Genomic DNA, 55551 nt, shown 5'->3' with positions numbered 1-55551 from the left:
TGGTTTCTAGTCAATTCCATTATACCAAACGGAACAGGTTTATGCCTTTTTTATTGGCTGAAATATTGAATTTTCAAGGTTCAACACACCGTATTGGTGTGGGAAGTTTTAGTTAATTATAATACCTGGTTTGATATTGGAACACCAAAGGAGATGATTGGTAATGAAATCTTATAGAGCTTTAAAATGGATACAGGGTATATTCATCGTATTCTTTTTTATGGCGTTTTGTATTCTGCTCCGTGCAGAACACTTTTTATCCACGGAATATTCCATCTTTCTCTTTTCCGGGCTTTTCGGATGCCTTGCGTTTCTGGCTTTCGATCTGATTTCCTGGAACCGTCAGAAAAAGAAAGAACAGCGGCTGTTCCAGCTGGCCCAGACAGATGCTCTGACCCGGCTTCCGAATACCTCCGCACTTAAAAACGAACTCGTAAAGCTTTCTGAAACAGTACTGGAAGATGACATTTCCTGCGCGGTGATTTCTTTTGACAATATCCACCGTCTGAACCGTACTTACGGGCACGAGGCGGGAGATGCTGTATTCCGGGAATTTGCGGATATTCTCCGGGTTTCTGCGGAAGATCTGTGTTTTATCGGCAGAAAAAGCGGCCGTACTTTCCTCGCCATCTTCCGGGAAAACTCCCACGAAAAGACAGAACTGTTTCTGGAAAGGCTGAAACGCGGCGTGGAGATTCACAATGAGACAAACGGACTGCTGCCGATCACCTACCATGCGGAAGCAGCTTACAATGATGAACTTCATTATGTATCTATTTACGATCTGATCAAAATCCGGTCCGGGAAACGACGCCAGCAGGCATAAACAACAGGAAAAATGCAAAAATATACCCCGGTCATCCGGTACACACGTGCCGGACGGCCGGGGTTTTTGTAAGCCTTTTTATGATTCCCCGTTTTCGTCTTCTATTTCTTTGACGGCATCCTGAAATTCGTCTCTTTCCCGCAAAAATGCGGTATCTTCATCTTCCTTGATCATTTTTAACAACATCTGCTTCATCCTGGATTTGTCCTCAGTCTCCACTTTTTTTGTCTGGATATGCTGGTAAAGCGGGGACTTCTTAAGATCCCACCGCTTTGTTACTGACTTCAGCATCGGCACCAGAACTTTCAGCGTATTCACCCAGTCTTTTTGCGCTGAGTATAACTGAAAATGTGCTACATATGAAGTGTACTCCCACTGGTCGAAAAGCTTCGAGGCATCTCTGGATACATCTGCAATGTACTCCGCGTCTTCAAACCGCTCTTCTTTGATGGCAATTTCCATCAATGTCATGAGTACCGAATGAATCTCCGTCATGGCCATGAGCAGCTTTTCTTCCTCCAGCTTCGCAGCCTCCTGCAGTTTTCCACAATCAATCATCAGATTTGCCTGTACCTGCTTTTTATCCACCGGGCTTTCATCCGGCAGAGCTTCCAGCAGTTCCCATGCCTTATCATACTCTTTCCGTCCCCGGTACCTGGATATCAGCATGGACCGCACCTGATTCTGTATCCGGGCATCCGTACTCTCGAGTGCTCTCCTGTACAGTGCTTCACACTCCTCCCGGTATTGTTCCGCTTCCTTTACCTTGACATCCATCAATACCGCCCCGTCCAGAAACAGCGCGATATTCAGAATCAGCGGATAGCAGGATGGATATTCCCTTACCTTTTCCATCGCCTCTTCATAGGCCTTTTCTACTCCATCCGCATCGCTCACTTCACTTAAATGATTCAAAAACATGGCAATCTCCTGATCCGAGAGTTCCTCTTTAAAAGAAAGCAGCGTATTTAAATCCGTGTCCAGAAGCCTTGCAAGCGCAGGGAGCAGGGTAATGTCCGGGTAGGAAGTTCCTTTCTCCCACTTGTGGACCGCCGGGGCCGTCACTCCAAGATATCCTGCCATCTGCTCCTGCGTCATATGCTTCTCCATTCGTCTTGTTCTTATGATTTCATTGATTTTCATTTTTCTTTTCCCCTTATACGCGCTAACTGTTGTCCGGTTCTGCTTTGATTATATCAATCTGCCGCTGCATAAAGCAATAAACTGCTTTTTAAACTTTTGGTTAAAAAAGAAACCATTGGTTTTCTTCTGAAAAACAGAACACGATTCTCTTTTCTGGAAGTTTCTTCATCTTGACATTCTCTGTTTTTCTATAGTATGATGAACTCAGAAGAATTCGAACATATGTTTGTTTTGTTTGATCACTATTTTCAGGAAAGGAGACGCTTTGTATGAATCAGACCCTGCACAGTCCAGCTCCCGGTCCACATACCACAGAGCGCATTTATGTCAGTGTTTCTTCCGTTTTTGATGCCACCGGCTATATGCAGCCGACAGCCATCACCTGGGCGGACGGCCGTACCTTTCCCATCGAAAGTGTCCGGGACTGCCGGCCTGCATCCGCTTTATCCCGGGGCGACTGTTATACCGTAGTCATTCACGGTCAGGAAAAGCATCTGTTTTTTGAACGTACGGATCCTCTATTTCCAAGCCGTGTCGGAAGATGGTTTGTAGAAAGAAGTGCTTCTGTATAATCTGTTACTCTGAAAGGAAAGAAGGCGACGCAAGATGAAAACCTATCTCGCAATTGATCTGAAATCCTACTATGCATCTGCCGAGTGCGCAGCACGTCATCTCGACCCTCTGACCACCAATCTGGTAGTGGCGGATGAATCCCGCACTGAAAAGACGATCTGCCTTGCCGTCTCCCCTTCTCTGAAGGCATATGGGATTCCCGGCAGGGCACGGCTCTTTGAAGTCATTCAGAAGGTCAAGGAAGTCAATACGCGCCGGCTTCAGGCCGCCATCCAGAGTCATACTGCACTGAATCAAAACGGACGACCGTCTCTTGGAGAGCCTTCCTTTGACGCAAATGCCTTGAAACAGGACCCGACGCTTACGGTTTCCTATCTGGTTGCCCCTCCCCGTATGGCCTACTATATGGAACTTTCCGCAAAGATTTATTCCATCTATCTGAAATACATTGCCCCGGAGGACATTCATGTCTATTCCATCGATGAAGTCTTTATGGATGTGACCTCCTATCTGGAGCATTATCAGATGTCCGCCCATGACCTTGCCAAAGCAATGATCCGCGAAGTCCTTTATGCCACCGGCATCACCGCCACCGCGGGACTCGGGACTAATCTGTACCTTTGCAAACTTGCCATGGACATCGTTGCCAAACGCACGCCTCCGGACCCGGACGGCGTCCGGATTGCCGAGCTTGATGAGGCATCTTTCCGGTATCTTCTCTGGGATCATCAGCCGCTTACCGATTTCTGGCAGACAGGTGCCGGTACCGTCAGACGTCTGGAAAAGCACGGGATTCATACGATGGGCGAGCTGGCACGGGCCAGCCTCACAGAAGAAGATATGCTTTACAAGGAATTTGGTATTGATGCGGAAATCCTCATCGATCATGCCTGGGGGATCGAGCCGTGCACCATGCAGGATATTAAATCATACCGCCCTTCGGACAACAGCACCAGTGAGGGCCAGGTGCTCTCCTGCCCTTATGACCATCAGAAAGCCCGGATCGTCGTCCAGGAGATGACAGAAAGTCTCTCCTACCGTCTTCTGGAACAGAATCTGACGACGGATTCTCTGACTCTGGGAATCGGCTATGACCGTGAAAACTGCGACAGCGGCTCATATCACGGAGAAGTTCACATCGATCACTACGGCCGGAAAGTTCCGAAAGGCGCACACGGTACGATCCGTCTGGATCCTCCGTCCAATCTGGCAGGCAGCCTGATCCAGGCAGCTTCAGAGCTGTTTGAGCAGATCACAGATCCCCGTCTTCTGGTACGCCGTATTACAATCACTGCAAACCGGGTGGTAAAAGATGATGGCATATATCAGCTCAATCTGTTTACCGACACAAAGAAGCTGGAAAAAGAAAAGAAGCTTCAGGAATCCATGCTGGATATCCGGAAGCGCTTTGGAAAAAATGCGGTACTGAAAGGTACCAGCTTTTTAGACGGCGCTACCATGCGGGAGCGCAACGGGCAGATCGGCGGCCACAAGGCCTGATCTGTTTCCGCCATATAAAAAGGAGAAATGTTGCCATGACAGACTATAAAAATTCAGCAGAAGGACGCATCGTCACTGCAAAATATCAGGATATTCTGCATCTTTCCCGTCCGGAACCATCCTACCGGCATCCCCGTATGCCCGTTGCCGGCCGCGCAAAGATCTTCTCACCTTTCGCCGCTCTGCGCGGATACGAAGAGGAAATCGCCGAGGAAGAGTGGAAAAAGAAACGAGTACCGAAAAAACTTCTGTCAGAAGAGAAGTCCCTGCAGATTTCCGTGCTCCTTTCTCGGGTAGAAAAGGGAAGTTCTCTCTCTGTTCGTTTTTTTCAGGAGGACATGCACCATTCTGACACGCCACCTCTTGGAATCTATAAAGAGGTTTCAGGAATTGTAACCGGAATTGATTCTGTCTTTCAGAAACTTGTCATCTCTGACGGAGAAACTGAAACAGTGATTTCTTTTGAATCTCTGGCGGAAATAAAGCTTCCGGAATGAGCTGATTTTTTTACTCACCCCGGAAGCTTTCTGCTATTTTAACAAAGCATTACATAAAATGTCTCTTTTTCATGATGAAGCCGCTGATGATTCCTCCAAGAGAAATTACGGCTGCTCCGGCCCAGAGAAGTATATTGCTGCTGTCTCCGGTTTTTGGTGCCTTTGTTCCTGAATCACTTTCAGAACCGGCAGTCTTATTTTGATCCGCAAAGTTTTGATTCTGAGCATCCATTCCTCCGGCATTCTTGTCTCCGCTGTTCTGGTTTCCACCAGTCTGCTGGTTATCCCCGGTCTGCTGATTTCCTCCAGTCTGCTGTCCATCATCTCCTGATGTCTCACTGTAGTCACAATTCAACGAACCAACTGTCAGTGCACCGGATGTAACTCCATCCCGGAACCGGTATACCGGCCTTTGTCCGTTTACAGTATAAGAAGCATCCGCAATGGCAAAGCCTTCATTATTTGCGGAGGTATCCACACCTGACGGCGGAAGTACATGGACAATTTCCGGTGTCTCCGTTCCATTCAGAGTGATTTTTGCTCCTCTATTACCGTAACCGTCATCCGTCATCACCCAAAGAACATTTTCGTAAGTATCATAGTCCAGTGACATGGCACCGCCAAGTTTGGAATCAATATCTGCAATCTGTACAGATGTACCATCTTCATTCAATACATAGGCGTAAATATGTCCGTTATCTTCCAAAGCTACGAAAAATACACCATCAGCGACCGCATCCGGATAGTCTGCCGGGTCAAATGCATCCCCTGTATTCTGGTCAAACAGTTTTCCTGTTACAGCCGTATCAGAAACCCATTCGACTGCTTCAATTCCCATATTTGCAGATACCTGCGGCAGAGAAGACGTCAAATCCCACTCATTGACTGCTGTCAGGTCTGATCCTTCTGTGTCCGGATCTACCACCAGAATAGAATTATAATTGATTCCCTTCTGACTATTATCACGCTCCGATGCAATATAAACAAGTCCGGCTCCATCTACTGTAATTCCTTCCGCATCCGGTCCGGCAGCAGACGGATCAGATGCATCCTTCTGAAAACGAATCCTCTTTCCTTCTTCAAATCCATTCGCAAAGCTTAATGTGCCGTCTTTTACAACATCCAGAATCCAGAATTTTCCGGTTCCGTTATCTACCGCATACAACTGTCCTCCAAAAAAGTCAAGTCCTGAAGAATCTTCCAGAAATGTAGATTCTGTATCAAATACGGTAACCTCTTCTGCTCCCGGCCATGCGATTACTTCCGGAATATCCGCAAACTTATTCGCTGCTCCCGGAGTTGCCTCCTGCGTATTCCTGTACTCCTGTCCGTTTACATCCGGATAAAGTCCCCAGGTCGGACTTGTATGCCCGGTCCATGTAGTGTTCGCAATCAGATTTCCATCTTCGTACAGACGGACAGAATCATCGCTTCCCAGTCCGAAATTCAGGTCATCAATCACCAGATACCCATTCGCCGGAATGGTCGTCCCTTCCGGTATTACATACTCATGCGAATCATCATTGTCTCTGATGATGATTCCGGAAACATCCAGCGCTTCCTGTGTCGGGTTTGCCAGTTCCACCCAGTCCGCTCCTCCATCCGGATCATTGGACTGCACTTCGTTAAGCACCACGGGATTCACGATCAGGTTCGCCTCTCCTTTAGTGGAAGTCTGGAAATCCGTCAGTTCTCCTGTCCCGTCCGGAATTCTTGCATATACTCCCGCTGCATGAGTCGTCCAGCTGTATTCAGCAACAGCCGCGCCTTCGCTGTTATAAATGGATACCTTATCCTCATTCCCCAAACCGAATAAAAAGTCACGGTTTCCTTCAAAAACATAGTATTCTCCCGGATTTAAGATCGTTCCTTCCGCTACAGGAGTAATATCGGACGCATGTCCTACCGGATCATTATCATACAGGTACCATCCTGAAATATCTACCGCAGTATCTCCTGTATTTTTGATTTCTACCCAGTCTGTGCTGTCACCATTCGATTCTACTTCGTTGATTACAACAGATGGAGCATACCATTCATTCGCCTGTCCTTTTGTCTCTTTTGTGAGTGCAAATGCTCCTGTTCCATCCGGATATCTTCCATAAGAAGCCTGAGCCGCATCTCCTTCATATGAAGCATGTTCAGTCCAGGAGTATTCATCTAGAAGAGTCCCTTGTGAATCATAAAGTCGGATAGAATCCGCAGACCCGATTCCGATTGCTGCCTCAAACGTATTTTCTTCAAACGTGTCTGTCTGGTCATTATAAATTCTTCCCATTGTTTTAGCATCAACCACCAGCAGCGCTCCCGGTTCTATCGTGGAACCTTCCGAAAATCTCCACCGATGGTCATCGGAATTATCACGAATTTCACACCCTGACAGATCAATGGTTTCATTTCCTGTATTCATCAGTTCTACCCAGTCATCCGGAGAGGAATTGATTTCATTTATCACAAGCGCCGTCATATTCTGTCCGGATTCGCCGTTTTCCCCTTCTCCTGGTTCCTGTGCGGTAACATTTACCGCTCCCTTTGTAGAACTCTGATCAACAAACTCTCCTGTCCCATCTGGTACTCTGGAATAAGTTCCCAAAGCATGTCCGTCATAGCTGTAGGTATCCTTCAGACTGCTGTTTGCGTTGTACAAGGAAACAGTATCGCTTTTCCCAAGCCCAAAACTAAAATCAATACTGTCCTCCAATACCATTACCGCTCCTGCTTCCAGCACTGTTCCATCTGGAAATTGCTTTGTCTCATTGCTCGTAAGCCGTTCCAGACCCTTGTCGTCTGTGACAAACCAGCCACTGATATCCACGGCCTGATCTCCTGTATTTACTATCTCAATCCAGTCATTCCCTCCATTCGGATCATCAGACTCGACTTCATTGATAAAAACCGTATTTCCGGAAGATGCAGCAGACACAGGCATGCCTGCTGCCGGGGCAACTGCGGATGCGGTTAAAAATGCTGCAAGTGCTATACTGAGCTGTCGTTTCTTCATATTTAGACGTTCTCCCTTCTCAAATTATGATTTTTTTAAGTTTAACAGGAGAATGTCAAATCTGAAGTTGCAACACGTAAAATCATCGTAAAAAGAAAGCAGAGCAATCTTACGCTCTGCCTTTTTCCCTTCCTAAAATACCGTTATCAGTTCAGCCCCTTCCAGATCCGTTTCCTGCATCTCTACTTTCCGGATCCGGCTGTCATCGTATGTTTTGTAATAATATGCACCTGTCCGTGTATTAATACAGCAGGAATAAGTGGTGATATCATATGTTCCGGCCTCTGTAATCACAGACCCGCGCACCATCGATACCCCGTCCAGAATATGAAAGAACTGGGAAACATTCGATTTCTCGTCCTGCGGCGATACAGAATTCCATTTCAGGAAAGCAGCCCTTACAAACCGTGACGCGGAAGAAGCATCTCCTGGCAGTCCTGCCGCTCCCATTCCCTGTGCATAAGGCTTTAAGCTCAGCTTGTCACAAAAGCGGTTCTCCGGGCTTTTTGCGCTGAGATTCATATAATTGTTCATATTCAGCCTGTGATATTCAAACGGCGGATTATTCGTCAGCACACCAAATGGATTTTCGTAAATTTTCAGTCCTTCCTGAACAGCCTCCAGAACAAGACACTGTTCCCGGTCCGCCAGCATCCAGTGAAGCGGCGCCGGAGGCATCTTCTCAGAAAACGCAAGGTCCACAATTTTCATTTTCTCAAGATCATTTTTCACTTCCGCCACCGTGGAATAGTTTCCCAAAATCCAGGCAATGATCTCAAAAGAGGCAAGTTCCATTCCCCGACCTTCCGGTTTCTGATAGTATGCGTTTCCCGGGAAATTCAGCCCTGCCATACACAGCCCCTTTTCATTTACCGCTTCCGCATATAAAGGGAACCGGCTGACAGCTGATGCCATACCGATCATGGCATAATGCTGTTCCTTACGCCCTGCCAGACGAAAATCCAGAGGGAAATTCCTCGGTGTGATCACAACCTTCTCCCCGAAAGAGCAGTCCAGATCCAGATTCCTTCCAAAGTAAAAATCTCCATTGTCATACGTAATACAGGTACACATATCATTCTTTCCTTTCCGCTATCGCACGTTTTGATTCTATTATTCACTTTCCTCCATCCGGACATTCATTCCCTCTATGTAATTTTCTTCCCGATCGTTGTCTGCCTCATAATCAGGACACACACAAAGGACACTGCCGCAATCACAAAAGTCAGCCCCGGTATTGCAATCCATGCCGTAAAATCAGTTGGTTCCATATATTTTTTGTAATTATCCAGAAATAAAATATGGATCAGATATATGCCAAACGAACAGTTGCAAAAAAGGTCTATTATACGCTTTCTGCGGTCTGAAGGCTGAAAATTTCCATCATTCACCCTTATCATAATAATAAAAAACATAACGGATGCCAAAATCACAAACGGTGAACCATAAGTCAGTTCTTTTTCATAATGATACCCTTTTGCAAATGTTGCCCCCATGGTTGCTCCAAAAGATACCGCCATACTGAATATACAAATCAGCACTGCTGTTTTCTGGCGAATCGGGATTTTTTTCCTGTACTTGCTAATATAGTAACCGAAAAACAAGTAGTATGTATAGACTTTATCTCCAATCAACGGCAGATCATAATACAGTTCCTCACCTGTAAAAGTAGTACGAAAATTCAGAAGCACTGCTCCTGTCGAAATAATCAGGAGTGCAGTTTCAAGATTCTTCGACAGGTTTCTGCACATAACCTGCAGAAACGGAAGCACAAGATAAATCGGTATCATAGCATACAGGTACCAAAGATGGGCTTCCGCAGGAACAAAAATAATTTCCTGCAGTTTTACTTCTGTTTTCATATAACAGGTATTCCACAGATAATAAACCACGCTCCATACAGCCAATACCGACAAAAAGCGTAAGATCCTTCTGCAGTGCTTTTTCAGTGTCTCCTCTCTTCCCAGCAGCAACGCCCCGGAAATCATAAAAAAGGAAGGTACACTTACCCTCGCTGCCGTATCGACCACCAAAGAAAATGCATACTCGCTGTTCGGAATTTCTCCATAAGCTCTGCAGAAATAATTACTTACGTGAATCGCAATGACCAGAACAAAAGAAATCATCCTGATCAGTTCAAGATTATAATTCTTTTCTTTCATCTCATTTGTTCTCCCCCGACTTCAGGAATCGCCGGATTCCATATCATCCCTTTTCTCCTTTTTACATTTTAAAAATTACAATCCGTTCACGGCTGTCTTTTCCATCATATAAATCTCCACAGTCAATCTCATCATAAAATGTCAGTTCATTCACCGTCATCAGAAAAGAAATATATTCATCTGACGGGTAATAGAAAAACAGTAAAATTTCTCTTGGCGCCTCGTAATACGAATCCCGAATCCTGCTGATCACTTTTTGCAGGATTTCCAGAGAAAACGGGTTGAAAAAATAGATCCGGTCCACACTTTCCGGTACCGGAAATTCTCCCGCATCGACAGCCTGAAACGTTACCCTTCCCGAAGCTGATGACATGTTCTGATTTTCCACTGCTTTTTCATAAATCCGCTCATCATACTCGATTCCAATGGACCTGCACCTGGTCTGCCACGACAAAAAGAAATCAACACGGCCTTTGCCGCATCCATAGTCCAAAAGCGTATTTCCTTTCCGGATATATCCGCTGTTTGCCAGACGCTCCAGAACCGGATACGGCGTCGGCTCATATGGATACCGGTACTGGTCTGCATGAGAATCATCTCGCCCGGTTGTGCGGATCTGCAGCAGCTTGTCCCATTTTTCCTCTTTCATATCAGATCAGAATTCCTTCCAGATGATCGAGTTCATGCTGGCAGATCTGAGCCTGCCAGCCGCTCAGCTTCTGCCGCTGCTTTGTCCAGTTCATATCATAATATTCCACCTCAATGTTCTGATAACGGGTGGTTTTCCGGACACCGGGAAGGGAAAGACATCCCTCTTCTGTCTCGTACGGCGTGTCCTTTCTGACCATGACCGGGTTAAACATGACAACGTCAAACATCCCCATATTCACAATAATCACCCGTTTTCTGACTCCGATCATATTGGCCGCCATGCCGACACACGCCTCCCGGTTAGCCGCCAATGTATCCTGCAGGTCTCTCCCAACCTGCAAATCTTCCCTTGAAGCAGGCTCAGACTTCTGCCCAAGGAAGAAAATATCTTTCATAATTGTTTTTACCATTTGTATCCATCCTGTCTATGCACTAATTTTCAGCTGAATCTATGATATCATAAATTTCTTTCAAATACATGAAAGAAGCTGAAACTCCTTATTGTTTAATGTTTTTTTATATTTCTAAACGCTTCAAGAATCAGAACGGAGCTTATCACGTGTTCAAAGAAATCAATAAATTCCTCAGAAGTAACATATAGTAACCTGTCAGTTCGAAATTCTCCCAAATGTATCCGCCCGTTCTTTTCGTCCACTAACGAAGGCATTTTCTTTCTTACATACTCAAGCACTTCCTGCACTTTTGCCCTGCCTTTGCGGCCGACATTAATTTTCCCGCTGTGGTTTATAAGGCAGCGCACTCCTTCTTTGGTATGGCATAGTTCCATATTTGTATCTAATATTAATTGCAGCGCATGATGGCATCTGTTCCCATCGTCTACTGCTGCGGCCAGTATCGTTTTTTCTTCAGATGCTCCCTGGTCTGTCTTCCTATATAGCTGTCATAATGTCTGCGTACATATGTGATATTCTCAAGCGTCTTTAAATCCGGACGTGAAGAAAGTGTCATTGCCTGTGGTGTTTCATTACAGTTAGATCTGCACATCCGCTTGTATGAGGCAGGACATTCTGTCTCTTTATATCCGGATCTCTGATCAAACCGAAATACTCTCAGATCACTTCCATTCGTTGCGAAAGCAAATTCTGAATTTAAAGCTTCGGCATAGCGCAACAGCTGAGCAATTACCTTCTCATCGATCGGAATATACGCTGCCTTGCACTCCACTACAGCCAGAATTGTATTTCCATCGGGCCGTAAAATCAGTATATCTGCCCGGTCTCTTCGTTCCGGATATCCGTACCGCTTCATGGAAACTTCAGTCTGTATGTTTCTTAAAGGGGTATGCAGTTTCCATCTGAAAAATTTGACCGTTGTCTGCCGTATGATTTCTTCCGGTGTTTTTAAGATGTACTTTTTCCGGCATTTATCATAAAAATACTTCTTCCCGTCAAATGTATATTCTCTGTGAAATGAGAGAAGTTTTTGCATAAAAATTCCCCTTTCAAAAAATAAAAAGCAGGAACTGTTTCGCATTTTCAGCTAATAATTCCTGCTTTTGAAACTCATTCCTCCGTTTCCAGTTCTAACCTCTGCAATATATCCCTGATGATCCCTGCATCTTGAATAAGGTTAATCCCAAAACACTTTTTTCCTGCATCCTTTAATGATGCTCCCACATGATAAGCTGTACCTCTATCAAGAATTAAAAAGCGATCATGGAACACCTTTGTGTATTTCACTTCCAGAGTTGGATACTGTGCATTGAAATTCTCCACATCTGTTTTGGTAAGTTTTGTCCGTTTTTGAGTGTAGATTGTAACAGACACGTTTTCATTTTTTTTGGAGAGTAAATTTAATGTTCCCACATCCACATATCCATCTATCAGTGTAATTTCTTTTTCTGCCTTTTGTATCAGACTGACAATCAAACTGAATGCATCATAAATCTGACCATCAAAAAACACTTTCTGGCCAGCTTCCTCATGCCCGGATATGTACTCAAATATCTGCTCTAATTTCTCATCAGTCTGTTTCTGGTATTCCAGCTGTTTTAGTTCTATGTTGCTGATACGTTCAAAAAGCAAAGCGTTATTGGCTATAAAACGCCTCATCTCTACAAATGCATTCATAATATTGATACTAACTTGAATAGCAACATCGCTTCTTAAAACAGCCGATAACATTGCGATTCCCTGTTCAGTAAAAACATAAGGTAAATATCTTCTGCCACCTTTTTTGTTACCATTAGCATCCTCCTCTTTTGAGGTCACAATTTGTGATCTCAAAGCCTCATACTCGTCTTTACTAATTTGAAACCTAAAACTATCCGGAAAGCGTGCTATATTTCTTTTTACAGCCTGATTAAAAACTCTTGTTTCCACCTGATACAACATGGCTAAATCGCTATCCAGCATAACCTGCTGGTTGCGTATAACATAAATCATGCTCTTAATATCATAGTGTGCCACTTCACTGTTTGGTGCCTGGGCTTTTTCATCAATAACTACCAATTCTTTTTCTGTTTCGCTCATAGCTATACCTGCCTCTCGAATTTCAACGAATCAATTCAGCACACCAACTATCTCTTTCCCTATAAAGCAATTATACCATGTTGCAGGCTTTTTGCCTAAATCTATAAAGGACAAAATAAAAAGCAGGAGATTATTTCGCCTTTTCGGCTGATAATTCCTGCTTTTAAAACCCGTTCCCGAGGTGATTCGAACACCCGACCTACCGCTTAGGAGGCGGTCGCTCTATCCTGCTGAGCTACGGAAACATAATTGTCACAACACCCCTGATTATACCATATCCCGGGGGTGTTGTGAAGCTTTTATGAAAAATTAATTTTACCCTGGAGCCAGATATTCGTGCGGAACCTTCTTCCCACTGCCGGTTCTCCCAGTATATTGGCTTTCGGAATGCAGACATCAAAAATCATTTCATTGACATCCAGTGTGAGAATCATGATTTTTTCCCTTGTCACCTCATTGATAACCAGATCCATATCCAGGATTTCACCCATGATTGAATACAGGTCACATTCTACGCCGTACGGCATAAAATACGTGTCTATAATACTGAAAATATCCTCTGTAACCACTCTTTTGGACACTTTCTGGTACGTATCCATATCTTTGAGTGTCAGTGTCTCTATTGCCTCGGAATCGCCTTTTCTGGCGGCGCTTACAAGCATCATCCGGTCCCGGAACTGTTCTCTTTGTTCCTTTTTGTCCTTTTCATTTTTTGTGACAGGGAACAGAACAGTACCATCATATGCAAGTCCCGCGAGCGTCACGGATGTTTTCTTTTTGCTGAGATTTCCAGACTGAAGTTCTCTTACATACTCCATCGGATTCTGAAGATAAAACATCAGGGAAATGTCCACTCTGGCATCCTCGCAGATGCCTATATAAGCCTCTTTGTCAATCTTTTTCTCTACAATAACATCCGCGTATGTGGTGATTCCTTTTCCTTGAAATACAGGCACGCTGTATTCTTTTTCAAAGTTTTCGTCCAGATCCATTACACCGTACATGGCCAGTTCCAGACGCTCTCCAAGAATCTTTCGGAATTCACAGTAATCGGTATCTTCATCCAGTATCATTCTTTCATGGGAGGTGAATTCTCTGCGGACTTCCTCTTCCACTTTTCTCATCATGGATCCGGAGATATCACCTCCGAACCCGATTGCTTTTGAATATTTATGCATTATCTGATTTCCTTCATTCCACCCATGTAAGGCTGAAGCGCTTCCGGAATCTTCACAGAGCCATCTGCCTGAAGATTGTTTTCCAGAAATGCGATCAGCATTCTTGGCGGCGCTACTACTGTGTTATTGAGTGTATGTGCAAAATATTTCTTTCCGTCCTGTCCTTTTACACGGATTCCAAGACGTCTTGCCTGAGCGTCTCCAAGGTTGGAGCAGCTTCCTACTTCAAAATATTTTTTCTGTCTTGGAGACCATGCTTCCACATCGCAGGACTTCACTTTCAGATCCGCAAGATCTCCGGAGCAGCATTCCAGTGTACGTACCGGGATATCCAGAGTGCGGAAGAAATCTACTGTGTTTTTCCACATTTTTTCATACCATTCCATACTGTCTTCCGGTTTACATACAACAATCATTTCCTGCTTTTCAAACTGATGTATTCTGTATACACCACGCTCTTCAATTCCGTGTGCCCCTTTTTCTTTTCTGAAGCATGGAGAATAACTGGTCAGTGTTCTCGGAAGTGTCTCCTCCGGAAGCATGGAATCAATGAATTTTCCAATCATGGAGTGTTCACTTGTTCCGATCAGGTACAGATCTTCTCCTTCAATCTTATACATCATTGCATCCATTTCTGCGAAGCTCATTACTCCGGTCACGACATTGCTGCGTATCATAAACGGCGGTACACAGTAAGTAAATCCGCGGTTAATCATAAAATCTCTTGCATAAGAGATTACCGCTGAGTGAAGCCTTGCAATGTCCCCCATCAGGTAATAGAAACCGTTTCCTGCCACTTTTCCGGCGCTTTCCAGATCGATTCCATTGAATTTTTCCATGATTTCTGTATGATATGGGATCTCATAGTCCGGAACAACCGGCTCTCCGAAGCGTTCCAGCTCTACATTTTCGCTGTCATCTTTCCCGATTGGTACAGACGGATCAATGATATTCGGAATCACCATCATGATCTTTTTGATTTTCTCTTCTACTTCCTTTTCTTCTGCAGAAAGTTCAGCTGTTCTTCCGGCATTTGCCTCCACCTGTTTTTTCAGTTCTTCCGCTTCTTCTTTCTTTCCCTGAGCCATGCAGGCACCGATTTGTTTTGAAATTTTGTTCTTATCTGCTCGCAGCGCTTCTACTTCCTGTTTGATTTCACGGTTTCTCTTGTCAAGTTCCAGCACTTCATCTACCAGCGGCAGTTTCTCATCCTGAAATTTCTTTTTGATATTTTCTTTTACTACATCCGGGTTACTTCTGACAAACTTAATATCTAACATTTTAAACTCTTCCTTCCTTATTCTATTCCTGCCAGTTCCTCTGAATCACCATACATAGCCTGTTCCAGTGATTCCGCCTCTTCCTCGGCAAGTTCTGTGTGACATTCTCCGTTCACAATTTCTTTTATATAAATGTAACATCCTTCTCTGCTGTGCATGGCATTTAAGATCCAGCCATTGTCTTCTCCATCCAGTATCGTAAACGCAAAGCTCAATTTCCCGCCCATTTCATTAAAAGCATCGTACTGCACCAGTCCCGTTTTCTGAATACTTCCACTGATTTTTTCTTTTAATGACCGCAGTTCCATCTGATTCTGTCCGGAAAGTTCTTCAATCCTCTCCATTTCTTCCAGGTGACGCCGGATATTATCTTCCAGCGTCTTCCCGTCGCTTCCTCGCATAAACCGGGAATAGCTTCTTTTCAGTCGATTATACTTCATGTTGAGACTCACAAGAAAAGCTCCCAGTATAATCAGAATCAGAAACATGACAATCAGAATATATGCCGGATCAATACCTATCGATTCCAGAATTTTACTCTGCATCTTATCTGACTTCCTCTCTAATACTCATGATCATCTCAAACAGTCTTTCCAGTTCTTCGTCAGAATAATACTCTATTTCTATTTTTCCTTTGCCATTTGCCTTTCTGTTGACGCTGACTTTCGTTCCCATGATTCCTTTCATTTTTTCCTCCAGATCATGGTAAATAAAATCATTTTCCTTTTTTACTTTCTTTTTCTCCGGTTTTGGTTTATTCCATTCACGGATCAGCTTTTCTGTCTCTCTTACACTCAGTTTTTCATCAAAAACCTGAGTTGCAGCCGCATACTGTTCTTCCTTATCTTCCAAAGCAAGAAGTGCCCTTGCATGTCCACTTGAAATCATATCGTCAATCAGCATCTGCTGTACTCTTTCATCCAGCTTCAGGAGACGGATCGAATTCGTTACTGCTGTTCTGCTCTTTCCAACACGCTCCGCGATTTCATCCTGCTTCATGGAAAACTCTTCCATCAGTCTTTTATATGCCTGTGCTTCTTCTACTGGATTCAGGTTTTCTCTCTGAATGTTTTCGATCAGAGCAATCTCAACGACTTCCTGTTTTGAATATTCTCTTATAATCACTGGCACTTCCTTGACTCCGGCCAGCTTAGCTGCCCTCCATCTCCGTTCTCCGGCGATAATTTCATAATATCCGTCCTTTTTCTGTACAAGAAGCGGCTGCAGCACTCCAAACTGCTTGATCGACTCTGCAAGTTCCAGAAGGGAATCTTCCTCAAAATTTCTTCTCGGCTGTTCTCTGTTTGGTTCAATCATATTGATTTTCACCAGTTTCTCTCCAGTTGATACCACTTCTTCTGTTTTTTCCTTTGCAGGCGTACTCTTTTTGGCCGAACGGTTATCCGGGATCAGACTGTCCAGTCCCTTTCCAAGGCCTTTTCCTAATCCACTTCTTTTCGCTGTCATTCTTCTTCTCCTTTATGAATCACTTCATCTGCCAATAGCATATAACTCTCTGCTCCGGTTGACTTTGGATCATACAGATTAATCGGCATACCATAGCTTGGCGCCTCAGCAAGTCTGATATTTCTCGGAATGATGGTCTTGTAGATCGTCTGTTCCAGGTTATCTTTTACATTTTCCACTACCTGAAGTGAAAGATTTGTTCTCGCATCATACATTGTGAACACGACGCCTTCCATCTTCAGATTTTCATTCAATCTTTCCTGCACAAGTTCAATTGTGTGGATGAGCTGGCTTAACCCCTCCAGAGCATAGTATTCACACTGAATCGGAACCAGTACACTGTCAGCTGTCGTCATCGCATTGATTGTCAACATATTCAAAGACGGAGGGCAGTCGATAATCACATAATCATAATTTTCTCTTATCTTTGCCACCTCATCTCTGAGGATATATTCTTTGTTTTCTACTCCAATCATTTCGATTTCGGCGGCCGACAAATCAATATTTGTAGGAAGCACGTCCAGATTTTCAATCACTTCTTTGCACAGAACCTCTTCAATTCCTGCTTTTCCAATGATCAGATCATAGACTGTATTTTCCACCTGATCTTTCTCTACCCCCAGCCCGCTGGTCATATTTCCCTGCGGGTCCATGTCAATCGCCAATACTTTCTGTCCTTTTGCCGCCAGACACGAGGATAAATTAATAGCTGTTGTCGTCTTGCCGACGCCGCCTTTCTGATTGGCAACCGCAATTATTCTACCCATTTATACTTCACCTTTCTTTCATAAGCCTTATTATAACATTTTTTATTTCTATAATCTATATAATGTTTCATGTGAAACATGAAAAATTCGTAACGATTCGGCTATGTGGTTCAGATTTCGGTGAAATGTTTCACGTGAAACAAAAAAATTTCGTGACCATTCAGCTCTATAACTCAACTTTCAGTAGCATGTTTCACGTGGAACATCAAGAAACTCGTGTCAATTCAGCCGTGCAGCTCCGATTTCGGCAAAAATGTTTCACGTGGAACATTTTGGAACAAAACCAGATCTTTATCTTCAAACTAAAATCGTCCCTCAAACACATGATGTTTCACGTGGAACATTTTGGAACAAAACCAGATCTTTATCTTCAAACTAAAATCGTCCCTCAAACACATGATGTTTCACGTGAAACATTTTCTTTTTGCACCAAACCACTGCGCCTTGAATTCTCGATGAGCAATAACCAAAACAAGAATCGTGTCGAAAATTTCATACATTCACTTCTTTTCTTGCTCTATCCAATGTAGTATAATATATCATAAGAATAACTATGAAAGTTGGCCGAATTTATGAAGAAAAAAATAAGATCTTTTGTTATCCTGACTGCCTTATGTGCAGCTACAATACATATTATAAACAGAACGATTCATCATCTCTCTACACTGCATAATCTGCTTCACAAAGAGAATGAATCTGATTATGAATGGCGTTTTGGGAAGATTCATTATAGAAAATGCGGCACTGGAAAGCCTTTGCTGCTGCTCCACGATCTTGCTCCGGCAAGTTCATCTGTAGAGTGGTCTCACATTGTTCCTTTACTTTCCAGGGAGCATACTGTTTATACGGTAGATCTTCTCGGATGTGGTCAGTCAGATAAGCCAAACCTGACCTATACCAATTTTCTGTATGTACAGATGATCTCTGACTTCGTGAAACATGTAGTTCATGCACCTGTAGATGTCATCGCCACTGGCGCTTCTGCTCCTCTTGTAGCAATGACAGCAACCTCCAGCCAGGAACTAATTGATAAAATGATCTTCGTTAATCCGCAGAGCCTGCATGAGTTGGCTAAAATACCTTCCAAGCGTAGCAAATTATTATATCACTTTATCAATATGCCACTGCTTGGCACTTTCCTTTATAATATCTTGTTCTGCCGGAGACGGATTGCCGCAAAATCGGAAGAAGCATTCTTTGATCCTGCTCAGATCGATGAGCTTATGGTCAATACCTATTATGAGTCTGCTCATCTGGATCATATGCATTCCAGATACCTGTTTGCAAGCATCCGCGGAAACTATACGAATGTGAACCTTGCACCATTCCTTTCAAGGATCACACACAGTATCTTTATTATTACCGGTGCTGAGAATCCTCTCTTTAATGAGAACGCATCCCAGTATCAAAAATACCTTCCGTCAATCGAAATTGTCTCCATGGGAGAGACAAAAGCCTATCCTCACATTGAAAAACCGGAAGAATTTTGCGAACAGGTTGAGATCCTTCTTGATCCAAAATAACAAAAAAAATGAGTGTTTCACGTGAAACACTCATTTTTTTATTACTGTAATGGCTCTTTTGCAGGCAGGCCTGTTTTTCTCGGATATCTCTTTGCCGTAGATTTGATTTTCTTAATTTTAATGAATGAACGGCCAATCTCGGTTCCCTGCAGCTTGAACTTATACACTTCTTCGATTGTTCCTCCAAGAATTTTTGCCGCATTGCGTGCCTGTTCTACTTCTTCATCCACTTCTTCCGACTTATACGGTACAAAATAGCCTCCAACTTTTACATAAGGAAGGCAATATTCCGATAAAGTGGCCAGATTTGCCACTGCGCGCGATACACAAAGGTCAAACTTTTCTCTATAATCCGCCTTTTTAGCGAAATCTTCTGCTCTTCCATGGATCGTTTCAATTCCGTTAAGTCCCAGCTTTGCAATTACCTCATTCAGAAAACGGATTCTTTTATTTAATGAATCCAGCAACACAACTTTGATCTCCGGAAAGACGATTTTAAGCGGAATTCCCGGAAATCCGGCTCCGGTCCCCACATCGATCAATGATGATACCTTTGTCATATCACAGCTTTTGACAATCGAAAGGCTGTCCAGGAAATGCTTTTCATTCACTTCCTCATATTCTGTAATTCCGGTGAGATTCATTACCTTGTTCCATTCCACCAGAATATCATAATACTGATCAAACTGTTCGTACTGTCTGTCCGTCAGGGAAAGACCGATCTCTTTTAATCTTGCTTCAAACACCTTATCCACTCTTCTTCTCCTTTCCCGTTAAGCCCGTCTCATGGACTCCAGATAGACCAGCAGCACGGAAATATCTGCCGGTGAAACCCCGGATATTCTGGATGCCTGTCCGATGGATACCGGACGCTGCGCGCTCAGCTTCTGCACTGCCTCAATCCGAAGGCTTTTCACATCGTTATAATCAATATCCTCCGGTATTTTCTTTTTCTCCATCTTCTTGAACTGTTCCACCTGCCGCATCTGCCGCTTGATATATCCGTCATATTTAATATTAATATCAACCTGCTCTGCCACTTCTTCCGGAATCTGCGGCCTGTTTTCATCAATTGGAGCCAGAATATTGTAATGAAGCTCCGGTCTCCGGATCAGATCCGCAATGGTTGCTCCGGAATTCAGCGGAGTACTTCCATACTGTATTAACAGATTCTGTACTTTTTCACTCGTTCCTACATTTACATGTTCTACTCGTTCTATCTCAGATGTAATCATTTTTTCCTTTTCCAGGAGATTTTCATACCGTTCTTCTGAAACCAGCCCGATTTCATATCCAATCTTCGTCAGTCTCTGGTCCGCATTATCCTGGCGAAGCAGGAGGCGGTATTCTGCCCTGGATGTCATCATTCTGTATGGTTCATGGCTCTCTTTTGTAACCAGATCATCGATGAGAACGCCGATATAAGCCTGGGAACGGTCCAGAATGAGCTGTTCCCTGCCAAGGATCTTCTGCGCCGCATTGATGCCCGCTACAAGTCCCTGTGCCGCAGCCTCCTCATATCCGGAGCTTCCGTTAAACTGTCCGGCACTGTAGAGCCCTTCCACCTTCCGAAATTCCAGCGTCGGATAAAGCTGTCTTGCATCGATACAGTCATACTCAATCGCATAGGCATTTCTCACAATCTTCGCATGCTCCAGCCCCGGTACAGAACGGTACATCTCATACTGTACATCCTCCGGGAGGGAACTGGACATTCCGCCGATATACATCTCATTCGTATATTCTCCCTCCGGTTCGATGAATACCTGATGCCTGTTTTTATCTGCGAATTTTACGACCTTGTCTTCGATAGACGGACAATACCTCGGTCCGGTTCCCTCGATCGCGCCGGAAAACAGAGGGGATCTGTCCAGATTATTCCGGATGATTTCATGGGTTTTTTCATTCGTATACGTCAGCCAGCAGGAAATCTGCTCTCTCTGCACCGATTCCGGATCTGTTGTAAAGGAAAACGGTGTAATTCTTTCGTCTCCCTTCTGCTCTTCCATCTTGGAAAAATCAATCGATCTGCGGTCGATTCTCGCCGGAGTTCCTGTCTTAAAACGGTACATTGATACACCGAGCTTCTTCATGCAGTCAGACAGGTATGTGGATGCCTGAAGGCCGTTTGGGCCGGTTTCTATGCTGACATCACCATAAATACACCTTGCCTTCAAATACGTCCCTGTACAGAGGATTACGGCCTTACAGCGGTATATGGCACCGGAGATGATCTGTACTCCGGTAACTTTCCCGTCTTCCACGAGAATATCCACCACTTCCGCCTGCTTTAAATCCAGCCCCGGCTGGTTTTCCAGCACCATACGCATGGCCTTGCTGTACTCCTGTTTATCCGCCTGCGCTCTCAATGAATGAACCGCAGGCCCCTTGGAACGATTCAGCATTTTTGACTGAATGAATGTGCGGTCGATGACCTTTCCCATCTCTCCGCCGAGAGCATCCACCTCTTTTACCAGATGCCCCTTTGATGTTCCGCCGATATTCGGATTGCACGGCATCATCGCCACGCTTTCCATGCTGACCGTAAAGACAATCGTCCTCATCCCAAGTCTTGCCGCCGCCAGGGCCGCCTCACAGCCCGCATGTCCGGCGCCGATTACGGCAACATCGTACACGTCTTTATTTTCCCATACAGAATTTACTGAATATTTCATTAACCAGATCCTCTCCTATCGTTTCTCCCGTAATACTTCCAAGTGCTTCGTATGCATCCATCAGATCAATCGTATAAAAATCCTCCGGCATGCCGTCTTCGATACTTCGTTTTACCTGTTTCAGGCTTGTAAAGGCCTGTTCCAAAGCCTCTTTCTGCCTCACATTCGTAATATAGACTTCATCATTAAAAGCAATCTCGCCCCGGAAAAACATCTCCTTTACGGTCTGTTCCAGTTCGTAGATTCCCTCTTCTTCCTTTGCTGAAATCTCAATCATCGGCTTATCCAGATGTTCCTGGATCATTTCTTTTGTCACCTTTGTCTCAAGATCCGACTTATTCAACAGAACAATCACGTTCTTATCCTGGATCATCTCCATGATCTCAAAATCATTTTCATCCAGATTTCGCGATGAGTCAACTACAAAAATAATCAAATCCGCATCTTCTGCCTGATTTTTCGCCCGGTCGACGCCGATTTTTTCCACCACATCTTCTGTCTTTCGGATTCCGGCCGTATCCATAATATTCAGGCTGACTCCGTTTAACTGGATGTGCTCTTCCAGAATATCCCTTGTCGTCCCCTCAATCTCCGTCACAATGGCCCGCTCTTCTCCTACCAGCGCATTCAGAAGAGAGGACTTCCCTGCATTTGGCTTTCCTACGATCACCGTCCGGATTCCTTCCTGCATCATCCTGCCGTTATCCGCAGTATCGATCAGTTTTTTCAGTTCTTTCAACAATTCCTCTACTTTTTCCACAAGGGTATCTCCGTATCCGTCCAGAGAAATATGCTCCGGATCATCCAGGGCAGACTCAATGTAGGCTGTATGATACAGAATTTCTTCCCTCATGGCGCTGATTTTGCGTTGTACGCTTCCTTTCAACTGACTGACTGAATTCTTCAGGGCATACTCATTTTTGGAATGAATGACGTCTATAACCGCCTCTGCCTGCGACAGATCCATCCTTCCGTTCAGGAAAGCCCTCTTTGTAAATTCACCCGGTTCAGCAGCTCTGGCGCCGTTTTTCAGTACGGTTTCCAGTATTTTTCTGACGACAAAGACTCCCCCGTGGCAGTCGATTTCCACGGTATCTTCTCCTGTATAGCTGTGCGGCCCTCTCATAAGCATCACCAGCACTTCATCTATCGTATTTTCCCCGTCCTTGATCCACCCGTAATGTACGGTATGAGATGGCTGCGAGGAAAGTGTTTTCTTCCCTTTATAAATCCTGTCTGCAATTTCAAATGCATCCGGTCCGCTGATCCTTACAATTCCGATTCCGGAATCCGACATGGCTGTCGAGATCGCTGCGATTGTCTCCGTTACTTTCATCATGTCTGCACCCTCTCTTGTTCCTGCATATTCTGCACTGGAAATATTTTCCTGTTCAAAAAACAAAAAGGGCAGATTCTCCTGTTGTCATGGAAATCAGCCCTTTTTCTATCTTTACTTATTTCTGATTAAGGTTACTACGACTCTTCTGTAAGGCTCTTCTCCTTCACTGTGTGTCGTCACATAACGGTCTGCCTGAAGAGCAGAATGAATAATTCTTCTTTCGTATGGATTCATCGGTTCCAGAGCAACCGGTTTCTTCGTTCTCTTTACCTTGTAGGCAATGTTTTTCGCAAGATTTTCGAGAGTTTCTTTTCTTCTTCTTCTGTAGTCTTCTGTATCCAGCTTCACTCTCACATATCCATCCTGTGTCTTGTTTGCTACTCTGTTTGTAAGATACTGAAGAGAATCCAGTGTCTGACCTCTCTTACCGATCAGGATTCCCATATTCTTTCCATCCATCACGATTTCGAGGGCGCCCTCTTCATCAATACGGGATGAAATTTTAACTTCCATATCCATTGCGTGAAGCACGTCTGTGAGGAATTTCTCACATGCTGCAATTGTCTCATCCTGCACTTTTGCGAGCTTTTTACTCTCCTGAACCGGCTTTGTTTCTTTTACTTCTTTCACTTCAGCCGCTTCTTTTTCTCTTTTTTCTTTCCGCTCTTTCTTTTCTCTGCGCGGTTTTTTCTCTTTTACCTCGGATTTCATCTCCGGTTTTACTGCTTTTTCTTCGCCTTTTACCTCAGAGATGACCTCCTGGATTTCTTCTTTAAGCTCTTCTAATTCATCTTCTTTTTCTACTGTTTTCTTTTTCCATGCACGGATGACAGCCTGTTTGCTTCCGATTCCAAGAAAACCGCTGCTTCCTTTTTCAATTACATCGTATTCCAGCATATCACTTGTAACACCAAGCTGGATCAGGGCTTCTGTAATTGCATCATCCACTGTTTTTGCTGATACTGTAATTTCACCCATCCTGATAACCTCTTTCTTCATCTCTTACTTCTTTTGACTGTCTTTATGATTACTTTCATTATACTGTCTTACCAGATTTGCTTTCGCTGCGAGGCTTCCTGATTTTGCGTTTTTGCTCTTCTCAGCCGCTCTTTGTAAGGCTTCTTCTCTTTCTTTTTCTGTCATCTTTTTCTGTTTTGGCTCTTCAATGCTTCTTGCGTGAACCTGAGCCATCTCAGAAAGTTTCTGTGCGTTTGTGCCCTTCTTTTCTCTCTTTTTCGCCGCTTTTTTCTGATTCTTCTCAATCAGTTCTTCAATCGATATCCTGGAAAGATATTTATTAATAGCAAGCTGCTGAATCATACGTACTACTGCACTGGCGATCCAGTAAAGTCCGATACCGGAAGGGAATGTAAAACACATTACCACTGAAAATAACGGCATGATCTTCATCGTTGCATTCATGGAATTTACCATGGAATTGTCACTGCTGTCATTTTCTGTCGGCGCTGCCGTCGGTGAAAGTTTCATACTGATATACTGTGTCAATCCCGAAATAATCGGAATAGACAGAGCCAGGATTGCCGCTATAACAGCTCCTGTTTGAATCGAATTCATGAAAATATTCAGTGGAGTTTCCGCAATATTGATTCCGAGGAAAGAATTCAAATGTGTCAGACTATCCTGAGTAGAACGGATCAGCGACTCCAGATCCGGCAGTTTGTCGGCCAGAGTATCCCAGCTGCTTTCCTGAAATTTGTAAAGCGCATCCACCATAACGTTGGGCTGGCTGAATTTATATCTGGACGGATCCATTGCAATCGCATTCGTCTTACCAAGCGCCTCCATTGCCGCCTGTCCGCCTTCGGTGGACAAAAGCTGATTTACGAGCGGCATGTAAACTTCTTTGATTCCGTCTACATAAGCCGGGATATTACGGATTACATAAAACAGACCCCACAGAATCGGCAGCTGGATCAAAAGCTGCGAACAGCCTCCCATCATGGAAGTTCCGTATTTCTCATAGACCATCTTGGTTTCTTCCTGCATCTTCATCATCGATGCCTGGTCTTTTTTGTTCTTATATTTGTTCTGAATCCTTCTAAGCTCCGGATTCATTACAACGGTCAGTTTTGACGCCTTTTGCTGTTTGTACGTCAATGGAAGAAGCAGTGTATAGATAATGATTGTAAAAATAATGATACAAAGACCAATATTTTCAATATGGAATACATTACTAAGCACACTGAAAATTCCGTTCATCAGATGCCCCAGAAGCCAGGAAATCTGGCCGACGATCGGAGCCGATGACTGTGTCAATAATAAACCTTCCATCAGTTCTCCTCCATATTCAGGTATTATTTAATTACGGTACCGGATCGTATCCTCCCCGGTGGAACGGATTACATCTGAGTATTCTCCAGACCGTAAGAAGTCCTCCCTTTAAGGCTCCGTACTTCTCGATTGCCTCCAGTCCGTACTCCGAACAGGTCGGCGTATAAATACAGTGCTGTGTCGGCAGCTTGTACTTTGATAAATGCTTTCTGTAAAAACGAATTACTGCAAGCAACAGTTTTTTCATCGTTTCATCTCCATTTCATTTCCCTTATCCGAAGAATCCTGCTGTGTGTCCTGTAAATATATATGATGAAGTTTTCCGAGATGGACCACTGCACTTTCTATTTCCTGATAGCTTTTGTCCTTTGCCGAAGCCCGTGCAATGATAATTATGTCATATCCACGCCGGAAATGCTCTTCCTGCAGTCGATAACTTTCTCTCAATAGCCGTGTAACCCTGTGACGGACTACACTGTTCCCTACCTTTTTGCTGACTGAAAGTCCCAGTCTGTTGCCCGAGGTACCATTCTCTCTGACATACATGACAAGATATCTGTTTGCATAGGATTTTCCTTTTTTATAGGTCAGCTGAAAATCCCTGTTCTTTTTCAATGATTCTGAAAACTGCATTGCCGTATGCTCCTGATATGTTCTACGGTACGCAGATTATCCGCCTTTTCTTCATTCTGTATAGAAGAAAAGGCCACATATATGCGGCCTACGCTGATAATCTTTTTCTTCCTTTTGCTCTTCTGGCTGCGAGAACTTTTCTTCCGCCTGCCGTGCTCATTCTTGCTCTGAATCCATGAACTTTCGCTCTGGAACGTTTCTTTGGCTGAAATGTCATTTTCATTACTTTCCACCTCCTTAACCTGAAACTTATATATATAAATATAAGTACATTAATATCGTTCTTTGCTAAAAGACACCACGTCTGATTATAGTCAAAAACCCCCTGCAAGTCAAGTAATTCCGTGATTTTTTTACGTTTTTTCACAAGGATCCACAGTTATACAGCTCCTTTCCACAGGACCGGGACAATTTTATCTGCTCCGGAATGCTTTACACGCTGATTTCCACATGTTTTCAACATTTTGTGGATAATTTTGTGATTTTGTGTGGAAAACATGTTGGATTCTACTAAATTCGTCATTTTTTTTCCGGTTTCATGCGGTTTTCCACTGTTCAAAATCTTATCCACATCGATTTTACATTGCACTTGAAATCTTTTTGTTGTAATATATAAGGGAGTGAATCTATTTATTTCACGAGATCGCAGCGAAAATCCGGCCCGTTTTTTTGTGTCGGGTGTTTTTTGCTGTGCTTTTCAGTCATGTCCTGATCAGACGTCTCTGACAGGCGGACAGTACTAAAACAATAAGATTAGGAGTCATCAAAATGGACATCGTAACAGAAAAATGGAATGAAATAATTGAAAATTTAAGACTTGAGCATAGTCTTTCCGACGTTTCATTTAAAACATGGATTCTTCCATTAAAAGTCTATGATGTAATTGAAAATACCGTCTATATTCTCGTGACGTTAGATGGGACCGGTGATTATATCGATTACATAGAGAAAAAATACCTCCTTCCATTTAAAGTTTCGATCGCTGAAATTACCGGAATCGAGTATGATGTCAAATTTATTCCGGATAACCCGAGCGAACTGGAAAAGGTAGAAGAAATAGCAAATGCTCACAAGAAAAAAGCAGCGGCACACACAAAGAAAAACGACAATCTTCTTATGATAGAGCGTGCAAACTTAAACCCGCGCTATACATTTGATACCTTTGTCGTCGGCAAAAACAACAATTTCGCCCATGCCGCATCCCTTGCAGTTGCAGAATCACCGGGTGAAGTATACAATCCTTTATTCCTCTACGGAGGTGTAGGACTTGGGAAAACCCATCTGATGCATTCGATTGCTCATTTTATTCTGGAAAAAGATCCGAAGAAAAAGGTTCTCTACGTGACAAGTGAGGCCTTTACCAATGAGCTGATCGAATCCCTCAGAAGCGGTAAAACGGGAAACGAACTTCCGATGACTGCTTTTCGTGATAAATACAGAAATGTCGATGTGCTCCTGATTGACGATATCCAGTTTATTATAGGAAAGGAGAGTACCCAGGAAGAGTTTTTCCACACATTCAATCACCTGCATGTGGCCGGAAAACAGATCATCATTTCCTCGGACAAACCTCCTAAGGATATCGAAACACTGGAGGCACGGCTTCGTACCCGGTTTGAGTGGGGACTCATCGCTGATATTTCGGCTCCGGATTACGAGACCCGAATGGCAATTCTGAAGAAAAAAATCGAATCCGATCAGCTGGAACGCTACCATATTCCGGAAGATGTTCTGCAGTTTATTGCGACTAACATCAAATCCAACATCCGGGAGCTGGAAGGTTCTCTTAACAAACTGATCGCACTGTATAAATTAAAGAACGAAGAGATCAATATTTCACTTGCAGCCGAGGCTTTAAAAGATCTGATCTCGCCGGATGAAAACCGGAAGATCACGCCGGAACTGATCATCGAAACAGTTTCCGAACATTTCGGGATCTCTGTAGCGGACTTAAAGAGCGCAAGCCGCGATGCAAAGACAACAAGCGCACGCCATATTGCCATGTATCTTTGCCGTTCCATGACAGACACCCCTCTGAAAATGATCGGATCCTTACTTGGCGGAAGAGACCACTCGACTGTGAAACATGGTGTGGATAAAGTGTCGAAAGATATGGAAAACAATGATTCTCTGAAAAATACAATCAGTATCATTCAAAAGAAAATCAGTCCGCTTTGATGATTTTCCTGCATTCATCCTCATGAAATCCAAGCCCGTTCAACGAAGATTTCCATCCCGGAATCCACGAACTGGCGCGGGTTTGCACAGGTTATGCACATATCCACACATCCTAAGGCGGCGAATGCGGATATCTTATATATAAAAATTTATCTGGCTCAGCGAAAGGAGTTATACACATGAAAATTATCTGCACAAAATCCAATCTGGCAAAAGGTGTGGGAATCGTCTCCAAAGCAGTTCCTTCTAAAACAACAATGCCGATTCTGGAATGTATTTTGATTGATGCGACAAACGATATAATCAAACTGACAGCAAATGATATGGAACTTGGAATCGAAACAATTATCGAAGGTGAAATTGTACAGCCTGGTATGATTGCTCTGGATGCAAAAATCTTTTCTGAAATTGTCAGAAAGCTCCCGGATAGTGAAATCGTTATCACAACGGATGAAAATGAACAAACATTAATTACCTGTGAGAAAGCGAAATTTCAGATTGCCGGAAAATCCGGAAGTGATTTCGCCTACCTTCCATATATTGAAAAGAACGAATCCATTCTGGTATCACAATATACATTAAAAGAAGTGATCCGCCAGACAATCTTTTCTATTGCTGATACAGAGAGCAACAAGCTGATGACCGGTGAGCTGTTTGAAGTAGAAGATAACATTCTGAAAGTAGTTTCACTGGACGGTCACAGAATCTCCATCCGGAAGATTGAGCTGAAAGACAACTATGACCATAAAAAAGTTGTCGTTCCAGGAAAGACACTCACAGAAATCAGCAAGATTTTATCCGGCGATGCCGAGAGCGAAGTACAGATTTACTTTGCAGAAAATCATATTGTATTTGAATTTGATCAGACTGTTGTCGTATCCCGTCTGATCGAGGGAGAGTATTTCCGCATTGAGCAGATGCTCTCAAGCGATTATGAGACGAAGGTACACATTAATAAAAAAGAACTGTTAAACTGTATTGACCGTGCAACGCTTCTTGTAAAAGAAGGAGACAAGCGTCCGATCATCATTCAGATCGGCGACGAAACAATGGAGCTGAAGATTCAGTCACAGCTTGGATCCATGGATGAGGAGATTTTTATCACAAAAGAAGGAAAGGATCTTCTGATCGGATTCAATCCGAAATTCCTGATCGATGCCCTGAGAGTGATCGATGACGAGGATGTCGCGCTCTACTTTATGAATGCGAAGGCTCCATGCTTTATCAAGGATGAGAAGGAAAGTTATGTATATCTGATCCTTCCGGTCAACTTTAACGCAATCTAAAGGAAAGAGGTTACCAGATGGAGACAATTACACTTCGGGATGAATTTATCAAACTTGGACAGGCGCTGAAAGCCGCCGGACTTTGTGAATCCGGGGTAGAGGCGAAAGAAGTCATCCAGGACGGCCTTGTGAAGGTCAATGGAAGTGTCGACACAAGACGCGGAAGAAAGCTGTATGACGGGGACGTCGTATCCTTCGACGGACAGGAAATCAAAATACAGAAATAGCGGACAGGTGCGGCATGATCATCCAGTCATTGAAATTAAAAAATTTTAGAAATTATGAACTTTTAAATCTTGAATTTCATCCTGTCACAAATATTTTTCACGGGGATAATGCCCAGGGAAAGACGAATATTCTTGAGGCGGTCTACCTTGCGGGCACGACGAAGTCGCACCGCGGAACAAAGGACAGGGATATGATTTCGTTTGGAAAAGAGGAATCCCATATTGAGGTCGAGGTTCTGAAAAATGGGGTTCCTTTTCGAATCGATATCCATCTGAAAAAAAACAGCCCGAAGGGGGCGGCCATCAACCGGATGCCGGTGAAACGTGCAAGCGAACTGTTCGGGATCATTAATCTGGTGTTTTTTTCACCGGAGGATCTGAATATTATCAAGGATGGTCCGGCTCAGAGGAGACGGTTCATGGATCTGGAGCTCTCCCAGCTCGATAAGATCTATCTGAACAACCTGGCGGACTATAACCGGGTGGTCAACCAGAGGAACCGACTGTTAAAAGAGATGGCATTTCAGGATAATTTAAGAGATACGCTGGACATCTGGGATCTGCAGCTCATCCGGTACGGGGAGCTGGTCATGGAAGGAAGGCGGAAGTTTATCCGGGAGATCAATGAGATCGTCGGAGAGATACATGAAAAGCTGACCGGGGGAAAGGAACGGCTTGTCATGGAGTACGAACCGTCCACAGGGGAGATGTCCCTTGAGGAGGCGGTGAAAAAGAACCGGGAGCGGGATATCCGGATGAAGAGTACCTCTGCGGGTCCACACCGGGATGATATCTGCTTTCGGATCCATGATATGGACATCCGGAAGTTCGGTTCTCAGGGACAGCAGCGTACAGCGGCACTTTCCCTGAAGCTTGCGGAGATTGAGATCGTAAAGCGGGTGATTCATGACACGCCGGTTTTACTTTTGGATGATGTGTTGTCTGAACTTGATAAACACAGGCAAAACTATTTATTAGACAGCATACACGATATTCAGACTCTGATCACCTGTACCGGTGTGGAAGAGTTCGTGAATCATCGTTTTTCAATCAATAAAGTGTTCCTTGTCCAGAATGGACATGTAACAAATGAAAATTAATAGGAGGATCAGTATGAGCGCAGAATATGGTGGAGATCAAATCCAGATCTTGGAAGGGTTGGAGGCGGTCCGCAAAAGACCAGGAATGTATATCGGCAGCACTTCTGCAAGAGGACTTCACCACCTTGTGTACGAAATCGTGGACAATGCGGTGGATGAGGCGCTTGCGGGATTTTGTGATACGATCGAAGTGACGGTCAACGCGGATAATTCCGTGACAGTCATTGACAACGGAAGAGGCATTCCAACCGGCATCAACCATAAATCCGGGCTTCCTGCCGTGGAAGTCGTATTTACGGTACTTCATGCCGGCGGAAAATTCGGAGGCGGAGGATACAAGGTATCCGGCGGTCTTCACGGAGTAGGGGCATCCGTTGTCAATGCGCTTTCAGACTGGCTTGTAGTAGAAGTATGGAGAGACGGCAAAATTCATGAACAGCGTTATGAGAGAGGCAAGGTCGTCACTCCGCTGACTGTAATCGGGGAATGTGACCCTGATAAAACCGGAACGAAAGTCACTTTCCTTCCGGACGAGACGATTTTTGAGGAGACAGTGTTTGATTACGGAGTGTTAAGACAGCGTCTCCGTGAAATGGCATTCCTTACAAAAAATCTGAAGATCACATTAAAAGACGACAGAGAGGAAAAACGGGAGGAGTCCTTCCACTATGAAGGAGGAATCCGCGAATTTGTAAGCTATTTAAACCGAAGCGTGCAGCCTCTTTATGAGCAGATTATCTACTGTGAGGGCACAAGAGATGATGTGTATGTGGAGGTTGCAATGCAGCATAACGATTCCTACACAGAGAGTACATACGGGTTTGTCAATAATATTACAACACCGGAAGGTGGTACTCATATTGTGGGATTCCGTAATGCTCTGACAAAGACGTTCAACGCTTATGCAAAGAAGAATAAACTGATCAAGGAAAATGAGCAGAGCTTGAGCGGTGAAGATATCAGGGAAGGACTGACTGCCATTGTCAGTGTTAAACTTCCGGAGCCTCAGTTTGAGGGACAGACAAAGCAGAAGCTTGGAAACAGCGAGGCAAGAGGAGCGGTCGACAGTATCGTAAGCTCCCAGCTTGAGATTTTCCTGGAGCAGAATCCGGCTGTGGCAAAGACAATTATTGAGAAGTCTGTGATGGCACAAAGAGCGAGAGAGGCAGCGAGAAAAGCGCGTGATCTGACAAGAAGAAAGTCGGCGCTGGAAGGCATGTCTCTGCCTGGAAAGCTTGCGGACTGTTCCGACAAGGATCCGAAAAACTGTGAAATCTACATTGTAGAGGGAGACTCCGCCGGCGGTTCCGCAAAGACGGCGAGAGACCGTACGACCCAGGCGATTCTGCCGCTTCGTGGTAAGATTCTGAATGTGGAGAAGGCACGACTGGACAAGATTTACGCAAACGCGGAGATCAAGGCTATGATTACAGCTTTCGGAACCGGAATCCATGAAGATTTTGATATCAGCAAGCTACGGTATGACAAGATTATCATCATGACCGATGCGGATGTGGACGGGGCACATATCAGTACCCTGCTTCTGACATTCCTTTACCGGTTTATGCCGGATCTGATCAAAGAAGGACATGTATACCTTGCAAAACCGCCGCTTTACAAACTTGAGAAAAATAAAAAAGTCTGGTATGCGTACAGCGATGAGGAGCTTGCATCCATTCTCGCGGAAGTGGGACGTGACCAGAATAACAAGATCCAGAGATACAAAGGACTTGGTGAGATGGATTCAGATCAGCTCTGGGAGACGACGATGGATCCGGAACAGAGAATTCTGATCCGTGTGACGATGGATGAAGAGACATCCTCGGAACTGGATCTGACATTTACGACTCTGATGGGAGACAAGGTCGAACCGAGACGTGAGTTCATCGAGGAAAATGCGAAATACGTGAAGAATCTGGATGTATAAGGGAAGGGAGATAAGCAATGGAAGATACTATCTTTGATAAGATCGAGGAAATCGATCTTGAGAAAAAAATGAAAGAGTCGTATATCAACTATGCCATGAGCGTTATCGCTTCCCGTGCGCTTCCGGATGTAAGGGACGGTCTGAAGCCGGTACAGAGAAGAATCCTGTATTCGATGATCGAGCTGAACAACGGTCCGGACAAGCCGCACCGTAAATGTGCGCGTATCGTCGGTGATACGATGGGTAAATATCATCCGCACGGTGACAGTTCCATCTATGGAGCCCTGGTTAATATGGCACAGGACTGGTCCACACGTTATCCGCTTGTAGACGGCCATGGAAACTTCGGATCCGTGGACGGGGACGGCGCGGCAGCCATGCGTTATACAGAGGCAAGACTCAGTAAAATTTCCATGGAACTGACTGCGGATATCAATAAAAATACCGTAGACTTTGAGCCGAACTTTGACGAGACGGAAAAGGAACCGGTTGTACTTCCGGCGAGATTTCCGAATCTTCTCGTAAACGGAACCTCCGGTATCGCGGTCGGAATGGCGACAAATATTCCGCCGCACAACTTAAAAGAAGTCATTGGTGCGGTAGTCAGGATCATCGATGACCAGATGGAGAATAAAGAAACGACCATCGAAGACATTATGAAGATTGTAAAAGGACCGGACTTCCCGACCGGAGCGACGATCCTCGGAACAAGAGGAATCAACGAGGCGTACCGCACCGGAAGAGGAAAGATTGTTGTCCGGGCCGTAACTAATATTGAGGCCATGGCAAACGGCAAGAGCCGGATCATTGTGACAGAGCTCCCGTACATGGTCAATAAAGCAAGACTCATTGCAAAGATTGCGGATCTGGTGAAAGAAAAGAGAATCGACGGTATCGTCGATTTAAGCGACCAGTCCAGCCGGGAAGGTATGAGAATCTGTATTGAGCTGAGACGTGACGCCAACGCAAACGTCATCTTAAACCAGCTCTACAAGCACACCCAGCTCCAGGATACGTTTGGAGTCATCATGCTGGCACTCGTGAACGGGGAGCCGAAGATCATGAATCTTCTGGATATGCTCGGACATTACCTGAAACATCAGGAAGAAGTCATTACGAGAAGAACCCAGTACGAGTTAAACAAGGCAGAAGAGCGTGCCCATATTTTACAGGGACTGCTCATTGCCCTTGACAATATTGACGAAGTCATCAAGATCATCCGTGGTTCCCAGACCGTACAGCTTGCAAAGACGGAATTGATGGAACGCTTCCAGCTCTCCGACGCACAGGCACAGGCAATCGTAGACATGCGTCTGCGTGCTCTGACCGGACTGGAAAGAGAGAAGCTGGAAAAAGAATTTGAAGAACTGATGAAACGGATCGGGGAGTTGAAAGCAATTTTGGCAGACAGAAACCTGCTTCTTGGAGTCATCAAAGAAGAGATCCTTGCGATCAGCGAAAAATACGGAGACGAGAGACGGACACAGATCGGATTCGATGTGTACGACATCTCTACAGAAGATCTCATTCCGAGAGAGGACGTTGTGATCACCATGACAAAGCTTGGATATATCAAGCGGATGACAACGGATAACTTCAAGAGCCAGAACCGTGGAGGCCGCGGTATCAAAGGAATGCAGACACTGGATGAGGACTACGTGGAAGAGCTCTTTATGTGCTCAACCCATCACTATATTATGTTCTTCACCAATACAGGAAGAGTCTACCGTCTGAAAGGATATGAAATTCCGGAGGCGGGAAGGACCGCAAGAGGAACGGCGATCATCAATCTGCTTCAGCTTCAGCCGGAGGAGAAGATCACCGCAGTCATCCCGATCAAGGAGTATGAAGAAGGACAGTATCTGTTCATGGCAACCAAGAAGGGTCTTGTCAAGAAGACTCCGATCATGGACTACGCAAATGTCAGAAAGACAGGACTGGCAGCCATCACACTCAGAGAAGACGACGAACTGATCGAGGTTAAGACGACAGACGATACGAAGGACATTCTGCTTGTAACAAAATACGGACAGTGTATCCGCTTCCACGAAACAGATGTCCGGCCGACAGGAAGAACATCCATGGGAGTACGTGGAATGAATCTTGGTGATCAGGATGAAGTTATCGGAATGCAGCTTGATATCCAGGGAGAATATCTCCTGATTGTATCGGAAAAAGGTATGGGAAAACTGACCGCTATGGAAGAATTCACACCACAGAATCGAGGCGGAAAAGGAATCAAATGCTACAAGATCATTGAAAAGACAGGAAATGTCGTAGGTGTGAAAGCCGTCGATGAGGACGATGAGATCATGATTATCAATACCGAAGGCATTATCATCCGGACCGAGTGCTCCGGCATCTCAAAACTGGGACGGATTACATCCGGCGTCAAACTCATCAACCTGGACGATAACGTCAGCGTGGCAAGCATCGCCAAAGTCAGAAAGACGGAAGATGACGGGGACGAAGAGGAAGAAAGCCAGGAAGAGAACGAAGAAGTGACAGAAGAATAAAGAAATGACCGCGCCCTTATTTTGTGCACGGTTACATAGAAAACAGGAAGATGTTCTCAGATCGAGAATGTCTTCCTGTTTTTTTATTTGCTATAAAGCCGGTTTTTGTAAATGAAATACAGTACAGCTCCAACAACCGCCGTCACAAGCTCGGTAGCCGGGAAGGACATCCAGACACCTGTCATGTCCCAGAGGTTTGCAAAGAGAAAGGCAATCGGGATAATCAGGATCAGCCCCCGCAGGAGAGAGATGATCTGTGCCGGAAGTGCCTTCTCGACGGAAGTAAAGTACATCGAAAGGATGATATTGAATCCCGCAAACACAAGGGAGGTAAAATATAACTTCAGTCCGGTTATTGCAATCTCCTGCAGCTTTGCGTTGTGTTCGCTGTTAAATGCAGATGCGATCGGATCCGCAAATACAAAGAGGATCAGGTACATCACTGCGGACAGGATCACCATGGAAATCATGGCGTAGCGCAGAAACTGCCGGATGCCGTCCGTCTTTTTCCGGCCGTAGGAATGGCTGACAAGCGGCTGGATTCCCTGGGCGATTCCGGTATAGAAAGAAAGAACCACGAGGGAAATATTGGCGATGACTCCGTAGGCAGCTACTCCTGTATTGCCTTCCAGGCCCAGAATCAGCATATTAAATACAATCATGACAATCGCGGCGCTGATCTGGGACAGCAGGGAAGGAAATCCAAGGGAAATATTGGTACGGATGGAATCTGCATCCGGAACCAGTTTCCGGAAATGGAATCCTCTTTTCTTTCCAAGCCAGTGCGGGGACATGATAGTGAGTCCGACAACCGGAGAAAATCCGGTGGCAAGAACCGCACCAAGCATTCCCATATTGCAAGGGAAGATAAAAATATAGTCAAATACGACATTGAACAGACTTCCGCATACGGTTGCAATCATGGAAAGTCTTGGATTGCCGTCGTTTCTTACGAAACAGAGAATGATATCATTAAAAATAAAGGCCGGTGAAAACAGCATCATCACACGTAGATACGTATTTGTCATTTCGAAGGTATTCTGATTGGCACCAAGGAGTCTTGCCAGGGAACCGGAGAAAAACAGCCCTCCGAGCATAAAAATTATTGAGAAAAAGATCCCCAGATATACGGTATTCGTAAAAATCGTATCGGCACCCTTCTGATTATTCTGGCTTTTCAGAATGGAAAAACGGGTAGCGCCTCCCATTCCGAGCATCAGTCCGGTTCCATGAATAAAATCATAGGTCGGAATGGCAAGATTCAGGGCTGCAAGACCATTTGTCCCCAGTCCCTGGGCCACAAAAAAGGTATCAGCAAGAATATAGCAGGAAATGGAAATCATACCCATAATGCTGAAAAAGGAATACCTGATAAAATCCTGAAATGGTGTATTTTTCGTCATAAACTCCTCCTGTTATTTCAGACTTCCACGCCGGAAAAGACAAAAAGAAAAGCGCTGACATTTTGTATCTTCAAAGGCCTACGATACAAAATCCAACGCTTGATTACCCGGCGGTAAGTCTTTATTTTATTTCTCGAATCAGAATATCAGAATGCCAGGAAAGAGTCAAGGAAAAATTCAGATGAGTTGACTTTTTTCTGCCTATCCTGTTTAATGAAAAACAGGAAGAAGATGATGAAAGGAGAGACCGGGTATGCAGACGACAAAAATTCTGCTGGTGGAGGACGACCGGCTGATTATAGAAAATCTGACAGAATTTTTAAAGGGGGAAGGCTTTGAAGTACAGTACGCCGAAGGGCAGGAAAAAGCGATGAGACTTCTGGAAGAGCAGGAATTTGACCTGATCCTTCTGGATGTTACGCTGGCACAGGGAAACGGTTACAGTGCCTGTACACAGATCAAGTCCAGATATGAGATTCCCATTATTTTTCTGACGGCGCTGGACGATGAATTTTCCGTGGTGACCGGACTGGAGATGGGAGCGGATGATTATATCAGCAAGCCGTTCCGGCCAAGGGAGCTTGTATCCAGAATGCGGACGGTACTCAGAAGAACGGGCCGGAACCAGAAGATGCTTTCCTGTCAGGATATCTGTGTGGATCCGGTCAAGGGAATTACGACAAAAAAGGGAGAGGAAGTATTTCTCTCGGCGCTGGAATACAGGCTGCTGCTTGTCTTTTTCCAGCATCGGGGCATGGTGATGTCAAGATCCATGCTTCTGGAGGAAATCTGGGATATTGCAGGAGAGTATGTCAATGACAATACGCTGACAGTCTATATTAAAAGACTGAGAGAAAAGATCGAGGACAATCCACAGGAGCCGAAGATCATCAAAACGGTTCGGGGACTTGGATATAAGATGGAGGGATAAGGATGAAACTGTTTCGGAACCGGGAGATTGGAAGCTATATGGCCGCTTTCCTGCTTACTACAGCTGCAGTCTGCATCTGTTTTCTTTTAACAGGAGGAAATGCGGTCTTTTATCTGATGGCGGAAGGTCTGATCCTTCTTGGGATTTTTCTCATCTGCCTGAGAAGGCGGTATGAGGATATGGAAAAACTGACCCAGAAGGTCGACCGGATTCTTCATGGGGAGGATCAGCTGGAGCTTGGTGAATATAAGGAAGGGGATCTCGAAATTCTGAAAGACGAGATCTATAAGATGACTGTGCGCCTAAGAGAGCAGAATGAGCAGCTGGAGAGGGAAAAGAGTTATCTTGCCAATGCGCTTGCTGATATTTCCCATCAGATCCGCACGCCCCTTACTTCTTTAAATCTTATGGTAGAACGGCTCAGAAGACCGGATATGGAAGAAGGACAGAAACGAAAAATCTACCGGGAAATGACAGGGATGCTTCAGAGGATGGAGTGGCTGATCCTGGCTCTTCTGAAAATTTCCAAACTGGATGCAGGGGCGGTTACATTGGAAAAACAGAAAATTATGGTAAAACCGTTTCTGAGAGAAGTCTTAAGTACCCTTGAAATTCCGATGGAACTTCGGGAGCAGCAGGTCATTTTGAACGGAAATGAGGATGCTTCTTTTTATGGAGATGAATCCTGGACTATGGAGGCAGTCGAAAACGTACTGAAAAACTGTATGGAACACACCCCTTACGGCGGAACAATCCGGATTTCCTGGGAGGAGAATCCTCTCTACACGGAGATTTCAGTGACAGATTCCGGAAAGGGGATCGATGAAAAAGATCTGCCGCATATTTTTGAACGGTTTTATAAAGGCAGAATGTCGGAACAGCAGAATTTTGGCATTGGACTTGCGCTTTCACGCAGCATCCTTTCCCACGAGAAGGCGGTGATTACAGCAAAAAACGCAAAAGAAGGAGGGGCGAAATTTCAGATGCGTTTTTATGAAAACCGTTAAAAAACGGAAAGTGACAGAATTGTTATGAAAAAGTCATCCGGGTGTCATGCGGGCCGGGTATACTCATTTTCAGAAAGCAGGAGGAGGAAAAAGTATGGAAATTCTAAAAATAGAAAATCTGACGAAAGTTTACGGAAAAGGAGAAAATGAGGTACACGCGCTCAACGGAGTTTCTTTTTCAGTGGAGAAAGGAGAGTTTGTCTCCATTATCGGATCATCCGGATCCGGAAAATCCACACTTCTTCATTTGATCGGAGGAGTGGACCGGCCGACATCCGGAAAAGTATATGTGGACGGAAAAGACGTCTATGCACAGAAAGAGGAGGCACTTGCTATCTTCAGAAGGAGACAAGTGGGGCTGATTTATCAGTTTTACAACCTGATCCCGGTTCTCAATGTAGAGGAAAACATGACGCTTCCGGTGCTGATGGACGGAAGAAAGGTCAATCAGAAGCGGTTTGACGAGCTGATCGAAGTACTGAACATGAAAGACCGGATTCACCATCTGCCAAACGAACTTTCCGGAGGGCAGCAGCAAAGAGTATCCATCGGAAGAGCACTGTTAAATGCCCCGGCTATTCTGCTGGCGGATGAGCCGACCGGAAATCTGGATTCGGAAAACAGTAAGGAGATCATGAATCTTCTACGGTATTCCAACCGGGCATATGACCAGACGATGCTTGTAATCACCCACGATGAAAATATCGCCCTTCAGGCGGACCGGATTATCACCCTGGAAGACGGGCGGATTGTAAGAGATGAGGTGGTCCGCTCATGAATATCTTTGCAACTATTACAAACAGAACAATGAAGCAGAACAAGGCAAGAACGATCGTGACGATCATCGGCGTCATTCTTGCCACCGCCATGATATCAGCGGTCATCACTCTGGGAATCAGCTTACAGAGATATATGTATGATTATGCGGTAGAGACTGATGGAAACTGGCATGTTGTGGCAAAAGGTCTTTCCGAAGAGCAGGTGAAAGAATTTCAGGAAAATGAGGAAGTGAAAGATTCTTCCGTAATTTCCGAGATCGGATATGCCAAGATCGGTGAAAATGATGAGGATCTTTTCGGACAATATCTGTATCTTCAGAGTATTGATGAAAAAGCGGCTGAAATGCTTTCTGTCAAACTGACCCAGGGAAGGCTTCCGGAAAATGAAAATGAGATCATTATTCAGGGAGGACTTCAGCAAAACGATAATGAAATCCGAATCGGAGATACGATTTCGTTCCCGGTGGGAGACAGAAAAGATGCAGAGGGAAACAGCCTGCCTTTCAATGCCTATATTCAGGTTGATGAGGAAGGGAATCCAATGGAGACTTTCCAGGAGCGTGAGCAGAGACAGTTTGAAGTAGTTGGTTTTCTGGAACACTGGGGAGACACCCAGGTAGCAGGCGCAGGTCTGGATGCTTTTACAGGAAAAGGAGAGGAATCCCAGTCTGTCAACCAGATCTATATGGAACTGAAAAACCCTTCGGACGCATTTGCTTTTATGGAAAAATATGAGGATGAGTTTTCCATGCAGGGAAATACCAGTGTCCTGAGATGGATGGGCGTCTCTGGAAACGCTTCCTTTGAAGGAATGTTGAATGGAATGTTGACAATACTGATTGTGATCATTGGAGTAGGAGCCGTTTCCCTTATCTACAATGCGTTTTCTATTTCGCTTAGAGAACGGACGACGCAGTTTGGCCTGTTATCCTCCATTGGAGCAACGAAGCGTCAGCTGCGCAGATCCATGTGGCAGGAGGCACTGGTTGTGGGAGCAATCGGAATTCCGATCGGGATTCTCTGCGGAATCGGAGGAATCGGAGTTACTCTGTACTTTATCGGAGATTCCATGGCTCAATTTATCCATGGTACGCAGAGCGGAAAGATGACATTGCAGACATCGCCGGGAGCCATTTTGTTATCGGCTCTGATAGCGTTTTTGATCATCTGCATTTCCGTCTGGATTCCTGCGGCAAGAATTAAAAAGATCACGCCGCTGGAGGCAATCCGGGCAAATAAGGATGTCCGCATCCGTGCAAAAGAAGTGAAAAGTCCGAAAATCATCCAGAAGCTGTTTGGACTGGAAGGAATGCTGGCAGATAAAAACTACAAGAGGGATCGGAAGAAATACCGTGCAACTGTATTTTCTCTGACCATTAGCATTGTGCTCTTTACGTCGGCAACCCTGTTCTCGAATTATATGGACATGACAGGAAGTTTTATGCTGGAAGCACCGGAATATGAACTTCAGTTTGTGCTGGTTGATTCCGAAGAAGATGACATAGAAGGAAAAGATAATGAACGGGAAGACCTGCTTCAGATGTTTGAGCAGGGCGAGGATGTGGATGAAGTAGAACTTCATGGAGAAATGAGCATGCCGGCCGGGATCGCGAAAGAGGATCTCGCTGATGAAGCTACGAATCATATATGGGGATATGGACTTCAGGAATTTTATACAATTACCGAGGAAGCAGCATCACCATTCAATGAGAAAGATTATTACGAATATTTTGAGGTGATCGGACTTTCAGATGAAGCGTTTGAGGAGTATGCTTCTTCTCAGGGAGTGAATCCGGCTCCGTATATGCAGAAAGGGAACAGAGAAGTCCTCTTTTATGATAACTATCAGTTCTATAATGGAGACAGCGGGCGATATGAGAATGTCCGTACGATAGGCCAGGAGGGGATCAATATCCAGATCCTTCCGGAAAATCCATCCTATGATGAGGAATATCAGGATCCAAATACAATTATGAACGGAGCAGAAAGCCTTGTATTGGGACAGCGCGTAGATCAGATGCCGGAAGGGATTGAAAATTCAAATTCCATCTGTACGATTGTGATTCCAGAGAGTCGAGGAGAAGAACTCATTGGAACGAACAGTTATAACCGTTCTGGATTTATCTGGTGCTATCAGATTCAGTCTTCCAATTATCAGAACTCCTATGAAGATCTGACTCAGAAAATGGAAGAGAGAGGGATTGATAAAGATTCGCTCAGAAATATTGCGCAGCAGTATGAACAGGATCGTGGAATCCAGATTGCAATCCGGATTTTGTCTTTCGGATTTATCACACTGATCTCCCTGATTGCGGCGGTGAATGTGTTTAATACCATTTCCACCAATATCATGCTGAGAAAACGGGAATTTGCGATGCTCAAGTCCATGGGAATGAATATGAAAAGCATGAAGAAGATGATGAATTACGAGTGCCTGATCTACGGATTCCGTTCGATCTTCTACGGAGTAATCCTGTCTCTGCTGATCAGCTTTGCCATGTTTATGGTTCTGAGCCAGGGAGCGGCTGTAGATTTCCGGCAGCCTTGGGAAGGAATTCTCATTTCTGTGATCTGGGTATTTGCTGTTGTATTTATCACGATGCTCTATTCCATGAGTAAGATCAAAAAACAGAATATTATTGATGAATTAAAGAAAGATTCATAAGAAAGAACAGCAGGAATCGCGCTTAGGATTCCTGCTGTTCGTCATGTTTCAGCTCTCTTAAAATAATCTCCGCAGTCTTTTTTGTAGTAGAAGTGACAATGTCCGTACACATGGCTTTCCGTTCCGGGGCGTCCCTGTCGTAGTCTTTGATCAATACTCCGCAGCAAGGCGAATGGAAGGATTCCGTAAAGAAATCATGGAGTTCCTTCGTCAGTGCGAAGCAACGCTGATTTCTCGGATCTCCCGGCGTCCTCCGGCCAAAGAAGTAGCCGATGCACATCGCACCTCCTGCCAGAGCTCCGCAGATGCAGCCGCCTCCGCCCAGACCCCACGGAAATCCGCTGCTCATGGCAATGGCGTCATCAGAAAGATCAATCTCAAAATTTTTACGGATTGCATAGATGACAGATTCCGAACAGGCAAATCCCTGATGGAAGATGTTATCTGCGTCCTGTGCAAGCTGCTCCATATCGATGTTTGTATTCATATACATTCCTCTTTTCTCTTCTCTCTTTGTATCCCATTATACAATTCCGAAAGAAAAAAGTAAAATGCAGCACATCAGGATTTTTCTATATTTTGTTTACAGTTCTTGCTAGAAATTCATTCTCTCTGTAAACTCAGTTATTGTTTCCATGATAGCAGGATATGTAATCTCTCTTGCATATAAATTTTGTGTTTGATACCTTTTCCATAAACCCTGCAGAACAGTTGATTCTCTCAACGCTGGCAGAATACGTGCCGTGTCCTGCAGAACGGATAAGGAATCTCTTTTCTTCGCTGTGGAAAGAACTGCCTGTTTTAAAAGGTCCCAGTCTGCATTTTCCTGATATAGTCGATACAAAAGGTGTAAATCATAAAAATCTCTTGCACGCGTATTTCCGATATTTCTTCGGATAATCGTTTCGTATTTTTCCGCCAGTCGCTTGGATCGAAGCACGGAAATTTTCGTATTCGTCATCTTCACGGATAGGTGTTAGGTATAAAAGCTGAAATTCGATTCCATCATTCACTGGCTGATTCAGAATTTCGGTGATCGCTTTCCGTATGCTCTTTTCATCCATTGGAAATCCTTTTACAGTTGTGTCCATATCCATTGTAGTCCGTTCAGTTATTCCAAGGATGGCGGAAATTAAAAGACCGCCTTTTAAAATAAACTTGTCCTTGTATGAAGAAACGGAAAGACGTTCAATGATACGTTCAAACATGAAAATCTGGAGGACTTCCTGTGCATGGATTCCTTTCTTTTTTGCCAGGCTGCGGATGGATCCTTTTAATTGTTCTGGTGTTTTCATCATAATATCTCCATATACTCTTGCACTTTTTCCTCAATGTGAAATTTCTTGGCATATTCCATCAAGCGAATATTATCACGCTCTTTGGAAGAAAAATATCCTTTCACCGCCTGAATAAAAACCTGTGGATCAGTCTGCTTGCGGCTTCGTATCATATCACAGATACACCGTTCTCTATCATAGACCGTGATTTTCCCGCCCTGCGGTGAGATCATCTTTATCATTCCAAGGTCCCATAAGGACGGTTTGATTCTGTGGAACTCTACATGAAATAATTCTTCTTTTAGATAAAATACATTGTAGGTCTTCGGCACTGTCATGGAAATCATCTGTGGAAACCGATCTGACAGGCCATGAAAATACAATGCTGTTCCATAAGAGAAAACGCCTTTTTTACATCTGCTCTGCAACAATACAAATTCATCATTGATACTGTCAGCAAAGGAATAGATTCCCCGACTTTCCCGAATCAGGCTGCCTTCTTCCAAATATTTTTTGAGATATTCCCGGCGAATTCCTGCGTTGGTTACGTCTTTGGTATAGAGATAACCATTTTCCCTGACAAGTTTTTTTAAAGAATCTAAATCAATCATAACATCACCCTTTTCGGCTTAACTTGACACCATTATATCATATAGTGTCAAATTTGTACATATTTTTTAGAAGTTCAATTTCCGTATCAGGTTGAATGTAGTGAATGAAGAAATTCTTAATTTTATCGAAAAACGATAAATCTATATTGAAAAACAATAAGCACCGTGCTATGGTATAGAAAAGTCAAAGAGCAGCAAGGAGGATGCAAAACAATGATTGGAAAAAGATCTGAGAGAAGACTGATACTGGGAACAAAATGGATTCTGGATTTTATGTTTGTTTCCGGGGTGATTGTACTTTTGATGTCCCCGTTTCTTTTACAGTACGCAGGAGATCATTTTGCGGGAGTCATCCGGGAACACTATATCCTGTATGTGGCGGTTTATCTGATTTCCGGTGTGATGGGACTTGCGATTGTATTCTGCCTCAGGAAGATGATGAAGACTGTCATAAGTCAGGACTGTTTTGTAGATGAAAACGTGAGAGAACTCAAGATCATGGGCACGGCAAGTTTTGTGATTGCGGCAGCGTTTCTTGTGAAAACCATATTTGCGGGAACCGTGGCAGGCGTGGTGATTATTGTTGTATTTTTTATTGCGGCGTTGTTCAGCTTCGTGCTGGCGGGTGTCTTTTCAGAAGCGGTCCGCTATAAAAAAGAAAATGATCTGACAATTTAGGAGGGTTCTGAAGATGGCAATACGTATGAATCTGGACGTCATGATGGCAAAAAGAAAGATCGGGCTGACGGAATTGTCGAAGGAAGTCGATATCACGATGGCCAATCTGTCAATCCTGAAAAACAATAAGGCAAAGGCCGTACGGTTTACGACTCTGGAAGCACTCTGCAAGGCGCTCCACTGTCAGCCGGGAGATCTGATCGAATATGTAGAAGAAGAGGAGGAAAAGGATGGAGAAGAGCAGATATGAAGTAATCATGGAACAAAAGACGGGAAAACTGCTTGCGGGCAGTCTGATCTACGGGATCTTGTTTGCGGTTCTTTTGTACCGGAATATGAGCGGAATCGGGATTCCGGTCCTGATGCTGGTAACCTGCCTGTTTCTTGCGGGATTTTTCCGGATGTTTGAAATGAAACTGAAAAAAGAGACAGTCTATTATATGACCGTGATGGTGCTGCTCGGTGTATCATCGACTTTGACGACATCGGATTTCTTTATTATGTTTAACTGGTTTGGAAGTATCGGATTGTTCTTTCTGATCCTGATCCACCAGTTTTACGAAGACCGGAACTGGAATTTCCTTTCTTATACGGTGGTGTATCTGAGAATGATGTTTGCTCCGCTCGGAAATCTTCTGTCTCCATTCCGGGCACTGATCCGATACCGGAAAAGTAAGGAAGACGGGGAAGAAAAGAAGAAATCAGGTTATATCGGACAGGTGGTGCTCGGAATCATTCTGGCAGGTTTGCTTTTGCTTGTAATTTTTCCGCTCCTTTTTTCAGGAGATATGGTATTTGCGGAATTTATCCGTCTGTTTACTGGAAATTTTAGAGGATTTTCTTTTTCGACAGGCTGGATCACCCTGTTTCTGGTTGGATTTATTCTCTGCTTTGCCGTATGGCAGGCATTTGTCAATTATGATCCGGACTTTGAGACGGAAGAAAAAGAAGAGCGTCCGATTCAGGTTGCAGGGATCACCTGCATATCGATTCTGACGGCAGTTTATCTGATTTTCTGTGCGATTCAGCTCGGATCACTGTTCTTCGGACACGGAATGGGGCTTCCGGATGGATATACTTATGCAGAATACGCAAGAAGCGGATTTTTTGAACTGCTTGGAGTCAGTATCATCAATCTGCTGATTGTTCTTGCGGTCATCCACCTGTTTTACCCAAAACGGCTGATGCAGAGACTCCTTACCGTTTTTTCCGGCTGCACGTATGTGATGATCCTTTCTTCCGGATACCGGATGTGCATGTATATCGAAGCATACAGGTTTACGCTTTCGAGAGTCCTGGTACTGTGGGGATTATGTGTCTTGTCTTTCATTTTGGCAGGTGTTATAGTAAATGTATATAAAAAAGACTTTCCACTGTTTCGTTACAGTGCGGCTGTCTGTGCCGCATTCTATTTGATTTTGTCCATTTCCAGACCGGATGAGTGGATGGCACGTTATAATCTGGCCTATAAAGAAGAGTGGATCGAATCATACGATGAAATCCGGTATCTGTTTTCCAGAGATCTCCTGCTTGCGGTGGACGCGGAGCAGATCCAGCATCTCAAAGGAGATCCGGGAAATCTGATTCATTACTGTCAGGAAGTCGTAGACATGTACGACAATGAACCGGGATGGACATACAGTATCGGTGAGGCGAGAGCGAAAGAATCAGCGGAGCGTTTTTTGAAAGAATATGGAGACATCACATAAGGAGAAAACACGATGCGTACAGTAAATGTCAGTGAGATCACAGAGAACATCAAAGAAATGTGCATAGAAGCCAACCATTATCTCTCAAAAGATATGGAGGCTGCCTTAAAACACTCTCAGGAGACAGAAGCATCCCCGCTTGGACGGCAGATTCTCGGACAGCTTTCTGAAAATCTTCAGATTGCGGCGGATGAGATGATTCCGATCTGCCAGGATACCGGGATGGCGGTTGTCTTTCTGGAGGTCGGACAGGATGTCCATCTGGAGGGCGGAGCCGTCGAGGAGGCTGTCAATGAAGGTGTGCGTAAAGGCTATACCGAAGGATATCTGAGAAAATCTGTTGTAGGGGATCCGATTGAGCGGGTCAATACAGGAGATAATACACCGGCTGTTATTCATTATTCCATTGTCCCTGGAGATACTGTCCGGATTACGGTGGCACCAAAAGGATTCGGAAGTGAAAATATGAGCCGGGTTTTCATGTTAAAGCCGGCAGATGGCATCGAGGGAGTCAAAGACGCAATATTAAAGGCGGTCAGCGAGGCGGGTCCGAATGCCTGTCCGCCGATGGTGGTAGGAGTCGGTATCGGGGGAACTTTTGAAAAATGCGCACTGATGGCAAAGCAGGCATTGACACGTGAGACCGGGGCTCATTCCACGATTCCGTATGTCAGGGAACTGGAAGAGGAAATGCTGGAAAAGATCAACGGACTTGGAATCGGTCCGGGCGGACTTGGAGGCACTACAACAGCTCTGGCAGTTCATATCAATACTTATCCGACACATATTGCAGGACTTCCGGTGGCGGTCAATATATGCTGCCACGTCAACCGGCATATTGTCCGGGAACTGTAGGAAGAACCTCAGCAGAAAGATGGAATACAGAAAGGAAGGATAAGACGATGGAAAAGCAGATCAGCGCACCGATCGATAAAAAGACTGCCGAAGAACTGACGGCGGGAGATTATGTCTATATTACAGGTACGATTTATACGGCAAGAGATGCCGCGCATAAGCGGATGAAGGAAACTCTGGACAGGGGAGAGGCACTTCCGTTTGATATAAAAGGTCAGATGATTTATTATATGGGGCCGTCTCCGGCAAGAGAAGGACGTCAGATCGGATCAGCAGGACCGACAACGGCAAGCCGTATGGATAAATACACACCGGAACTTTTGAATCTTGGCCTTGGAGCCATGATCGGAAAAGGAAAGAGAAGCAGGGAAGTGCTGGATGCGGTTGTAAGAAACAAGGCAGTCTATTTTGCGGCTGTCGGAGGAGCAGGAGCTCTTTTATCAAAGTGCATCCAGTCATCGGAAGTGATTGCCTATGAGGATCTTGGAACAGAGGCAGTACGCAAACTGTATGTGAAAGATTTCCCGGTTATCGTAGTGGCAGACAGCAAAGGAAATAATCTGTACGAAACAGCAATAGAACAGTACAGGAAAGCATAAGAGGAGAAGAAAAATGAAGCGTATATTAATGATGGTCATCCGGAATCTGATTTTTGTTCCGTACGGATGGATTAAACTGTGCTATTACGCCAGCCACGTAGATAAATATACGGAAGAAGAGCGATACCGCCTTTTAAAGTATATTGACCACAAGGCAAATAAGGGAGGCAGCGTCCATATCGAAGTACACGGACAGGAAAACATCCCGAAAGAAAACGGATTTATGTTTTTCCCAAACCATCAGGGGCTTTACGATGTGCTGGCAGTGCTTGAGGCATGCCCGGTTCCTTTTTCGGTTGTCGCAAAAAAGGAAATTGCCAATATTCCGTTTCTGAAACAGGTCTTTGCCTGCATGAAGGCGTACATGATTGACAGGGAGGATGTCAGGCAGGCCATGCAGGTCATCATCGATGTGACAAATGAAGTGAAAAGTGGAAGAAATTACCTGATTTTTGCGGAGGGAACAAGATCTAAAGAGGGAAATAAACCGGGGACTTTCAAAGGAGGAAGCTTCAAATCGGCAACAAAGGCAAAATGTCCGATCATTCCGGTGGCACTGATTGACGCATTTAAGCCGTTTGATACAAACAGCATCAAACCGGTGACTGTACAGGTTCATTTTTTGAAACCGATGTATTACGAAGAATACAAAGACATGAAAACGACGGAGATTGCAGCAGAGGTAAAAAAAAGGATCGAACAGACAATAGAAAAGAATATCTGATACCATAAGAATTTCGGCAGGATCTCTTGTAAAAGAGACAGCATTATGATAAAATTTTCTTAATTGAAGAACAAATGCTGAGACGGGAGAGCAACAGGACAACAGAGATGTTGTTTTGTTTTGCTCTTCTTTTTTTCTGGAAACAGAGGAGGATAGAGTTTCTGATTCCGGAGAATCAGAATGAAGGAAGTGAGTGGAAGAAAAATGAACCAGAGATTCTATGATATGCTGGAGGAAAATCCGGTGATTGCGGCGGTGAAGGATGAGGAGGGACTGGAGAAATGCTGCAGTCTGGAAGACATCAAGGTTGTCTTCATCCTTTTTGGAGATCTCTGCAGTATTCCGGATCTTGTAGGAAGAATCAAGGAGTCGGGGAAGATGGCAGTTGTCCATGCAGATCTGATTACCGGACTTGGAAGCAGGGAGATTGCGGTGGATTTTATCAAAAAGGCTACGCAGGCGGACGGGATCATTTCTACAAAACCGGCTCTGATCAAACGAGGGAGAGAACTGGGAATGTTCACCGTCATGCGGTATTTCCTGATTGATTCCATGGCGCTGGAAAATGTCAGGACTCTTCCGGGCGGAGTCAGACCGGATGTCATTGAAATCCTGCCCGGACTGATGCCGGATATTATCCGGAACATCTGTCAGGATCTGAAGACCCCGATTATCGCAGGAGGTTTGATTACAGACAGAAAATCCGTTATGGCTGCACTGTCGGCAGGAGCATTGTGTGTTTCTTCCACAAACCAGAATGTCTGGACAATGTAAAATACGGCACAGGAGCCGAAAAAAAGGAGGAACTGAATATGGCTAAATATGTAATGGCGCTGGATGCGGGAACCACAAGCAACAGGTGTATCCTGTTTAATGAGAGGGGAGAAATGTGCAGCGTGGCTCAGCGGGAATTCCGCCAGTATTTTCCAAAGCCGGGCTGGGTGGAGCACGACGCGGATGAGATCTGGGCAAGCCAGCTTGGAGTGGCTGTCGAAGCAATGAATATGATTTCCGCTACAGCAGATGATATTGCGGCAATCGGTATTACCAATCAAAGAGAGACCGCCATTGTCTGGGATAAGAATACGGGGGAACCGGTCTATCATGCAATTGTCTGGCAGTGCCGGAGGACATCTGAATACTGTGATTCTCTTGTGGAAAAAGGACTGACGGAAAAATTCCGGGAGAAAACAGGTCTTGTGATCGATGCTTATTTTTCTGCAACGAAGATCAAGTGGATTCTGGACAATGTGCCGGGAGCAAGAGAAAGAGCTGAGAAAGGCGAGCTTTTGTTTGGAACCGTGGAGACATGGCTGATCTGGAAACTGACAAAAGGTGCTGTGCATGTGACAGATTATTCGAATGCGTCCAGAACCATGCTGTTTAATATCAATACATTGGAATGGGACGATGAGATTCTTCAGGAACTTGATATTCCGAAGGCTATGCTTCCGGAGCCGAAACCGTCCAGCTGCATATACGGGGAGACAGACCCTTCATTTCTGGGCGGAGCGATTCCGATTGCAGGAGCGGCAGGAGATCAGCAGGCCGCTTTGTTTGGACAGACCTGTTTCAAGGCAGGAGAAGCGAAAAATACATATGGAACGGGATGCTTTCTTCTGATGAACACGGGAGAAAAACCTGTTTTTTCTCAAAACGGACTGGTTACCACGATTGCCTGGGGAATGGATGGAAAAGTGAATTATGCTCTTGAAGGCTCCATCTTTGTCGCGGGAGCAGCAGTGCAGTGGCTCAGGGATGAAATGAGACTGATTGATTCGGCGGCAGATTCGGAATATATGGCAAAAAAAGAAAAGGATACGAACGGATGCTATGTTGTTCCGGCATTTACCGGACTTGGAGCACCACATTGGGATCAGTATGCAAGAGGGACGATCGTGGGAATTACCCGGGGAGTCAACAAATATCATATTATCCGGGCTACACTGGAGTCTATCGCATATCAGGTGAACGATGTGCTGGAAGCGATGAAAGCAGACTCGGGAATCCAGCTGGCATCTTTGAAAGTGGATGGCGGGGCAAGTGCAAACAACTTCCTTATGCAGACGCAGTCGGATATCATCAATGCTCCGGTCAACCGTCCAAGATGCGTGGAAACTACGGCAATGGGCGCTGCCTATCTGGCAGGACTTGCAGTAGGATACTGGAAAGATAAACAGGATGTAAAGAAAAACTGGAAGATCGATCAGATTTTCCTTCCATCCATCGATGAAGAAAAGAGGCAGAAAAAAATCAAAGGATGGAATAAAGCTGTAAAATATGCCTATGGATGGGCAAAAGAAGACTGAGAATGGTGTCAGGAAGAAGGGAGACGAGAAGAGATGTATGATGTGATCATAATCGGAGGGGGCGTATCCGGCGCGGCATCCGCGAGGGAACTTTCCCGATACAAGATCAAAGCCTGTGTCCTGGAAAAAGAGGAGGATGTCTGCTGCGGAACATCAAAAGCCAACAGCGCGATTGTACACGCAGGGTATGATGCAGTTCCGGGATCTTTGATGGCAAAACTGAATGTCAAAGGGAATGAGATGATGGAACAGCTTTCAAAAGACCTGGATTTTCCGTTTCGGAGAATCGGTTCTCTTGTCATCTGTCTGAACGAAACGGATATGCCGAAACTGCAGGAACTGTACGAGAAAGGACTGAAAAATGGAGTCAGAGACTTAAAAATCATCAGCGGAGAAGAGGCAAAGGCCATGGAGCCGAATCTGGATGATCAGGTCTGTGCGGCACTTTATGCGCCAACAGCAGGGATTGTCTGTCCGTTTGAACTGAATATTGCTCTGGCGGAAAACGCATGTGAGAACGGAGTGGAATTTCGATTAGGAACAGAAGTGGAGAACATTGTCAAGATTGACGGCGGATATGAACTTCATACAAATCATGGAAATTTCCAGACAAGGTACGTTGTTAATGCGGCCGGGGTGTATGCAGACCGTTTTCACAATATGGTCAGCAGGAAAAAGATTCACATCACGCCGAGAAAAGGGGAATACTGTCTGCTTGATAAGACAGCCGGTCAGCATGTGAGCAGAACCATCTTTTCTCTTCCGACAAAATATGGAAAGGGCGTTCTTGTGACACCGACGGTACACGGCAATCTGCTTCTGGGACCGACTGCGAATGATATTGAAAATAAAGAAGGAACCAATACGACCAGAGAAGGACTTGATGAGGTTATCACAAAGGCGGGACAAAGTGTGAAAGACCTTCCGATGAGACAGGTCATCACATCATTTGCAGGACTTCGTGCTCATGAGGATGGCAGTGAATTTATCATCGGAGAAGTTGAGGACGCAAAAGGATTTATTGACTGTGCGGGAATTGAATCCCCTGGACTTACCAGCTGTCCGGCAATTGGGGAGATGGTGGCGGATATTCTGAAAGAAAAAATGAGGCTGGAGAAGAAGGAGCATTTCATAGAGACAAGGAAAGGTATTCTTGATCCAAATACGCTGTCAACGGAAGAACATGCGGAGCTGATCCGGAAGGAGCCGGCATACGGAAATGTGATCTGCAGGTGCGAAATGATTACAGAAGGAGAGATTCTGGATGCCATTCACCGTCCGCTCGGTGCAAAATCTTTGGATGGAGTAAAAAGGCGTACACGGGCAGGAATGGGAAGATGCCAGTCTGGATTCTGCTCGCCAAGAACCATGGAAATTCTCGCACGGGAACTGGGAAAAGACATGTCCGAAATTACAAAAACGGGCGGAGAGTCCCGGCTTGTCGTCGGTACAAATAAAGACAGATTGTAGAAAGGAAGGCTTCGGAGATGAAAAACTATGATATTGTCATCATCGGGGGAGGACCGGCAGGGCTTGCAGCCGCAGTCTCAGCAAAAAGAAATGGAACAGACAGTATTCTGATTCTGGAAAGAGACAAGGAGCTTGGCGGAATCCTGAACCAGTGTATTCATAATGGATTTGGCCTCCATACTTTTCAGGAAGAACTGACCGGACCGGAATACGCCCAGCGGTTTATTGATCAGGTCGTTGAACTTGGCATTGAATACCGGCTGAATACCATGGTTATGGATATCAGCCATGAAAAAGTGGTAACGGCCATGAATAAGGAAGAAGGGCTGTTTGAAATTCAGGCAAAGGCTGTCATTTTGTCTATGGGCTGCAGGGAGCGGTCCAGAGGAGCGCTGAATATTCCGGGATATCGTCCGGCAGGCATTTATTCCGCTGGTACTGCACAGAGACTGGTCAACATGGAAGGCATGATGCCGGGGCGTGAGATCGTGATCCTTGGCTCCGGAGATATCGGATTGATTATGGCCAGGAGAATGACGCTTGAAGGGGCAAAAGTCAAAGTGGTAGCGGAGCTGATGCCGTATTCCGGAGGACTGAAGAGGAATATTGTTCAATGTCTCGACGATTATGGAATTCCGCTGAAATTAAGTCATACAGTTGTAGACATCAAGGGAAAGGAACGGCTGGAAGGAGTCACACTGGCCGAAGTGGATCAAAACGGGAAACCAATTCCTGGAACGGAAGAAGAGTATTCATGTGACACACTTCTGCTTTCTGTCGGATTGATTCCGGAGAACGAACTTTCACGCGGCATGGGTGTGGAAATGAGCAGAGTTACATCCGGTCCGGTTGTCAATGAGAGTCTTGAGACAAATATTGAGGGAGTCTTTGCATGCGGAAACGTGCTTCACGTACATGACCTGGTGGACTTTGTGTCTGAGGAGGCAGCTGCGGCGGGAAAACATGCGGCAGCGTATGTAAAAGGCGAAAGCAGACCGGGAAGCGGGCGGAGAATCACAATGAATCCGACAGGAGGAGTACGCTATACGGTTCCATCCACGATTGATCCGGAACGGATGGAAAATGAGCTTACTGTACGCTTCCGTGCGGGAGCAGTATTTAAAAATTGTTATGTAAGTGTATATTTTGATCAGGAAAGGGTCATTCGCCGCAGACGTCAGATTGTGGCTCCGGGCGAGATGGAAGAGATCAGGCTGACAAAGGAACAACTTTCTCAGCATGCTGACCTGAAAATAATTACAGTAACAATAGAGGAGGCGTAGAAATGGAAATTCGACATTTAACCTGTATCAGCTGTCCGATGGGCTGCCCGATTACGGTAGAGATGGAAGATGGACAGGTCGTAAGTGTTACAGGAAATACATGCAAAAGAGGCGATATCTACGCGAGAAAGGAAGTGACAAATCCGACCCGGATTGTGACTTCCACCATCCGGGTAAAAGGCGGAGCTGAAGATATGGTATCGGTAAAGACAAAGGAAGATATTCCAAAAGGGAAGATTTTTGACTGCGTCAAAGCACTCAAAGGAATCGAGAAAGAAGCTCCGGTAAAGATTGGCGACGTAATCCTGAAAGATGTGGCCGGGACAGGCGTGGATATTGTTGCGACGAAACATGTAGAAAAAGCATAAAGAAATAAAATGTGCCGTACACGGAAAAGAATATAATTCCTGTACGGCACATTTTAATTATTTATGCAGAATATCTTATCGGAGCCGGATGTCAGATCAGACTGTCCATGAAGTCGATAATCCCCTGTTCTACATCACAGCGGATGTCTGCGTAATTGTGAATTTCATGGCGGTATCCAGGATACACTTTTGTCTGAACCTGATGCCCGGTATCATGAAGCCAGTTGGATACTTCATAGAGACCCTGACCATAGTTGCCGACCGGATCCTGATCTCCTCCAATATTATAGAATGGCAGAGAAGCAGGTACTTTTTCAGCCCACTCTTTTCCTGTGATTACACGCATCATCTGAGTGAAATAGTAAAGAGAACGATTCAGCGTTGGCTTGGTAAAAGCATCGAACGGATCTTCCGCATGGTCTTTCTGAACATATGGATCAGAACAAATCCATTCATTGCCGAGAGCAGAGCTTTCGCAGCGTTCACACATCCATCCGAGAAGTTTTCCGGCATAGGACGGATCTGCCTCATCGCCATGGCCACCGTCGACAACTGATTTCAGTTCCTCCTCCGCCTCCCCGGCTCCCCGGAAAACACCGGCGGTACCGCAGATTGTGACACCGGTCAGCTCTGCACCATATTTGGCTGCATAATCTCTTGCGATAAAAGATCCCATGCTGTGTCCGAAAAGAAAATATGGAAGCTCCGGATATTTTTCGCGGACAATCCCGGTCAGTGCATGTTCATCTTCCATCATAGTATGGCATCCCTTGTCACCCCAGTCTCCCCAGGTATCGTTCATCATAGCCGTTTTTCCATGTCCTACATGATCATCGGCCGCAACAATATAGCCGGCATCCACAAAGGCTGAAATCATGTGAAGATATCTTCGTGAGTGTTCACCATATCCGTGGATCAGCTGGACAATGCCCTTCGGCTTTGCAGCGGGAACGTAAATCCAGCCACAGACGGTATCACGTTCATTATAAGATGGAAACTGAACTTCATGTAACATATAAACACCTCCATTCTAGATTACAGATCGTAAGTTCATCTCATCTGTCTAAAATCATTGTAGAATTCAGAAAAAATGATGTCAAGAAAGAATGCGTATCTTTCCGGCTTTCTTAAATTAAAACAGGAAAAACGGAGAGAGAATTATATAATGAAAGATGAAAAAAGTGAAATTTCAAAAATTGGCAAGAAAACCGAAAAATTCTGCTTGACAATAAGAAAGGAGTTTAGTATAATTACTCATGCGTTATGGAACGCATAATAAAATACTGACATGAATTCAGTATCCGGAGAAATACTCAAGAGGCTGAAGAGGCGCCCCTGCTAAGGGTGTAGGTCGGGCAACCGGCGCGAGGGTTCAAATCCCTCTTTCTCCGTTTTATTTATTGCCCTTTTTCGGGTGATAAATAAAGAACAGATTATCAGATCAAAAAAACAAAAAAGTTTTAAAAAAGTGCTTGACAGAAACGAGCAGATGTGATAATCTAATATAGCTGTCGCGAGAGAGCGGCAACGAAAACCAAGAACTTTGATAACTGAACAATAGACAACGATCCCTGAAAATTCATGAGAATTATTCAGAACAAGGAACTTCAAGTTCCACAAACCAGACAACAGTAACGGGATGGATTAGCG

51 protein-coding genes, 2 tRNA genes and 1 pseudogene are annotated in these 55551 nt (G+C 44.7%); 27 read left to right on the top strand and 27 right to left on the bottom strand.

The annotated features are described in order from the left end of the window. Positions 1 to 163 precede the first annotated feature (163 nt). Positions 164 to 826: a GGDEF domain-containing protein gene (locus H6A32_RS12560; RefSeq protein WP_087251898.1), complete on the top strand. Its 663-nt coding sequence runs from the start codon at positions 164 to 166 to the stop codon at positions 824 to 826. A gap of 78 nt (positions 827 to 904) precedes the next feature. On the opposite strand, the gene H6A32_RS12555 is transcribed toward H6A32_RS12560, so the two are convergent. After that, positions 905 to 1969: a helix-turn-helix domain-containing protein gene (locus H6A32_RS12555; RefSeq protein ID WP_204864477.1), complete on the bottom strand. Its 1065-nt coding sequence runs from the start codon at positions 1967 to 1969 to the stop codon at positions 905 to 907. A gap of 269 nt (positions 1970 to 2238) precedes the next feature. Here H6A32_RS12555 and H6A32_RS12550 point away from each other — a divergent pair, with 269 nt between their 5' ends. The 3 genes from H6A32_RS12550 to H6A32_RS12540 are packed head-to-tail and all read left to right on the top strand — an operon-like array spanning position 2239 to position 4539. Next, positions 2239 to 2541, top strand: a complete 303-nt coding sequence (locus tag H6A32_RS12550) for a hypothetical protein (RefSeq protein ID WP_118636208.1) — start codon at positions 2239 to 2241, stop codon at positions 2539 to 2541. A gap of 34 nt (positions 2542 to 2575) precedes the next feature. Further along, entirely contained in the window at positions 2576 to 4042 is a 1467-nt protein-coding gene (locus H6A32_RS12545) for a DNA methylase (RefSeq protein WP_204864476.1), read from the top strand. 35 nt (positions 4043 to 4077) lie between these two features. Beyond that, entirely contained in the window at positions 4078 to 4539 is a 462-nt protein-coding gene (locus tag H6A32_RS12540; protein ID WP_204864475.1) for a hypothetical protein, read from the top strand. 49 nt (positions 4540 to 4588) lie between these two features. Here the strand turns inward: H6A32_RS12540 and H6A32_RS12535 are convergent, their stop codons facing one another. From H6A32_RS12535 to H6A32_RS12475, 13 genes are all read right to left on the bottom strand, one after another. Then, positions 4589 to 7540, bottom strand: a complete 2952-nt coding sequence (locus H6A32_RS12535) for a lamin tail domain-containing protein (protein WP_204864474.1) — start codon at positions 7538 to 7540, stop codon at positions 4589 to 4591. A 132-nt stretch (positions 7541 to 7672) separates the two neighbouring features. After that, positions 7673 to 8614, bottom strand: coding sequence for a choloylglycine hydrolase (bsh, locus tag H6A32_RS12530; protein WP_204864473.1), 942 nt, complete (start codon positions 8612 to 8614; stop codon positions 7673 to 7675). A gap of 74 nt (positions 8615 to 8688) precedes the next feature. Further along, positions 8689 to 9702: an acyltransferase gene (locus H6A32_RS12525; RefSeq protein ID WP_191426679.1), complete on the bottom strand. Its 1014-nt coding sequence runs from the start codon at positions 9700 to 9702 to the stop codon at positions 8689 to 8691. A 61-nt stretch (positions 9703 to 9763) separates the two neighbouring features. Then, positions 9764 to 10351, bottom strand: a complete 588-nt coding sequence (locus H6A32_RS12520; protein ID WP_118636202.1) for an SAM-dependent methyltransferase — start codon at positions 10349 to 10351, stop codon at positions 9764 to 9766. 1 nt (position 10352) lies between these two features. Next, positions 10353 to 10763: a peptide deformylase gene (locus H6A32_RS12515; RefSeq protein ID WP_087166526.1), complete on the bottom strand. Its 411-nt coding sequence runs from the start codon at positions 10761 to 10763 to the stop codon at positions 10353 to 10355. Positions 10764 to 11190: 427 nt separating this feature from the next. Next, positions 11191 to 11802, bottom strand: coding sequence for a type I restriction enzyme HsdR N-terminal domain-containing protein (locus H6A32_RS12510; RefSeq protein ID WP_204864472.1), 612 nt, complete (start codon positions 11800 to 11802; stop codon positions 11191 to 11193). 74 nt (positions 11803 to 11876) lie between these two features. Beyond that, positions 11877 to 12845, bottom strand: coding sequence for an ORF6N domain-containing protein (locus H6A32_RS12505; protein WP_204864471.1), 969 nt, complete (start codon positions 12843 to 12845; stop codon positions 11877 to 11879). Between the two features lie 171 nt (positions 12846 to 13016). Beyond that, positions 13017 to 13090, bottom strand: a tRNA-Arg gene (locus H6A32_RS12500). A gap of 54 nt (positions 13091 to 13144) precedes the next feature. Next, the gene (locus tag H6A32_RS12495) at positions 13145 to 14023 is read right to left on the bottom strand and encodes a DUF3881 family protein (RefSeq protein WP_087166523.1); all 879 of its coding nucleotides are present in this window, start codon (positions 14021 to 14023) and stop codon (positions 13145 to 13147) included. Then, on the bottom strand, positions 14023 to 15303 hold the full coding sequence (serS, locus tag H6A32_RS12490; protein WP_087255192.1) for a serine--tRNA ligase: 1281 nt from the start codon (positions 15301 to 15303) through the stop codon (positions 14023 to 14025). The genes H6A32_RS12495 and serS overlap by 1 nt, the downstream gene beginning before the upstream one ends. A gap of 17 nt (positions 15304 to 15320) precedes the next feature. After that, positions 15321 to 15848 carry a DUF4446 family protein gene (locus tag H6A32_RS12485; RefSeq protein WP_087166521.1) on the bottom strand — a complete coding sequence of 176 codons (528 nt, stop codon included), beginning with the start codon at positions 15846 to 15848 and terminating at the stop codon, positions 15321 to 15323. Between the two features lies 1 nt (position 15849). Next, a complete protein-coding gene (locus H6A32_RS12480; RefSeq protein WP_204864470.1) occupies positions 15850 to 16770 on the bottom strand; it encodes a ParB/RepB/Spo0J family partition protein in 921 nt (306 codons plus the stop codon). Further along, positions 16767 to 17537 carry a ParA family protein gene (locus H6A32_RS12475; protein ID WP_087166519.1) on the bottom strand — a complete coding sequence of 257 codons (771 nt, stop codon included), beginning with the start codon at positions 17535 to 17537 and terminating at the stop codon, positions 16767 to 16769. Before H6A32_RS12475 ends, H6A32_RS12480 begins: the two co-directional genes overlap by 4 nt. Positions 17538 to 18109: 572 nt before the next feature. On the opposite strand from H6A32_RS12475, the gene H6A32_RS12470 reads away from it, so the two are divergent. Continuing rightward, entirely contained in the window at positions 18110 to 19060 is a 951-nt protein-coding gene (locus tag H6A32_RS12470) for an alpha/beta fold hydrolase (RefSeq protein WP_204864469.1), read from the top strand. A gap of 41 nt (positions 19061 to 19101) precedes the next feature. On the opposite strand, the gene rsmG is transcribed toward H6A32_RS12470, so the two are convergent. From rsmG to rpmH, 8 genes are all read right to left on the bottom strand, one after another. Next, the gene (gene rsmG, locus H6A32_RS12465) at positions 19102 to 19815 is read right to left on the bottom strand and encodes a 16S rRNA (guanine(527)-N(7))-methyltransferase RsmG (protein WP_204864468.1); all 714 of its coding nucleotides are present in this window, start codon (positions 19813 to 19815) and stop codon (positions 19102 to 19104) included. Between the two features lie 18 nt (positions 19816 to 19833). Further along, complete coding sequence (gene mnmG / locus H6A32_RS12460) at positions 19834 to 21735, bottom strand: tRNA uridine-5-carboxymethylaminomethyl(34) synthesis enzyme MnmG (RefSeq protein WP_087255204.1); 1902 nt, start codon at positions 21733 to 21735, stop codon at positions 19834 to 19836. Beyond that, positions 21701 to 23071, bottom strand: a complete 1371-nt coding sequence (mnmE, locus tag H6A32_RS12455; protein WP_118636259.1) for a tRNA uridine-5-carboxymethylaminomethyl(34) synthesis GTPase MnmE — start codon at positions 23069 to 23071, stop codon at positions 21701 to 21703. Before mnmE ends, mnmG begins: the two co-directional genes overlap by 35 nt. 114 nt (positions 23072 to 23185) lie before the next feature. Beyond that, a complete protein-coding gene (jag, locus tag H6A32_RS12450; RefSeq protein WP_087166907.1) occupies positions 23186 to 24052 on the bottom strand; it encodes an RNA-binding cell elongation regulator Jag/EloR in 867 nt (288 codons plus the stop codon). A 24-nt stretch (positions 24053 to 24076) separates the two neighbouring features. Then, on the bottom strand, positions 24077 to 25366 hold the full coding sequence (locus tag H6A32_RS12445; RefSeq protein WP_087166515.1) for a YidC/Oxa1 family membrane protein insertase: 1290 nt from the start codon (positions 25364 to 25366) through the stop codon (positions 24077 to 24079). A gap of 31 nt (positions 25367 to 25397) precedes the next feature. Continuing rightward, positions 25398 to 25613, bottom strand: a complete 216-nt coding sequence (gene yidD / locus H6A32_RS12440; RefSeq protein WP_087166514.1) for a membrane protein insertion efficiency factor YidD — start codon at positions 25611 to 25613, stop codon at positions 25398 to 25400. Beyond that, positions 25610 to 25999 (bottom strand): ribonuclease P protein component, encoded by a 390-nt coding sequence (gene rnpA / locus H6A32_RS12435; RefSeq protein ID WP_087166513.1) that lies wholly within the window; start codon positions 25997 to 25999, stop codon positions 25610 to 25612. The genes yidD and rnpA overlap by 4 nt, the downstream gene beginning before the upstream one ends. Before the next feature lie 88 nt (positions 26000 to 26087). Further along, on the bottom strand, positions 26088 to 26222 hold the full coding sequence (gene rpmH / locus H6A32_RS12430) for a 50S ribosomal protein L34 (protein ID WP_024733939.1): 135 nt from the start codon (positions 26220 to 26222) through the stop codon (positions 26088 to 26090). Positions 26223 to 26767: 545 nt separating this feature from the next. Between rpmH and dnaA the strand changes: the two genes are divergently transcribed. The 6 genes from dnaA to gyrA all read left to right on the top strand — a co-directional run bounded on the left by dnaA (position 26768) and on the right by gyrA (position 35233). After that, entirely contained in the window at positions 26768 to 28177 is a 1410-nt protein-coding gene (dnaA, locus tag H6A32_RS12425) for a chromosomal replication initiator protein DnaA (protein WP_087166511.1), read from the top strand. Between the two features lie 179 nt (positions 28178 to 28356). Beyond that, positions 28357 to 29463 (top strand): DNA polymerase III subunit beta, encoded by a 1107-nt coding sequence (gene dnaN, locus H6A32_RS12420; protein WP_087166510.1) that lies wholly within the window; start codon positions 28357 to 28359, stop codon positions 29461 to 29463. 17 nt (positions 29464 to 29480) lie between these two features. After that, complete coding sequence (locus H6A32_RS12415) at positions 29481 to 29690, top strand: RNA-binding S4 domain-containing protein (RefSeq protein WP_087166509.1); 210 nt, start codon at positions 29481 to 29483, stop codon at positions 29688 to 29690. Positions 29691 to 29704: 14 nt separating this feature from the next. Beyond that, the gene (gene recF / locus H6A32_RS12410; protein WP_087166508.1) at positions 29705 to 30790 is read left to right on the top strand and encodes a DNA replication/repair protein RecF; all 1086 of its coding nucleotides are present in this window, start codon (positions 29705 to 29707) and stop codon (positions 30788 to 30790) included. 13 nt (positions 30791 to 30803) lie between these two features. Next, positions 30804 to 32717, top strand: a complete 1914-nt coding sequence (gene gyrB / locus H6A32_RS12405; RefSeq protein WP_087166507.1) for a DNA topoisomerase (ATP-hydrolyzing) subunit B — start codon at positions 30804 to 30806, stop codon at positions 32715 to 32717. Between the two features lie 17 nt (positions 32718 to 32734). Beyond that, positions 32735 to 35233, top strand: a complete 2499-nt coding sequence (gyrA, locus tag H6A32_RS12400) for a DNA gyrase subunit A (RefSeq protein WP_087166506.1) — start codon at positions 32735 to 32737, stop codon at positions 35231 to 35233. Positions 35234 to 35316: 83 nt separating this feature from the next. Here gyrA and H6A32_RS12395 read toward each other — a convergent pair whose 3' ends face one another. Then, positions 35317 to 36636 carry an MATE family efflux transporter gene (locus H6A32_RS12395; protein ID WP_204864467.1) on the bottom strand — a complete coding sequence of 440 codons (1320 nt, stop codon included), beginning with the start codon at positions 36634 to 36636 and terminating at the stop codon, positions 35317 to 35319. Positions 36637 to 36889: 253 nt separating this feature from the next. Here H6A32_RS12395 and H6A32_RS12390 point away from each other — a divergent pair, with 253 nt between their 5' ends. The 4 genes from H6A32_RS12390 to H6A32_RS12375 all read left to right on the top strand — a co-directional run bounded on the left by H6A32_RS12390 (position 36890) and on the right by H6A32_RS12375 (position 42018). Next, positions 36890 to 37567, top strand: coding sequence for a response regulator transcription factor (locus tag H6A32_RS12390; RefSeq protein ID WP_087255225.1), 678 nt, complete (start codon positions 36890 to 36892; stop codon positions 37565 to 37567). A gap of 2 nt (positions 37568 to 37569) precedes the next feature. Further along, complete coding sequence (locus tag H6A32_RS12385) at positions 37570 to 38574, top strand: sensor histidine kinase (RefSeq protein WP_243424923.1); 1005 nt, start codon at positions 37570 to 37572, stop codon at positions 38572 to 38574. A gap of 94 nt (positions 38575 to 38668) precedes the next feature. After that, positions 38669 to 39352, top strand: coding sequence for an ABC transporter ATP-binding protein (locus tag H6A32_RS12380; RefSeq protein WP_087255227.1), 684 nt, complete (start codon positions 38669 to 38671; stop codon positions 39350 to 39352). Beyond that, a complete protein-coding gene (locus tag H6A32_RS12375; RefSeq protein WP_204864466.1) occupies positions 39349 to 42018 on the top strand; it encodes an ABC transporter permease in 2670 nt (889 codons plus the stop codon). The genes H6A32_RS12380 and H6A32_RS12375 overlap by 4 nt, the downstream gene beginning before the upstream one ends. A gap of 22 nt (positions 42019 to 42040) precedes the next feature. On the opposite strand, the gene H6A32_RS12370 is transcribed toward H6A32_RS12375, so the two are convergent. From H6A32_RS12370 to H6A32_RS12360, 3 genes and pseudogenes are all read right to left on the bottom strand, one after another. After that, complete coding sequence (locus H6A32_RS12370; RefSeq protein WP_087255265.1) at positions 42041 to 42505, bottom strand: C-GCAxxG-C-C family (seleno)protein; 465 nt, start codon at positions 42503 to 42505, stop codon at positions 42041 to 42043. 108 nt (positions 42506 to 42613) lie between these two features. After that, positions 42614 to 43226 (bottom strand): annotated as a pseudogene (locus tag H6A32_RS12365) (nucleotidyl transferase AbiEii/AbiGii toxin family protein). Between the two features lie 86 nt (positions 43227 to 43312). Further along, positions 43313 to 43906 carry a type IV toxin-antitoxin system AbiEi family antitoxin domain-containing protein gene (locus H6A32_RS12360; RefSeq protein ID WP_087255236.1) on the bottom strand — a complete coding sequence of 198 codons (594 nt, stop codon included), beginning with the start codon at positions 43904 to 43906 and terminating at the stop codon, positions 43313 to 43315. Between the two features lie 213 nt (positions 43907 to 44119). Here H6A32_RS12360 and H6A32_RS12355 point away from each other — a divergent pair, with 213 nt between their 5' ends. The 11 genes from H6A32_RS12355 to H6A32_RS12305 all read left to right on the top strand — a co-directional run bounded on the left by H6A32_RS12355 (position 44120) and on the right by H6A32_RS12305 (position 53901). Continuing rightward, positions 44120 to 44584: a DUF2975 domain-containing protein gene (locus H6A32_RS12355; protein ID WP_087255239.1), complete on the top strand. Its 465-nt coding sequence runs from the start codon at positions 44120 to 44122 to the stop codon at positions 44582 to 44584. Between the two features lie 13 nt (positions 44585 to 44597). Continuing rightward, complete coding sequence (locus H6A32_RS12350; RefSeq protein ID WP_087166498.1) at positions 44598 to 44834, top strand: helix-turn-helix domain-containing protein; 237 nt, start codon at positions 44598 to 44600, stop codon at positions 44832 to 44834. Next, positions 44815 to 46293, top strand: coding sequence for a DUF4153 domain-containing protein (locus H6A32_RS12345; protein ID WP_204864465.1), 1479 nt, complete (start codon positions 44815 to 44817; stop codon positions 46291 to 46293). Before H6A32_RS12350 ends, H6A32_RS12345 begins: the two co-directional genes overlap by 20 nt. 12 nt (positions 46294 to 46305) lie before the next feature. Further along, positions 46306 to 47148 (top strand): fumarate hydratase, encoded by an 843-nt coding sequence (locus tag H6A32_RS12340; RefSeq protein WP_191426983.1) that lies wholly within the window; start codon positions 46306 to 46308, stop codon positions 47146 to 47148. Then, positions 47109 to 47747 (top strand): Fe-S-containing hydro-lyase, encoded by a 639-nt coding sequence (locus H6A32_RS12335; protein ID WP_204864464.1) that lies wholly within the window; start codon positions 47109 to 47111, stop codon positions 47745 to 47747. The genes H6A32_RS12340 and H6A32_RS12335 overlap by 40 nt, the downstream gene beginning before the upstream one ends. Before the next feature lie 13 nt (positions 47748 to 47760). Next, positions 47761 to 48471, top strand: coding sequence for a lysophospholipid acyltransferase family protein (locus H6A32_RS12330; RefSeq protein WP_204864463.1), 711 nt, complete (start codon positions 47761 to 47763; stop codon positions 48469 to 48471). A gap of 180 nt (positions 48472 to 48651) precedes the next feature. Continuing rightward, positions 48652 to 49245 (top strand): glycerol-3-phosphate responsive antiterminator, encoded by a 594-nt coding sequence (locus H6A32_RS12325; RefSeq protein WP_330677550.1) that lies wholly within the window; start codon positions 48652 to 48654, stop codon positions 49243 to 49245. 38 nt (positions 49246 to 49283) lie between these two features. Further along, on the top strand, positions 49284 to 50780 hold the full coding sequence (gene glpK / locus H6A32_RS12320) for a glycerol kinase GlpK (protein WP_204864462.1): 1497 nt from the start codon (positions 49284 to 49286) through the stop codon (positions 50778 to 50780). Positions 50781 to 50813: 33 nt separating this feature from the next. Next, a complete protein-coding gene (locus H6A32_RS12315; protein WP_087166492.1) occupies positions 50814 to 52250 on the top strand; it encodes an NAD(P)/FAD-dependent oxidoreductase in 1437 nt (478 codons plus the stop codon). A gap of 17 nt (positions 52251 to 52267) precedes the next feature. Beyond that, positions 52268 to 53533 (top strand): NAD(P)/FAD-dependent oxidoreductase, encoded by a 1266-nt coding sequence (locus H6A32_RS12310; protein ID WP_087166491.1) that lies wholly within the window; start codon positions 52268 to 52270, stop codon positions 53531 to 53533. Between the two features lie 2 nt (positions 53534 to 53535). Beyond that, positions 53536 to 53901 (top strand): DUF1667 domain-containing protein, encoded by a 366-nt coding sequence (locus H6A32_RS12305; protein ID WP_087166490.1) that lies wholly within the window; start codon positions 53536 to 53538, stop codon positions 53899 to 53901. A gap of 91 nt (positions 53902 to 53992) precedes the next feature. On the opposite strand, the gene H6A32_RS12300 is transcribed toward H6A32_RS12305, so the two are convergent. Then, the gene (locus H6A32_RS12300) at positions 53993 to 54916 is read right to left on the bottom strand and encodes an alpha/beta fold hydrolase (protein WP_087166489.1); all 924 of its coding nucleotides are present in this window, start codon (positions 54914 to 54916) and stop codon (positions 53993 to 53995) included. 288 nt (positions 54917 to 55204) lie between these two features. Here H6A32_RS12300 and H6A32_RS12295 point away from each other — a divergent pair. Further along, a tRNA-Ser gene (locus H6A32_RS12295) sits at positions 55205 to 55292 on the top strand. Positions 55293 to 55551: the final 259 nt, after the last annotated feature.

The sequence above is a fragment of the Drancourtella massiliensis genome, from assembly GCF_016900655.1.
In the GTDB taxonomy this organism is placed as follows: Bacteria; Bacillota; Clostridia; order Lachnospirales; family Lachnospiraceae; genus Sellimonas; species Sellimonas catena.
The sequence above is the reverse complement of the archived record's forward strand: the minus strand, read 5'-3'. Positions and strand labels throughout refer to the sequence as shown.

Excerpts from the sequence above, each read along its gene's own strand:
- H6A32_RS12560 (WP_087251898.1), top strand. The coding sequence starts at position 164 with ATGAAATCTTATAGAGCTTTAAAATGGATACAGGGTATATTCATCGTA.
- H6A32_RS12555 (WP_204864477.1), bottom strand. The coding sequence starts at position 1,969 with ATGAAAATCAATGAAATCATAAGAACAAGACGAATGGAGAAGCATATG.
- H6A32_RS12550 (WP_118636208.1), top strand. The coding sequence starts at position 2,239 with ATGAATCAGACCCTGCACAGTCCAGCTCCCGGTCCACATACCACAGAG.
- H6A32_RS12545 (WP_204864476.1), top strand. The coding sequence starts at position 2,576 with ATGAAAACCTATCTCGCAATTGATCTGAAATCCTACTATGCATCTGCC.
- H6A32_RS12540 (WP_204864475.1), top strand. The coding sequence starts at position 4,078 with ATGACAGACTATAAAAATTCAGCAGAAGGACGCATCGTCACTGCAAAA.
- H6A32_RS12535 (WP_204864474.1), bottom strand. The coding sequence starts at position 7,540 with ATGAAGAAACGACAGCTCAGTATAGCACTTGCAGCATTTTTAACCGCA.
- bsh (WP_204864473.1), bottom strand. The coding sequence starts at position 8,614 with ATGTGTACCTGTATTACGTATGACAATGGAGATTTTTACTTTGGAAGG.
- H6A32_RS12525 (WP_191426679.1), bottom strand. The coding sequence starts at position 9,702 with ATGAAAGAAAAGAATTATAATCTTGAACTGATCAGGATGATTTCTTTT.
- H6A32_RS12520 (WP_118636202.1), bottom strand. The coding sequence starts at position 10,351 with ATGAAAGAGGAAAAATGGGACAAGCTGCTGCAGATCCGCACAACCGGG.
- H6A32_RS12515 (WP_087166526.1), bottom strand. The coding sequence starts at position 10,763 with ATGGTAAAAACAATTATGAAAGATATTTTCTTCCTTGGGCAGAAGTCT.
- H6A32_RS12510 (WP_204864472.1), bottom strand. The coding sequence starts at position 11,802 with ATGCAAAAACTTCTCTCATTTCACAGAGAATATACATTTGACGGGAAG.
- H6A32_RS12505 (WP_204864471.1), bottom strand. The coding sequence starts at position 12,845 with ATGAGCGAAACAGAAAAAGAATTGGTAGTTATTGATGAAAAAGCCCAG.
- H6A32_RS12495 (WP_087166523.1), bottom strand. The coding sequence starts at position 14,023 with ATGCATAAATATTCAAAAGCAATCGGGTTCGGAGGTGATATCTCCGGA.
- serS (WP_087255192.1), bottom strand. The coding sequence starts at position 15,303 with ATGTTAGATATTAAGTTTGTCAGAAGTAACCCGGATGTAGTAAAAGAA.
- H6A32_RS12485 (WP_087166521.1), bottom strand. The coding sequence starts at position 15,848 with ATGCAGAGTAAAATTCTGGAATCGATAGGTATTGATCCGGCATATATT.
- H6A32_RS12480 (WP_204864470.1), bottom strand. The coding sequence starts at position 16,770 with ATGACAGCGAAAAGAAGTGGATTAGGAAAAGGCCTTGGAAAGGGACTG.
- H6A32_RS12475 (WP_087166519.1), bottom strand. The coding sequence starts at position 17,537 with ATGGGTAGAATAATTGCGGTTGCCAATCAGAAAGGCGGCGTCGGCAAG.
- H6A32_RS12470 (WP_204864469.1), top strand. The coding sequence starts at position 18,110 with ATGAAGAAAAAAATAAGATCTTTTGTTATCCTGACTGCCTTATGTGCA.
- mnmG (WP_087255204.1), bottom strand. The coding sequence starts at position 21,735 with ATGAAATATTCAGTAAATTCTGTATGGGAAAATAAAGACGTGTACGAT.
- mnmE (WP_118636259.1), bottom strand. The coding sequence starts at position 23,071 with ATGAAAGTAACGGAGACAATCGCAGCGATCTCGACAGCCATGTCGGAT.
- jag (WP_087166907.1), bottom strand. The coding sequence starts at position 24,052 with ATGGGTGAAATTACAGTATCAGCAAAAACAGTGGATGATGCAATTACA.
- H6A32_RS12445 (WP_087166515.1), bottom strand. The coding sequence starts at position 25,366 with ATGGAAGGTTTATTATTGACACAGTCATCGGCTCCGATCGTCGGCCAG.
- yidD (WP_087166514.1), bottom strand. The coding sequence starts at position 25,613 with ATGAAAAAACTGTTGCTTGCAGTAATTCGTTTTTACAGAAAGCATTTA.
- rnpA (WP_087166513.1), bottom strand. The coding sequence starts at position 25,999 with ATGCAGTTTTCAGAATCATTGAAAAAGAACAGGGATTTTCAGCTGACC.
- rpmH (WP_024733939.1), bottom strand. The coding sequence starts at position 26,222 with ATGAAAATGACATTTCAGCCAAAGAAACGTTCCAGAGCGAAAGTTCAT.
- dnaA (WP_087166511.1), top strand. The coding sequence starts at position 26,768 with ATGGACATCGTAACAGAAAAATGGAATGAAATAATTGAAAATTTAAGA.
- dnaN (WP_087166510.1), top strand. The coding sequence starts at position 28,357 with ATGAAAATTATCTGCACAAAATCCAATCTGGCAAAAGGTGTGGGAATC.
- H6A32_RS12415 (WP_087166509.1), top strand. The coding sequence starts at position 29,481 with ATGGAGACAATTACACTTCGGGATGAATTTATCAAACTTGGACAGGCG.
- recF (WP_087166508.1), top strand. The coding sequence starts at position 29,705 with ATGATCATCCAGTCATTGAAATTAAAAAATTTTAGAAATTATGAACTT.
- gyrB (WP_087166507.1), top strand. The coding sequence starts at position 30,804 with ATGAGCGCAGAATATGGTGGAGATCAAATCCAGATCTTGGAAGGGTTG.
- gyrA (WP_087166506.1), top strand. The coding sequence starts at position 32,735 with ATGGAAGATACTATCTTTGATAAGATCGAGGAAATCGATCTTGAGAAA.
- H6A32_RS12395 (WP_204864467.1), bottom strand. The coding sequence starts at position 36,636 with ATGACGAAAAATACACCATTTCAGGATTTTATCAGGTATTCCTTTTTC.
- H6A32_RS12390 (WP_087255225.1), top strand. The coding sequence starts at position 36,890 with ATGCAGACGACAAAAATTCTGCTGGTGGAGGACGACCGGCTGATTATA.
- H6A32_RS12385 (WP_243424923.1), top strand. The coding sequence starts at position 37,570 with ATGAAACTGTTTCGGAACCGGGAGATTGGAAGCTATATGGCCGCTTTC.
- H6A32_RS12380 (WP_087255227.1), top strand. The coding sequence starts at position 38,669 with ATGGAAATTCTAAAAATAGAAAATCTGACGAAAGTTTACGGAAAAGGA.
- H6A32_RS12375 (WP_204864466.1), top strand. The coding sequence starts at position 39,349 with ATGAATATCTTTGCAACTATTACAAACAGAACAATGAAGCAGAACAAG.
- H6A32_RS12370 (WP_087255265.1), bottom strand. The coding sequence starts at position 42,505 with ATGAATACAAACATCGATATGGAGCAGCTTGCACAGGACGCAGATAAC.
- H6A32_RS12360 (WP_087255236.1), bottom strand. The coding sequence starts at position 43,906 with ATGATTGATTTAGATTCTTTAAAAAAACTTGTCAGGGAAAATGGTTAT.
- H6A32_RS12355 (WP_087255239.1), top strand. The coding sequence starts at position 44,120 with ATGATTGGAAAAAGATCTGAGAGAAGACTGATACTGGGAACAAAATGG.
- H6A32_RS12350 (WP_087166498.1), top strand. The coding sequence starts at position 44,598 with ATGGCAATACGTATGAATCTGGACGTCATGATGGCAAAAAGAAAGATC.
- H6A32_RS12345 (WP_204864465.1), top strand. The coding sequence starts at position 44,815 with ATGGAGAAGAGCAGATATGAAGTAATCATGGAACAAAAGACGGGAAAA.
- H6A32_RS12340 (WP_191426983.1), top strand. The coding sequence starts at position 46,306 with ATGCGTACAGTAAATGTCAGTGAGATCACAGAGAACATCAAAGAAATG.
- H6A32_RS12335 (WP_204864464.1), top strand. The coding sequence starts at position 47,109 with ATGCTGCCACGTCAACCGGCATATTGTCCGGGAACTGTAGGAAGAACC.
- H6A32_RS12330 (WP_204864463.1), top strand. The coding sequence starts at position 47,761 with ATGAAGCGTATATTAATGATGGTCATCCGGAATCTGATTTTTGTTCCG.
- H6A32_RS12325 (WP_330677550.1), top strand. The coding sequence starts at position 48,652 with ATGAAGGAAGTGAGTGGAAGAAAAATGAACCAGAGATTCTATGATATG.
- glpK (WP_204864462.1), top strand. The coding sequence starts at position 49,284 with ATGGCTAAATATGTAATGGCGCTGGATGCGGGAACCACAAGCAACAGG.
- H6A32_RS12315 (WP_087166492.1), top strand. The coding sequence starts at position 50,814 with ATGTATGATGTGATCATAATCGGAGGGGGCGTATCCGGCGCGGCATCC.
- H6A32_RS12310 (WP_087166491.1), top strand. The coding sequence starts at position 52,268 with ATGAAAAACTATGATATTGTCATCATCGGGGGAGGACCGGCAGGGCTT.
- H6A32_RS12305 (WP_087166490.1), top strand. The coding sequence starts at position 53,536 with ATGGAAATTCGACATTTAACCTGTATCAGCTGTCCGATGGGCTGCCCG.
- H6A32_RS12300 (WP_087166489.1), bottom strand. The coding sequence starts at position 54,916 with ATGTTACATGAAGTTCAGTTTCCATCTTATAATGAACGTGATACCGTC.